General features: G+C 59.1%; 54 protein-coding genes (1 of these 54 running past the window's edge). 22 read left to right on the plus strand and 32 right to left on the minus strand.

Going from position 1 to position 57,671, the window contains the following annotated elements; all coding sequences use genetic code 11:
• Positions 1-245 precede the first annotated feature (245 nt).
• The 3 genes from DYI20_RS03955 (at position 246) to DYI20_RS03965 (ending at position 3,236) form a co-directional block, all read left to right on the plus strand.
• Positions 246-770 carry a hypothetical protein gene (locus DYI20_RS03955; protein ID WP_110097974.1) on the plus strand — a complete coding sequence of 175 codons (525 nt, stop codon included), beginning with the start codon at positions 246-248 and terminating at the stop codon, positions 768-770.
• Positions 763-1,281 (plus strand): HIT family protein, encoded by a 519-nt coding sequence (locus DYI20_RS03960; protein WP_110097975.1) that lies wholly within the window; start codon positions 763-765, stop codon positions 1,279-1,281. Before DYI20_RS03955 ends, DYI20_RS03960 begins: the two co-directional genes overlap by 8 nt.
• A gap of 173 nt (positions 1,282-1,454) precedes the next feature.
• On the plus strand, positions 1,455-3,236 hold the full coding sequence (locus tag DYI20_RS03965) for an HNH endonuclease signature motif containing protein (RefSeq protein WP_122548897.1): 1,782 nt from the start codon (positions 1,455-1,457) through the stop codon (positions 3,234-3,236).
• Positions 3,237-3,245: 9 nt separating this feature from the next.
• On the opposite strand, the gene DYI20_RS03970 is transcribed toward DYI20_RS03965, so the two are convergent.
• Positions 3,246-4,298, minus strand: a complete 1,053-nt coding sequence (locus DYI20_RS03970; protein WP_110100666.1) for a polyprenyl synthetase family protein — start codon at positions 4,296-4,298, stop codon at positions 3,246-3,248.
• 190 nt (positions 4,299-4,488) lie between these two features.
• Here DYI20_RS03970 and DYI20_RS03975 point away from each other — a divergent pair, with 190 nt between their 5' ends.
• The gene (locus DYI20_RS03975; protein ID WP_122548898.1) at positions 4,489-5,892 is read left to right on the plus strand and encodes an isochorismate synthase; all 1,404 of its coding nucleotides are present in this window, start codon (positions 4,489-4,491) and stop codon (positions 5,890-5,892) included.
• Here DYI20_RS03975 and menD read toward each other — a convergent pair.
• The gene (gene menD, locus DYI20_RS03980; RefSeq protein ID WP_122548899.1) at positions 5,879-7,645 is read right to left on the minus strand and encodes a 2-succinyl-5-enolpyruvyl-6-hydroxy-3-cyclohexene-1-carboxylic-acid synthase; all 1,767 of its coding nucleotides are present in this window, start codon (positions 7,643-7,645) and stop codon (positions 5,879-5,881) included. The genes DYI20_RS03975 and menD overlap by 14 nt on opposite strands.
• A gap of 10 nt (positions 7,646-7,655) precedes the next feature.
• Positions 7,656-8,771 (minus strand): o-succinylbenzoate synthase, encoded by a 1,116-nt coding sequence (locus DYI20_RS03985; protein ID WP_122548900.1) that lies wholly within the window; start codon positions 8,769-8,771, stop codon positions 7,656-7,658.
• Between the two features lie 52 nt (positions 8,772-8,823).
• Between DYI20_RS03985 and DYI20_RS03990 the strand changes: the two genes are divergently transcribed.
• The 4 genes from DYI20_RS03990 (at position 8,824) to DYI20_RS04005 (ending at position 14,931) form a co-directional block, all read left to right on the plus strand.
• Positions 8,824-9,996 (plus strand): phosphatase PAP2 family protein, encoded by a 1,173-nt coding sequence (locus DYI20_RS03990; RefSeq protein ID WP_122548901.1) that lies wholly within the window; start codon positions 8,824-8,826, stop codon positions 9,994-9,996.
• Positions 9,997-10,037: 41 nt separating this feature from the next.
• A complete protein-coding gene (locus DYI20_RS03995; protein ID WP_122548902.1) occupies positions 10,038-11,561 on the plus strand; it encodes an NCS2 family permease in 1,524 nt (507 codons plus the stop codon).
• Between the two features lie 40 nt (positions 11,562-11,601).
• The gene (locus tag DYI20_RS04000) at positions 11,602-13,803 is read left to right on the plus strand and encodes a S9 family peptidase (protein ID WP_122548903.1); all 2,202 of its coding nucleotides are present in this window, start codon (positions 11,602-11,604) and stop codon (positions 13,801-13,803) included.
• Positions 13,804-13,971: 168 nt separating this feature from the next.
• Entirely contained in the window at positions 13,972-14,931 is a 960-nt protein-coding gene (locus tag DYI20_RS04005) for a diaminopimelate dehydrogenase (RefSeq protein WP_122548904.1), read from the plus strand.
• 288 nt (positions 14,932-15,219) lie between these two features.
• On the opposite strand, the gene DYI20_RS04010 is transcribed toward DYI20_RS04005, so the two are convergent.
• Positions 15,220-16,149 (minus strand): LysR family transcriptional regulator, encoded by a 930-nt coding sequence (locus DYI20_RS04010; RefSeq protein ID WP_122548905.1) that lies wholly within the window; start codon positions 16,147-16,149, stop codon positions 15,220-15,222.
• Between the two features lie 201 nt (positions 16,150-16,350).
• On the opposite strand from DYI20_RS04010, the gene DYI20_RS04015 reads away from it, so the two are divergent.
• From DYI20_RS04015 to DYI20_RS04035, 5 genes are all read left to right on the plus strand, one after another.
• Positions 16,351-17,247 carry an HpcH/HpaI aldolase/citrate lyase family protein gene (locus DYI20_RS04015; RefSeq protein ID WP_110123307.1) on the plus strand — a complete coding sequence of 299 codons (897 nt, stop codon included), beginning with the start codon at positions 16,351-16,353 and terminating at the stop codon, positions 17,245-17,247.
• Between the two features lie 29 nt (positions 17,248-17,276).
• A complete protein-coding gene (locus tag DYI20_RS04020; protein WP_110123306.1) occupies positions 17,277-18,656 on the plus strand; it encodes a 2-hydroxycarboxylate transporter family protein in 1,380 nt (459 codons plus the stop codon).
• Positions 18,657-18,710: 54 nt separating this feature from the next.
• On the plus strand, positions 18,711-19,415 hold the full coding sequence (locus tag DYI20_RS12880; protein ID WP_425320825.1) for an alpha/beta fold hydrolase: 705 nt from the start codon (positions 18,711-18,713) through the stop codon (positions 19,413-19,415).
• Positions 19,416-19,524: 109 nt separating this feature from the next.
• Entirely contained in the window at positions 19,525-20,703 is a 1,179-nt protein-coding gene (locus DYI20_RS04030) for a CaiB/BaiF CoA transferase family protein (RefSeq protein WP_110123304.1), read from the plus strand.
• A 980-nt stretch (positions 20,704-21,683) separates the two neighbouring features.
• Complete coding sequence (locus DYI20_RS04035; RefSeq protein ID WP_122548906.1) at positions 21,684-23,042, plus strand: MFS transporter; 1,359 nt, start codon at positions 21,684-21,686, stop codon at positions 23,040-23,042.
• Here DYI20_RS04035 and DYI20_RS04040 read toward each other — a convergent pair.
• Positions 23,039-23,740 (minus strand): tyrosine-protein phosphatase, encoded by a 702-nt coding sequence (locus tag DYI20_RS04040; RefSeq protein ID WP_122548907.1) that lies wholly within the window; start codon positions 23,738-23,740, stop codon positions 23,039-23,041. The genes DYI20_RS04035 and DYI20_RS04040 overlap by 4 nt on opposite strands.
• Before the next feature lie 99 nt (positions 23,741-23,839).
• Here DYI20_RS04040 and DYI20_RS04045 point away from each other — a divergent pair, with 99 nt between their 5' ends.
• The 3 genes from DYI20_RS04045 to DYI20_RS04055 all read left to right on the plus strand — a co-directional run bounded on the left by DYI20_RS04045 (position 23,840) and on the right by DYI20_RS04055 (position 27,054).
• A complete protein-coding gene (locus DYI20_RS04045; protein WP_122548908.1) occupies positions 23,840-24,847 on the plus strand; it encodes a 1,4-dihydroxy-2-naphthoyl-CoA synthase in 1,008 nt (335 codons plus the stop codon).
• Between the two features lie 29 nt (positions 24,848-24,876).
• Positions 24,877-26,097, plus strand: coding sequence for an AMP-binding protein (locus DYI20_RS04050; protein ID WP_243857481.1), 1,221 nt, complete (start codon positions 24,877-24,879; stop codon positions 26,095-26,097).
• Positions 26,098-26,184: 87 nt separating this feature from the next.
• Positions 26,185-27,054, plus strand: a complete 870-nt coding sequence (locus DYI20_RS04055) for a 1,4-dihydroxy-2-naphthoate polyprenyltransferase (protein WP_122548909.1) — start codon at positions 26,185-26,187, stop codon at positions 27,052-27,054.
• Between the two features lie 12 nt (positions 27,055-27,066).
• Here the strand turns inward: DYI20_RS04055 and DYI20_RS04060 are convergent, their stop codons facing one another.
• The gene (locus tag DYI20_RS04060; protein ID WP_110100675.1) at positions 27,067-27,438 is read right to left on the minus strand and encodes a DUF4229 domain-containing protein; all 372 of its coding nucleotides are present in this window, start codon (positions 27,436-27,438) and stop codon (positions 27,067-27,069) included.
• Between the two features lie 80 nt (positions 27,439-27,518).
• Here DYI20_RS04060 and DYI20_RS04065 point away from each other — a divergent pair, with 80 nt between their 5' ends.
• Positions 27,519-27,989 (plus strand): PLD nuclease N-terminal domain-containing protein, encoded by a 471-nt coding sequence (locus DYI20_RS04065; protein ID WP_110100676.1) that lies wholly within the window; start codon positions 27,519-27,521, stop codon positions 27,987-27,989.
• A 19-nt stretch (positions 27,990-28,008) separates the two neighbouring features.
• On the opposite strand, the gene DYI20_RS04070 is transcribed toward DYI20_RS04065, so the two are convergent.
• From DYI20_RS04070 to DYI20_RS04095, 7 genes are all read right to left on the minus strand, one after another.
• Positions 28,009-29,166 (minus strand): alanine/glycine:cation symporter family protein, encoded by a 1,158-nt coding sequence (locus DYI20_RS04070; protein WP_244924650.1) that lies wholly within the window; start codon positions 29,164-29,166, stop codon positions 28,009-28,011.
• A complete protein-coding gene (locus tag DYI20_RS12520) occupies positions 29,084-29,485 on the minus strand; it encodes an alanine:cation symporter family protein (protein WP_233242919.1) in 402 nt (133 codons plus the stop codon). Before DYI20_RS12520 ends, DYI20_RS04070 begins: the two co-directional genes overlap by 83 nt.
• A 144-nt stretch (positions 29,486-29,629) precedes the next feature.
• A complete protein-coding gene (ccsB, locus tag DYI20_RS04075) occupies positions 29,630-30,802 on the minus strand; it encodes a c-type cytochrome biogenesis protein CcsB (RefSeq protein ID WP_110097991.1) in 1,173 nt (390 codons plus the stop codon).
• An 83-nt stretch (positions 30,803-30,885) separates the two neighbouring features.
• Positions 30,886-32,565 (minus strand): cytochrome c biogenesis protein ResB, encoded by a 1,680-nt coding sequence (gene resB / locus DYI20_RS04080; protein ID WP_122548910.1) that lies wholly within the window; start codon positions 32,563-32,565, stop codon positions 30,886-30,888.
• Positions 32,565-33,371 carry a cytochrome c biogenesis CcdA family protein gene (locus DYI20_RS04085; protein WP_110097993.1) on the minus strand — a complete coding sequence of 269 codons (807 nt, stop codon included), beginning with the start codon at positions 33,369-33,371 and terminating at the stop codon, positions 32,565-32,567. The genes resB and DYI20_RS04085 overlap by 1 nt, the downstream gene beginning before the upstream one ends.
• A gap of 17 nt (positions 33,372-33,388) precedes the next feature.
• Positions 33,389-34,003 carry a TlpA family protein disulfide reductase gene (locus DYI20_RS04090; protein WP_110097994.1) on the minus strand — a complete coding sequence of 205 codons (615 nt, stop codon included), beginning with the start codon at positions 34,001-34,003 and terminating at the stop codon, positions 33,389-33,391.
• A gap of 135 nt (positions 34,004-34,138) precedes the next feature.
• Positions 34,139-34,804 carry a histidine phosphatase family protein gene (locus DYI20_RS04095; RefSeq protein ID WP_122548911.1) on the minus strand — a complete coding sequence of 222 codons (666 nt, stop codon included), beginning with the start codon at positions 34,802-34,804 and terminating at the stop codon, positions 34,139-34,141.
• Positions 34,805-34,912: 108 nt separating this feature from the next.
• On the opposite strand from DYI20_RS04095, the gene DYI20_RS04100 reads away from it, so the two are divergent.
• Positions 34,913-35,866: a hypothetical protein gene (locus DYI20_RS04100; protein WP_122548912.1), complete on the plus strand. Its 954-nt coding sequence runs from the start codon at positions 34,913-34,915 to the stop codon at positions 35,864-35,866.
• Between the two features lie 23 nt (positions 35,867-35,889).
• On the opposite strand, the gene DYI20_RS04105 is transcribed toward DYI20_RS04100, so the two are convergent.
• The 4 genes from DYI20_RS04105 to DYI20_RS04120 form a co-directional block, all read right to left on the minus strand.
• A complete protein-coding gene (locus tag DYI20_RS04105; RefSeq protein WP_110097997.1) occupies positions 35,890-36,198 on the minus strand; it encodes a glutaredoxin family protein in 309 nt (102 codons plus the stop codon).
• 140 nt (positions 36,199-36,338) lie between these two features.
• Positions 36,339-36,434: a 30S ribosomal protein bS22 gene (locus tag DYI20_RS04110; protein ID WP_110097998.1), complete on the minus strand. Its 96-nt coding sequence runs from the start codon at positions 36,432-36,434 to the stop codon at positions 36,339-36,341.
• 173 nt (positions 36,435-36,607) lie between these two features.
• Positions 36,608-36,823: a helix-turn-helix domain-containing protein gene (locus tag DYI20_RS04115; RefSeq protein ID WP_110098187.1), complete on the minus strand. Its 216-nt coding sequence runs from the start codon at positions 36,821-36,823 to the stop codon at positions 36,608-36,610.
• Positions 36,824-37,049: 226 nt separating this feature from the next.
• A complete protein-coding gene (locus tag DYI20_RS04120; RefSeq protein ID WP_122548913.1) occupies positions 37,050-38,303 on the minus strand; it encodes an acetoin utilization protein AcuC in 1,254 nt (417 codons plus the stop codon).
• A gap of 102 nt (positions 38,304-38,405) precedes the next feature.
• On the opposite strand from DYI20_RS04120, the gene DYI20_RS04125 reads away from it, so the two are divergent.
• Positions 38,406-39,830 (plus strand): TrkH family potassium uptake protein, encoded by a 1,425-nt coding sequence (locus tag DYI20_RS04125; RefSeq protein ID WP_122548914.1) that lies wholly within the window; start codon positions 38,406-38,408, stop codon positions 39,828-39,830.
• Positions 39,830-40,504, plus strand: coding sequence for a potassium channel family protein (locus tag DYI20_RS04130; RefSeq protein WP_110098001.1), 675 nt, complete (start codon positions 39,830-39,832; stop codon positions 40,502-40,504). Before DYI20_RS04125 ends, DYI20_RS04130 begins: the two co-directional genes overlap by 1 nt.
• A gap of 41 nt (positions 40,505-40,545) precedes the next feature.
• Here the strand turns inward: DYI20_RS04130 and proC are convergent, their stop codons facing one another.
• The 6 genes from proC to trhO form a co-directional block, all read right to left on the minus strand.
• On the minus strand, positions 40,546-41,394 hold the full coding sequence (gene proC, locus DYI20_RS04135) for a pyrroline-5-carboxylate reductase (protein WP_208392142.1): 849 nt from the start codon (positions 41,392-41,394) through the stop codon (positions 40,546-40,548).
• Positions 41,387-42,319, minus strand: a complete 933-nt coding sequence (locus DYI20_RS04140) for a sugar phosphate isomerase/epimerase family protein (RefSeq protein WP_369859708.1) — start codon at positions 42,317-42,319, stop codon at positions 41,387-41,389. Before DYI20_RS04140 ends, proC begins: the two co-directional genes overlap by 8 nt.
• 1 nt (position 42,320) lies before the next feature.
• Positions 42,321-43,358 carry a Ppx/GppA family phosphatase gene (locus tag DYI20_RS04145; RefSeq protein WP_110098002.1) on the minus strand — a complete coding sequence of 346 codons (1,038 nt, stop codon included), beginning with the start codon at positions 43,356-43,358 and terminating at the stop codon, positions 42,321-42,323.
• 57 nt (positions 43,359-43,415) lie between these two features.
• Positions 43,416-46,166, minus strand: coding sequence for a type I DNA topoisomerase (gene topA / locus DYI20_RS04150; RefSeq protein WP_122548915.1), 2,751 nt, complete (start codon positions 46,164-46,166; stop codon positions 43,416-43,418).
• 88 nt (positions 46,167-46,254) lie between these two features.
• On the minus strand, positions 46,255-47,934 hold the full coding sequence (locus tag DYI20_RS04155; RefSeq protein ID WP_233487900.1) for a DUF7059 domain-containing protein: 1,680 nt from the start codon (positions 47,932-47,934) through the stop codon (positions 46,255-46,257).
• Positions 47,931-48,869 (minus strand): oxygen-dependent tRNA uridine(34) hydroxylase TrhO, encoded by a 939-nt coding sequence (gene trhO, locus DYI20_RS04160; protein WP_110098004.1) that lies wholly within the window; start codon positions 48,867-48,869, stop codon positions 47,931-47,933. The genes DYI20_RS04155 and trhO overlap by 4 nt, the downstream gene beginning before the upstream one ends.
• 92 nt (positions 48,870-48,961) lie before the next feature.
• Here trhO and DYI20_RS04165 point away from each other — a divergent pair, with 92 nt between their 5' ends.
• Both DYI20_RS04165 and DYI20_RS04170 read left to right on the plus strand, forming a co-directional pair.
• On the plus strand, positions 48,962-49,720 hold the full coding sequence (locus DYI20_RS04165) for a GNAT family N-acetyltransferase (protein ID WP_166769853.1): 759 nt from the start codon (positions 48,962-48,964) through the stop codon (positions 49,718-49,720).
• Between the two features lie 134 nt (positions 49,721-49,854).
• Positions 49,855-52,212 (plus strand): DEAD/DEAH box helicase, encoded by a 2,358-nt coding sequence (locus DYI20_RS04170; RefSeq protein WP_244924651.1) that lies wholly within the window; start codon positions 49,855-49,857, stop codon positions 52,210-52,212.
• Here the strand turns inward: DYI20_RS04170 and DYI20_RS04175 are convergent.
• The 9 genes from DYI20_RS04175 to nth all read right to left on the minus strand — a co-directional run.
• Positions 52,106-52,507, minus strand: a complete 402-nt coding sequence (locus DYI20_RS04175; RefSeq protein WP_122548918.1) for an Rv3654c family TadE-like protein — start codon at positions 52,505-52,507, stop codon at positions 52,106-52,108. The genes DYI20_RS04170 and DYI20_RS04175 overlap by 107 nt on opposite strands.
• Complete coding sequence (locus DYI20_RS04180; RefSeq protein ID WP_146206804.1) at positions 52,504-52,878, minus strand: TadE family type IV pilus minor pilin; 375 nt, start codon at positions 52,876-52,878, stop codon at positions 52,504-52,506. Before DYI20_RS04180 ends, DYI20_RS04175 begins: the two co-directional genes overlap by 4 nt.
• A gap of 115 nt (positions 52,879-52,993) precedes the next feature.
• On the minus strand, positions 52,994-53,209 hold the full coding sequence (locus DYI20_RS04185) for a DUF4244 domain-containing protein (RefSeq protein WP_110110229.1): 216 nt from the start codon (positions 53,207-53,209) through the stop codon (positions 52,994-52,996).
• 62 nt (positions 53,210-53,271) lie between these two features.
• Positions 53,272-53,721: a type II secretion system F family protein gene (locus DYI20_RS04190; RefSeq protein ID WP_110098010.1), complete on the minus strand. Its 450-nt coding sequence runs from the start codon at positions 53,719-53,721 to the stop codon at positions 53,272-53,274.
• Positions 53,714-54,373: a type II secretion system F family protein gene (locus DYI20_RS04195; protein WP_110110228.1), complete on the minus strand. Its 660-nt coding sequence runs from the start codon at positions 54,371-54,373 to the stop codon at positions 53,714-53,716. Before DYI20_RS04195 ends, DYI20_RS04190 begins: the two co-directional genes overlap by 8 nt.
• Positions 54,370-55,575, minus strand: coding sequence for a TadA family conjugal transfer-associated ATPase (locus DYI20_RS04200; RefSeq protein WP_122548920.1), 1,206 nt, complete (start codon positions 55,573-55,575; stop codon positions 54,370-54,372). The genes DYI20_RS04195 and DYI20_RS04200 overlap by 4 nt, the downstream gene beginning before the upstream one ends.
• Positions 55,572-56,630, minus strand: a complete 1,059-nt coding sequence (locus DYI20_RS04205; RefSeq protein ID WP_122548921.1) for a hypothetical protein — start codon at positions 56,628-56,630, stop codon at positions 55,572-55,574. The genes DYI20_RS04200 and DYI20_RS04205 overlap by 4 nt, the downstream gene beginning before the upstream one ends.
• 117 nt (positions 56,631-56,747) lie before the next feature.
• Positions 56,748-57,557 carry an NUDIX hydrolase gene (locus tag DYI20_RS04210; protein ID WP_233487902.1) on the minus strand — a complete coding sequence of 270 codons (810 nt, stop codon included), beginning with the start codon at positions 57,555-57,557 and terminating at the stop codon, positions 56,748-56,750.
• A gap of 53 nt (positions 57,558-57,610) precedes the next feature.
• Positions 57,611-57,671 carry the 3' end of an endonuclease III gene (gene nth / locus DYI20_RS04215; protein ID WP_110100687.1) on the minus strand. 737 nt of this gene lie beyond the right edge of the window, so 61 of the gene's 798 nt are visible here — the last part of the coding sequence; its start codon lies off the right edge, out of view — the gene reads right to left on this strand; it ends in the stop codon at positions 57,611-57,613.

Below are 57,671 nucleotides of genomic sequence, written 5' to 3' on the forward strand. Positions count from 1 at the left end.
CCAGTGGAAGCACAAAACTGATCTAAAATCGCTGACTTCTCCGCCTTGGACCCCGTGCGATAATCCCTACGTAATTGCTTGGTGACTTCAATCCGAGCACTCATCGAGACAATGTCCTTATCCATGCGTTCACACTATGGCTTCGCGCTCACGATACGTGAGGCACGACCTGAGCTACGCGCTCAATATCAATAAGGTACGTCGGGGCCCTTACACACATGACGCAGATGATTAGACTAATGGGCATGGCCGATGAATCTTCCACGAGCACCGGGGTCTTCACCGAGCTTTACCAACAGCTACCCCACAATCTGTTAGGGCGAGCCTGGTCGCCTGCCGACGGGATGCCGTTGCAGACACTGGCCGAACGGCTGGCTGCTGGACCGATCTCCGCCGAACTGCGCGACGCACATGAGCCGGTTCTCAGCGTCAACGACCTACCGATTTCTCTCGTTGAGTTCTATCTGTGTTTAGGGTCCTGTCCGGAGCTACTGGAAACGACCCATTTCTTTTTCGACCCGGATGAGTTTTTCATCGTCGATGACCACCTGGTATTTCTCGAAGATGAGGAAGAATCTGCAGCCTGGGGGATCCCCGTCGATCAGTTACCACTGCCCGACCCGTTGCTCTGGCGACGTACCGTCGGTGCAGACACACCAGATGGTGAAGGTGACTGGCTCTGTGAAGATGGCACGATCTCAGAAGTCGTTACTGACGTCATCACCTGGGCCCTGAGTGATCCCGACGAAGATGCCGAGGACCATGCCTGATTTCCACGATGTTCCCCTCACCTCCCATGCCCCAGAGGGTTACGTCTGCCCGTTTTGCGGTTTGGTCTCCGGAGACGTGGCTGATCCCAATAACCGGTGTGAAGCCTCCGATGTCGTCTATCAAGACGATGATCTGATCGTCTTTGTTGCCGTTGACGGTTTCGGCCCACATAAAGGACACGTCATGATTTCCCCGGCCGAACATTACGAATCACTGTATGTCCTCCCGGACCGGGTGCTGACCCGCATTGCCCTGATGGCCCGTGAGGTCGCCCTGGCGATGAAGCGTGCTTGGAATCCGGAGGGCATCTCCACGCGACAGCATAATGAGCCGGCCGGCAACCAACATGTCTGGCACTACCACCTCCACATTTTCCCGCGCTACTCCGACGACAGCCTGTATCGTCAGCTCCGTCAGCCGGTCGAAGTAGCTGACCGCCAGCGCATCGCCGAGGGCCTACGCCCGCATCTCAATGCCTCGGCCACCCGGTTGAACCTGGCCTGCTCCTGACTCGTGCTCCCTGGCGTCACCGGCTGACAGCCACCTGTGGACAGCGGTGTCCTTATCCACAGTTGCTCCTGAGCGAGTCCTCCCGATGCCGGAGACGGTTCTAGTCTGGGTGCAACAAACGGGTCACGCCTCGCACGTTGACCAGATCCTCGACCACGACCAGGCGGTGTGTCATGGCAAAAACGCAGAATTTCCAGGCTAACCAAAGCCAGGGGCCAGATTGGAAAAGTTGGTTTGTCGACACCGAGGGGGCCCCGAGTGTCAGTCTGGGCGAGTTACTAACCACCATCGAGCACCTCGTCTTGCTGGCCTCAGAACAAGCGAAAAACCCCAGCGTCTCGGCACAACTGGCGCACTTCGGAACGGAACCGGCCACAGATTGGAACACCCTGTGGGCGAGCGCGGAACGGGTAGCCGATGATCCGGTGCAGTCACGAGTTATCACCCCACCGAAAGATCTGGACAATGCGTTGCCAGAGATGCACCATCGGCTGGAGAAGATCTCGTATCTTTGCGACGCCATCAAGACCGGACTCACGCAGGTGACCCAGCACGCTTTAGAAACCAGTGTCGATCGCCAGAGACTACTTGGCATACCAGAACAGCAGACAGGGATAACTCAGGTCCGACGGTATCTCAGCCAAACACTCGGTGTTGCCGGAACCGAGGCCTCAAAACGTTCTCGGCGAGCGGATCTGCTCGAACCGAGCCCGGCCCGATTAGGACGACCCCCTTCTGCTCCTGTCCTTCCGCTCTTGGCGCGATCTTTTCACGCCGGTCGGGTACCCACAGCCAACGTTGATCGGCTGGTGCGGCTGATTTACGACGTGCGGACATACGGCCAGCAGACAGCCACTGATCCGGAACTGGTACACCGGGTGATCGAGGCGGTCGAACCAGAACTGGTGGAATCCGCACAAACCGTGAACCCCGCCGTCTTCGCTAAGATGTGCCGGCGATGGTTGCACACCATAGCATCCACGATCGATCAGGACGGGCCAGAACCTGCCGAAGTGCTATCTCCCCGGACGGAACAACGCCTTTGGGTTACCAAACGATCCGACCGTGGCGTTGATTTTGGTGGCACCGTTTTCGGGCTGGGCGCCGAACTGTTGCTGACACTAGACGCTGCAGCTAATCAATTCGCTCACGCTACCGGGGGCGGTATTCAGCAACGCCTGGAATTCCCCGAACAACCAGATTCCATTCCCCACCCCATCCGCACCGCATTGCGCGTTGCGTTCCCAACTTTGGATCCAAACACGGTTATGGTCGATGACCGCCACGGCAACACCCTGACTGCGCATCACCATACGTGGTTCGATACACGCAAACGCACCCGACGGACCTTGGATGTGGTGGTAGCAGCACTCTTGGCAGCTGTCGGGCTCAACGCCGAAACCAACGGCCTCCCCCGCCACCGGGGTAGCTCAACCAGAATTTTGACCCTGATGGATTACCAGTCGCTACTGGCCACCTACCGCAACCATCACAACGCACCACACAGGGTGCCTACTGTCATGGCGGAACAACGCGTAAGCCAGGGCCAGTTCCTGGGGCCACTATCTGCAGCGGAACTGCGGATCGCCAGTTGTGAGGCAGAACTCATTCCCGTGGTGTTCGGTGGTCGTTCGGAGGTTTTAGATATCGGGCGGGCTCGGCGTCAGTTTTCGCTCAAGCAGTATCAGGCCGTGGTTGCTCGAGATCGAGGGTGTACCGTTCCGGGGTGCACGATCCCGGCCCTATGGTGCCAAATCCATCATTGTCAGCCGTGGAGTCACGGGGGTTCAACCGCGGTGGATAATGCCATTCTGGTCTGCGCAGCCCACCACGCCGATCTCCATCACGGCACGTGGCGATTCGTCGCGCTCGATCACCACGGCGCGTGGTTTATTCCAGCCCCGTGGGTAAATCCGGACTCCACCCCGCAGCGAAATCGCTATTGGAAACACTAGCCTTCTAGGCTAGTTTTGGCGCTCCACGACGTAGTGGGCAAAAGCAATCAGGGCTTGTTTAATCGGAGAGTCGTCGAGGTTTTCGATAGATTCCAAAGCCTTACGCTCCCAGACCCGGGTCAGTTCCCACGCCCGCTCAAGCACCGGGTGCGTGGCGATGGCTTCCAAGGCCTGGTTAACCTGTTCTTGGGTGTCCAGCGGACCATCAATCAAAGCCACAGCTTGCTGTGCCGACTGATCACCCTCCGCAGCTACCTGACGCAGCAGCAGGGTCGGCAAAGTCGGGACGCGTTCTTTCAGATCAGTGCCGGGGACCTTTCCTGATTTCTCACCTGGAGAGACCAGATCAATAATGTCATCGGCCAGCTGGAATGCCATGCCAACGTTATGACCGTAGTTGCGCATCATGGCCACGACCTCGGACGAGCACCCGCCGAGCAACGCGCCAATGTGCGCGGTGGTAGCAATCAGAGAAGCGGTCTTACCATCAATCACCGCCAGGTAATGATCCAACCGATCTTGGTCTGCGCGCGGTCCGACAGTCTCCCACATCTGGCCCATGACCAAACTTTCAAAGGTTTGGGCATGGACCCGGATCACTTCCGCGCTCATCTGCGACATTCGCATCGACGCGCGGGCAAAGATCAGGTCACCGGCCAAAATGGCCAAAGAGTTATTCCACTGCTTATGTGCTGCCGGCACCCCACGACGCATATCGGCTTCATCCATCACATCATCGTGATAAAGCGTCGCTAAATGGGTCAGTTCCAACGCCACCGCGGCACTTCGAATGTTCTCTGACGGGGCATGAACTTGACCGTTGGCAACTCCGGGATCGGCCAACATGCTGGCCAGCACCGCCAGCAGGGGACGTAACCGTTTTCCGCCCGCATCGAGCAGGTGTCGGGTGGTTGCTTCAGCGAGCTCATCTGCATTGCGCAACGCCTCAGCAAGTTCCTCTTCAATGGCGCTGAGAGACTCGACGAGCACCGCCACCAGGTCAGGGTAGTCGTCTAGTACCGAGAAGCCTGCCGGTAATGAAGCAATGGATGGTTCGGTCACTCGTTCAACCCTATCCCATGCGTTGAGATTGTTGGCACTTGGTCAGTCCACATGTCGCGAACGGTTCTGTCTGGAGTATACTCCGGACATCCTCGGACCCGATGTGACGAACACCTCCGGGGATGGTCGATCACCGTCCAGACCGTGAGCTGATTACCGGTGCATAGAATCCGGTATCTTGAAAGATGCCATGCTTTATACTCTGTCTGTTGCGATCGACCCCGCCGAGTTTTCCTCTGATCTGTCTGCCTTATTAGCCACGGATGTTTCGGCCGCTTGGGTGCGTGAGGGCTACGGCACCGTCGGGTGGGGCATCACCGCCCAGCACCACACCAATGATGCGCAACGGTTTCAGAGTTTAGCGTCGTGGTGGTCTCAGCAAGCACACACCCCGGCACCTGGTACCCACTACCCAGTCCCCCGTACCCCGGGCTTATCATTGGGGATGATCCCCCCGCGGGCGATGATTTCTGCCACCTTCGATGCCCGCTCGGCCACCGACACCGTTGCACTCGTTCCAGAAGTCCTGTTGATTCATACGCCTGGAATAAGCACACTGGTGTGGCAACTTGATGACTCAGATTCACGTCTGAATCAAGGCTCACAATTCAGCCTATCGATAGAGCAACTCCGTGCCCGGTGGCGTGAGCTACAGGGCGCAGCCCACCTGCCGATACAGACGCCCGAGGGCTGGTCGGCAACCCGTGACGCCGAGACCGTCTCGGCGTCACGTATCAGCCGCGGAACGTTCCGGACCGCTGTGGGCCGGGCCCTGGACCACCTTGAGACCACGAACCTGGACAAGGTGGTATTAAGTCGGGACCTGGTGGTGGTCTCGCGGTCTGAGGGCTTCCGCCTACCCACGACTGCCTCCGCACTGGCTCAAAATTATCCGCAAGCGTGGACCTATCTGATCGATGGGCTGGTAGGCGCTACCCCCGAATTACTGGTGGGCCGGACCCATGGACGGATGACCGCACGGGTCCTGGCTGGAACGCTGTCCCGACAACAGGTCGAGTCCCTGGCTCAGACGTCAGCCGAACCGGTCGATGTGAGCCGGGAGCTTTTGGAGGATCGTAAACAGCGATTTGAGCACCAGGCTGCTGTGGAGTCCCTGTTAGGTCGGCTCCGCCCACTGGCTGAGACAGTGCAGGCCGATACCACGCCCTACATTCTCGAGTTACCCAATGTATGGCATCTGGCCACTGATATCAGCGCGACGATGACGGAAAACACCTCGGTACTGGACCTGGTCGAGATCTTTCATCCCACCGCGGCTGTCAATGGTGTGCCGACCGCTGAGGCCCGCGACGTCATCCACGATCTGGAATACCGTGCTCACGGTCTCGATCGCGGGCGCTATGCCGGGCCGGTGGGCTGGTGTGATGCCACCGGAGACGGTGAGTTCGGTATTGCACTTCGTGGCGGGGTGCAAGAAACCGCCCAAACCATGCGACTCTTTGCCGGTGGCGGGATTGTGCCTGGATCCGTTCCCGATCAGGAATTAGAGGAGACGACCGCAAAGCTAGAACCTATGTTGCAGGCTCTGGGTGTCAAGCTTCGAGACAGCACATCGAGACCTACACAAAACTAGCCCGTACCGCTTCCTGGACTGCCTTCCGGGTGCTGGGACGTAGCTCGCGATCGGAACGGACCTCGATCACGCGACGTCCCGTGGTGGGTTCTGCCAGCAACGACATCAGCTGAAACTCGTTGTTGATCAGCTGGTAGTCGATGTCAAAGGCTTGAGATAGCGCGGAAATGTCGGTGCGGTGCGGCGTCCCAAAGAAACGTTCGACAACCGGGGACATCCCGGGATACTGGGCCACCTGGCCGTGTTCCAGACCGGCGAAGATGGCCCCACCGGTGTCGTTGATGACGACGATGTCCAGATCCGGCTCGGTTTCTAACGACCCGAGAGCCAGGGAGTCATAGAGGAAAGTCAAGTCTCCGCACAACACCACCGTGCGAAGATCGGTGGCCAAAGCAATTCCTGAGGCCACCGAAAGAGTCCCGTCGATTCCGGCCAGCCCCCGATTGGCGTAAATGGTGGAGTGCGGGGTGAACGGCGGTCGCCAGGCGATGTCGATATCGCGGATCACCGAGGAGGACCCGATCACAAGGTTTCCGCGAGCGGTGGCGGCCACGACTTGGGCTGCCCGCATGGCGGTCAGTGCGGACCATTCGCGGTGCCGGTCCTCGGCAACCTGTTCCAACGCTGATTCAATTCGAGCTTGGGCGTGGTTGGAAGCCGCTTGCCAGGCGGCCAACCATCCGGGTGCTCCTTGGCCGGCGAAGCGTGCCAGCTGGGGGAGCTCTTTAATCATGGTTTCCCGCCGGCGGGAGCGGTGGAACCATCCGACCGGGCGGGGCAAATACATGGCAGCTTTCACATCGGGCCGTTTCAACAGCGCGGCAATTTGTCGCGACAGGGTGGGGCGTCCGAAAATGACGGCGTGAGAAATATGTTCAGCCAGCGGGTGAGCGTCCTGACCGGCGCTGGTGCCCAGCAGGAGCGGGTAGCCGGCGACCGCATTACGTCCGTAGCGGGCATTTGAGCTGGGCTCGGCGAACAGCGGCAGTCCGAGTGCGTGAGCAAATTCGGCGGCAACGGGGCCGGCTGTATGCCCGGCGATGACCACACTGTGGTGTTCGGGTAGCTCGGAAACATCCAGCGTATGTTGCCGTATCAGAGCCCGACCGGGGTCGTGGTCTCTGGGATCCCATTGTTCGTCGGCAATCCGGTGAACCAGTGGCAGTGGTCCGGTCGCGAAATCGGTCGGGGCAAGGCTATCCGGGCTCGGGACCAGCGGCTCACGGAACCTGAGGTTTAGATGGACCGGTCCGGCCGGTTCCGAGGCGGTCCCGGTACTCAGGGATACCATGGCCTTCACGGTGGCTCGCAGGCTGGCGGGATCGTAGTCTTCGGAGTCGATCGTCACGCTCGCGCGGGCATGGACACCGAAAATATTGCGCTGATCGGTGGTCTGGTTTGCCCCGGTTCCCTGCAGTTCGGCGGGACGATCTGCAGTCAGAGCAATAAGTGCCACGTCGGCGTGGGCGGCTTCCATCACCGCCGGCATCAGGTTGCCAACCGCCGTCCCAGAGGTGGTCAGGACCGCTGCCGGGGCACCAGAACCAAGGCTGAGCCCCAAGGCAGTATGAGCTGCTGCCCGTTCATCAACGCGAACGTAGAGCTTGAACCCTTCCAGATGGGAGGCCTCGGCCAAGGCATAAACCATTGGGGCCGAACGAGAGCCGGGCCCGATCACGACGTGACGAACACCCGCCTGTTGCAAAGTACCAACAATGGTGCGCGCGGTCAGCATGGAGTCCATGCTCACCATGGTAGACCGATCAACCTGCCAGCACGGAATAGGCCTCCTCCAAGCGCTGGTGCCATACCTGTTGGCGGTCTTCTGGGAGACGAAAGCGAGCCAGCTTGTCTGGGTCAGGCTCAGGCACCTCGGAATGAGACGCCGGAACGGTAAGCTCTCCGTGCTCGGGGATGAGCCGAGGCGAACAGACGTCCTCGGAGAACAACGCCACCGTCCCCAGACCGCATGCATAGTGCAGTTCGGGCAACGCCCCGGCCAGGGCCAGCCCAGCGCTCATTCCCACGGAGGTATCCAGTGCCGAGGAGACCACGGCCTGCAGACCGGTGGCCTCGACGACCGCCAGCGCGCGACGAATCCCGCCCAGTGGCTGGACTTTGACCACCGCGATGTCGGCAGCTTCGGTGGCAACGACGGCGAAGGGATCTTCGGCTTTGCGGATCGACTCATCGGCGGCCAGGGGTAGGTCGATACCATTTCGAGCCAGCCGGGAACGTAATTCTGCCATGGCGGTCAGACCGGGCACCGGCTGTTCGGCATATTCCAGCCCGGCCTCTTGCAGCACGCCCAATAGGTGGACCGCCTCGTCGACGGTCAGCGCCTGGTTCGCATCAACCTTGATCTGTGCTTCGGGCAACAACTCCCGGACCCGCATCACCCGCTCGTAGTCGGCCTGCACACCGTGTATGTGTCGATCGAGCTGGGCCGGATCGGCCGGGAGTTTTTCGGCGATCTTAATCTTCACCGCCGAAAGGCTCGATAGATCACCGTCGGTCGTGAAACCACGCAACACAGTCTCAACCTGCTCGGCGGCAATAGCTGGCACGGTGGCATTGACCAACACCGTGCTACGCCGCGGCGTGGGAAAACCCAGCCAGCCAGCTTCCAGAGTGGCCGACAGCCAGCGCGAGGATTCCACAGGCCCGTATTCGGCGAAGGGTGAAAATTCTGCCCACCCTCGTGGCCCTTTGATCAGCATCGCTTCCCGCACCGTCAGCCCGCGGAAACGGGTCCGCATCGGAAGCCAAACCGCCACTGCCACACGGTGCAGTTCCTCCCGCGAAACCAGCCCCACCGGTGAGATCAAATCGGGTAACCGGTCATCGCTCCAAGGTGTGTGATCACCGACAGTCTTCATCCTCTCCAGTGTAATTGCGTCAATTCCCAGATAGGTACGGGATAATGGCGCTGTGAACTTTCGGCATCGATCATCCCAGCACGACCCGGAACAGGGCCCCGAATCTGAACCGATCTCCGCCGAAAAACAGGTGCCCTTTGATCCGAAGAAAACATATAACCAATACGGGGAAACCGACATTTTTCAGGTGGATGAGCTACATCCGAACGCCGCCTCCTCCCCTGCCTCACCAGACAGGCTATCCGAGCCCGGCCTCGTCTCCCATGTCTCGGATGAATCGGCTGGCTCACGCCGACGCGAACGCCACCCTCAACACCAGCCGGGGCACGCTCCGATGGCCATCCAGCCGGCCTCCCGTCTGGGACTCTGGGCCCTTTGGGCGCTGGTGATGGCACTGGCGCTGTGGGGCATCTATACCTTCTTCGTGACCTCACATACCGGCCAAATCATCGAACAGGCCGCCATTAACTCGGCCACGCAAAACCTGCAGTCCTTGCACAGCTACTCCCAGATGGTGCTGAGCGAGTTGCCCACCGTGGTCGCAGTCTTGGCGGTGCTGACGTTTGTGGTGATCACCTTATTCCGCCGGCGCTGGCTGGCGTCACTGATCGCGGTAGTGGTATTTGCCGGGGCCAACATCAGCACACAAGTGCTCAAGAATGTCGTGCTGACCCGTCCCGATCTCGCCAATGGCGTGCCCTACTACACCGGCAATTCCATGCCCTCGGGACACACCACCTTCGCTGCCGCTGCGGTGATTGCGATCTTTTTGGTGGTGGCACCACGCTGGCGGTCACTGGTGGCGTTCTTAGGCGCGGTTTTTGTCTCGGCGGTGGGAGTAGCCACCTTCCTCGAGGCCTGGCACCGTCCCGCCGATATGGTCGCGGCCTTGCTGGTCTCGGGCATTTGGGGGCTGATCGGCGGAGCGATCATTTTCCGTGTCGAACCGCAGTGGAATGCTTTCTCAGCTCGGGGCCGCCCCCGCGATCTGGGGTGGAACGCTTTGCTGTGGACTCTGGGGATCATGGTGCTCCTGGGAGCCGCGGCCACCGTGGCGATTGCCACCGGACTGAATATGGTCCCCGAACAGTTCAACCCCGAGTCCTTGGCCAGCATGTGGTACCTGGCTTATGGCGCACTGTTTATTGCCGGGTCCGGCTTTGTGATCTACGGAGTGCTCTCCACGTTCTTCCGCGCTGAGACCGGCCAGCGCGGAAGTCGATAAAGAATTTTCTGCTGAAGGCTGAGCGCTATAACATAATCGGCATGGCCAACAACAGCTCTGAACACGGCTCTGCCAAGATCGATTCCGACCATCTCGTGACCGTCAATTCGGTCGCCGATGCCCGTCCTCGCAACGCTCTCGATCGCTACTTCAAAATCACCGAACGTGGTTCCACGCTCGGACGCGAAGTTCGAGGCGGGATCGCCACCTTTTTGGCGATGAGCTACATTGTGGTGCTCAATCCCTTGGTACTCTCCGGGGAAGATGCCGCCGGGGAGGTGCTTGGCATTCCTCGCGTTGCTGCCGTGACTTCCCTGTTGGCCGGGCTGAGCACCATCCTGATGGGCTTGTGGGCCAAACACCCCTTCGCGCTGGCGGCGGGACTGGGAATCAACGCATTTATCGCCATTACCGTGGCGACCACCCCGGAGCTGACCTGGCCCCAGGCCATGGGCCTCATTGTGGTCGCGGGCCTGGTGATGATCATCCTGGTTGCTACCGGTTTCCGTGAAGCGGTCTTCCGTGCAATTCCGGACTCTTTGAAAACCGCCATCGTGGTCGGAATCGGCCTGTTCATTTCCCTGATCGGGCTCGTCAACGCCGGTTTCGTGCGCCGTCTACCCGATGAGGCCGGTACGACCGTGCCGGTTGGTCTCGGAACCGGCGGAGAACTCGAGGGCTGGCCGGTGCTGGTCTTCGTGATTGGACTGGTCATCACCGCGCTACTGGTCATTCGCAAGGTCCCCGGAGCGATCTTGATCGGCATTGTCGCCGGAACGGTGCTGGCCAATATTTTCGAAGCCATCTTCCAGATCGGCCCCGCCGTGGATGATGATGGTAACGTCAACCCGGTCGGTTGGTCGCTGGTGGCCCCCTCAGTACCGGAATGGACCGCACCGGATCTGAGCCTGCTAGGCAAGATCTCCTTCGGTGCCTTTACCGCCGATTCCGTGGGCGCGGTGATGGCTACCTTGCTGGTCTTCGCGATCCTCCTGTCGGTGTTCTTCGATGCCATGGGCACCTCCACCGGTCTGGCCCGGGAGGCTGGCAACGTGGACGCCCAGGGCAATATTCCGCATCTGAACCGGGTACTGATGGCCGATGCCATTGCGGTCACCGCCGGTGGTGCTGGCTCCGGTTCCTCCAACCAGATCTTCGTCGAATCGGGCACCGGCATCGGTGAAGGGGCCCGCACCGGTTTCGCGTCAGTGGTTACCGGCTTGCTGTTCATCCTGGCGATGTTCCTCTCCCCACTGATCTACCTGGTGCCCTTCGAAGCCGTCGCCCCCGCCTTGGTGGTGGTCGGTTTCATGATGGTCACCCAGGTCACCAATATTGATTTCTCCGACTGGGGTGCTGCTATCCCGGCCTTCTTGACGTTCATCCTGATGCCCTTCACCTACTCGATCGCCAACGGCATCGGGGCCGGTATGATTGCCTACGCGGTCATCCGCACCGGTCAAGGACGCATCAAAGAAGTCCACCCGCTGATGTGGGTGGTTGCGGTGGCTTTCGTACTCTTCTTCGGTATGGGCGTCTTCCGCGGATTATTAGGGCTGAACTAGCCCACCAGACTCGGTCCATTCGGTTGCGTAGCATGGGGCTATGAGCTTTAATCCACCCCTCGCAGCCAAACGTCCCCACACGGTCACTCACCACGGCCGGACCCTCACGGACCACTACGAGTGGTTACGTGATGCCGATAATCCCGAGGTGTTGCAGCATTTGCGGGAGGAGAACTCCTACACCGAACAGCTCACTGCCGATCAACAACCGTTGCGGGAGCAGATTTTCGCCGAGATCAAATCCCACACCATCGAAACAGATCTTTCGGTGCCAATACGCCGGGATGACTGGTGGTATTTTGTCCGCACGCGCGAAGGTAGTCAGTACCCCATTCACTGCCGGGTAGCAGCCGAGAACACCGGTGATCTGGTAGCCGATTGGACCCCGCCGGTGGTGGAACGTGACCAGCCCCTGTCCGGTGAACAGGTAATTCTTGACGCCAATGAAGCCGCCGAGGGCCATCCGTTCTTTTCGCTGGGTGGGATGAGCGTCTCCCCCGACGGCAACACGCTGGCCTATCTGGTCGACACCACCGGCAATGAGCTCTACCGGTTGCTGGTCCGTGATCTAACCACCGGTGAGGACCACCAGGAGGATCTCACCGGTGTCTTCGCCGGCCTGAGCTTCGACCGCACCGGCCAGCAGGTCTTCTACTGTTTGCCCGATGATTCCTGGCGCCCCAACCGGGTCATGGTCCACCGGCTGGGCGCCTCGAGCAGTGCGGACCAGCTGATCTATCAGGAACCCGACCAGATGTACTGGACCGGGTTCAGCCTCTCAGCCGACCGCACCGAGCTGATCATCTCCTCTGGGACCTCAGAGATCTCCGAGACCCGAGTGCTTGCACTGTCGGAGACCGACCCGAGTATTCCCGCCCCGCAGCTGGCCGTCAGTCGCCAGCTGAACAGTTTGCACACGCTCACCCCAGTCGTCATCGACGATCAGCGCTTCTACCTCATTGTTCATGACCGGAACCCACTGGATGGCACACCGCTTCCGAACAACACGGTCTCGATGGTGGCCGCGCAGACCGTCACCGAACCCGAGACCTGGCGAACCGTGATGCCGCACTCGACCGCGACCAAGATTGATGAGGTCGACGTCAACCGCACTCACGCGATCGTCTCCGCCCGGGTGGAGACCACCCCGCGCACCATGGTGATCCCGCTGGACGGGTTAGGCACCGAGAACCAACAGCCGGCCGTGGAACCACAGTTTCCCGAAGAGCTTTTTAGCTGTGAGCTGGTCTCGGCTCCCTACCAATCACCGCTGATCCGGCTGAGCTACAGTTCCTGGGTCACCCCGGTTCACGTCCTGGACTATGACCCGACCACCCGCGAGTTGTCAGTGCGACGCCGCCAAGAGGTCCCCGACTACGACCCGAGCGCCTATCTGGTGGAACGCTGGTGGGCGCCCACGTCCCGCCCCGAAGAGTCCGTGGCCATTCCACTTTCGATCATCCGTCACCGTGATGTGGCCTGGGATGGTAGCAATCCCGCTCTGCTGTATGGTTACGGCTCCTACGAGATCTCCATGGATCCATTCTTTGCCCCGTCCCGACTGTCGTTGCTGGACCGTGGCGTGGTCTTCGTGGTCATCCACGTCCGTGGCGGCGGGGAACTGGGACGTCCCTGGTACGAGCACGGCAAGAAGCTACATAAGAAAAATAGTTTCACCGATTTCGTCGATGCCACCCGATTTGTCGCCTCCTCCGGGTGGGTCGACCCCGACCGGATTGTAGCCATGGGTGGCTCAGCCGGTGGACTGCTGATGGGTGCGGTTGCCAATCTCGCTCCCGAGCTCTACCGGGCCATCTTGGCCGATGTGCCCTTCGTGGACGTGCTCACCTCGATGCTGGACCCAGATTTGCCGTTGACCACCTTGGAATGGGATGAGTGGGGTAATCCCCTGCAGGATCCCGAGGCTTATGACTATATGGCCTCTTATACGCCCTATACCAATGTTCGGCCCGTGGACTATCCGGCCATCGCTGCGGTGACCTCACTGCACGATACCCGGGTGCTGTATGTGGAACCGGCCAAGTGGGTCCAGCAACTGCGACAAACCGTCACCAGCCGCCACGACGCCCCTGTGGAGGCCGGCGGATCGCCGGTGTTACTCAAGATTGAAATGGATGGCGGACACGGCGGAGCCTCCGGACGCTATCGCATGTGGGAAGACCAGGCCTGGGAGTACGCGTTTCTGCTCACCGCCTTGAACGCCACCGAACGGCGGAGGTAAGAAAAATCCCCAGGCACGCACCATCAGCACTTCTACAGCAAAGACACAGTATCCACTCCTATTAGACACGGGCAATTGCTGTTAGGCTTGGGGTGTATCCTAGCCGGCCCGGCATCAGCAGGGTGTCAGGCCAGAGAACCGTGAAGAGCACCAGATCAAGGAGTACTCATGACCATCACCGCTGCCATTGTTGGATACGGCAACCTGGGCCGTTCCGCTGAAAAACTCATCAAGGCCACCGAGGACTTCGAGCTCTTCGGCATCTTCTCTCGTCGGGACAATCTTGACACACAGACTCCTGTCTACCCCGTCGCCGATGCCGCCCAGTATGCCGACCAGGTTGATGTGCTCCTGCTCTGCCTGGGATCAGCCACCGATATCCCGGAACAAGCTACTGGATTCGCCGAGCACTTCACCACCGTGGACACCTACGACAACCACTCGAAGGTCCCCGAGCACTATCAGAAGATGAACGCAGCCGCTGAAAGCTCCGGCCACCTGTCGATCATCTCCACTGGGTGGGACCCGGGCCTCTTCTCGATGAACCGCGTGCTCGGCCAGGCACTATTCCCTCAGCCGGTGCAGAATACGTTCTGGGGTAAGGGACTGTCACAGGGTCATTCTGATGCGGTGCGCCGGGTGGAAGGGGTCAAGCGCGGGGTGCAATACACCGTGCCCCGCGAAGATGCCATCGCCGAGGCTCGCGCCGGTGAAGGCGAGGACATTGTCTCCACCGAGGCTCACGCTCGGGTGTGCTACATCGTCGCCGATGAGACCGATCACGACCGGATTCGCGAAGAGATTGTGAACATGCCGGCTTACTTCGCCCCATACCAGACCACCGTGAACTTCATCTCTGAGGAAGAATTCGAACGTGACCACCTCGGCATGCCACACGGCGGTCATGTGATCACCACCGGCGATCTGGGCGGTTCCCAGCAAAGCGTGGAGTTCACCCTCGAGCTCGAGTCCAACCCAGATTTCACTGCCGCCGCCATGGTGGCCTTCGCTCGTGCCGCAGCACGGCTGGCCGAAGCCGGTGAAACTGGCGCACGTTCGGTGCTGGAGATTCCCCTGTACCTGCTGTCTACCCAGGACCACGACACGTTGCTGGCCCGCGAGGTCTAAACGCTCGCCTCAGGTAGTAGCCACCATGTGACCAACGGGCGTAGCATCGGTCCCTGCTCCACCGACGGGACGGGTGTTACGTCCGCATCACAATGGCATCACTGCGATCGCAATGCACTCAAGCGACATGAAATACACATTGGCGAGCGCCAAACCTCCAGGCAAACTTACTATATATTGAATATATGCATGAAATGAAAGAGAACCGCAGGCTAATGATATAGGCTATGACGAATTGAATATTAACCTAACCACTAGGGCGTCAACGCCAGCGCCTCTGCCCCTCGGTTAGGCGTTAGGGAAACCTTTATTTTCCCTTCGCGACAGCGCTATCCTCAGAAAGGCGGTGGCCGCCGGGCTGAGCTTTGCATTTCGGTATATCCATTCAATTTCCAACCCGATCGGGACATCGAGAGTTCGAGTTACCAGGCCAGAAGCTTCAGCAAGCCCTCTCCACGAAGCGCCTACAGTTGCCAGGCCTGCGCCAGCGCGCACCAGCGGTATCAGAGCCTCACGTTGTTCGATCTGCACTACAGCTTGAATACGATCACCCTCAGTGATTAGCAAGTCCGCGACTCGACGCATACCGGTTCCCCTTTGGCCAACGATCAAACGTGAACCAGCCAACTCATCAATTGTGATTGGAACAATTGATCCATCTTCATTCTGGCGCGCGGGCGGTAGTTCTTTCTGAGACCGCGCCAATATGATGAAAGGATCGCGACGAGCTCTACAGCTACGCAGACTAGTGGGCAGTGAAACGGGCGAGTGATGCGCGTATATCCCAATCTCCGCACGACCAAAACGAACTGAATCAAACATCTGATCCACAGTCGAGGCGGCATCAACATTTACTTGCATACCAGGGTAGTCGCGAAGGAAATCTGCCACGACATCCGCTAATGGATCAATTGACTGTGAAGGCGTGCTAGCCACAACCAACCTACCCTGCTCGAGCCGCTCAGCAGATTCTGCGTGTGCACGCGCAAGCTCTACGCCACGTACCACATCGCGCGCGTGGTCCAGGAAGACTTCGCCCGTGGCCGTTAACACCATATGTCCGGACGCTCGGTGAAACAGCGTCACACCAAGATCCCGTTCAAGGGCGCGTATCGCTTGAGACACAGAGGGTTGCGAAATATAAAGAGCCTCGGCGGCGCGACTAACACCACGATTATCAACAACGGCGAGAAAATATTGCAACTGCCTGAAATCCATCACTCCACCTCACCCATAAGTACATCCTATAGGGTCGTATAACACTTATTCTTGGACTTGTCGCTTTTAACGTGGTGTGATGGCGTTCATACTCAGTCGGTGGCCACAACCGACATACGGGCTAACCCCCAAGGAAGAACCAGGCTCAAGTGTTCGGAGAGAATCCTCAACTATCGTCCCAACCCACGGGGGTATTGAAACATGTCAGATAGTGGTACAAGCAGTATCCTCTGTCCACTTTTCGTTCCCGGTGATAAACCAGAACGATTTCAAAAAGCCATGACGTCCGGTGCCGACAGCGTTATTTTCGACTTAGAGGACTCTATTGCGAGAGCCAAGAAAGAGACCGCCCGGAATAACGTCAAAATTTACCTCAGCGGGTCATCTAATAACATCGATATTAAGACCGGGGTGAGAATAAACGGAATCAAGAGTTCCCACATTGTAGACGACCTGCGTTCCTTGACTTCAGTCATTCACCGCATCGACTATCTTGTGCTCCCGATGGTCGAAAGCGTCAACGACATCGACTATGCGATAGCACGCCTAACTAGAGAGAACGCTAACCCATCAATCCCTAAGATTCCTGTACTCGCACTCCTCGAAACAACACAGGGGATTCTTAATGCTCATCAGATTGCAACCCATAAGAATGTGGAGCGGCTCGGGTTAGGCGTAGCTGACCTCTCAGCAGAGGTTGGTCTATCTGAAGAAGAAGCACCCACACTTTTCGACGCTTTACGAATCAAGCTTGTGATGGCGTCTCTTGCTACGGGGATTACGCCACCCTTAGACGGGCCTCCATTGCAGATTGGGGACCCAGATAGAGCCCTAGCCTCTACACAACATGCAAAATCATGCGGAATGTTCGGGCGAATATGTATACATCCGAGTCAGGTAGCTCCCGTCAAGGCAGTATTTACACCTTCCCTCAACGAAATCCGTAGAGCACGCAAAATATGGACGGCGTTTTCCAGGGCGGAGATGAGGGGATTTGCAGCAATAAAACTAAGTGACGGAACATTCGTTGACTATCCCGTAGCAACTCGCGCAAAGAAAGTACTTCAACTCGCCAATACATTCCTTTCACACGAATAACACCATCAAGAAAAAGACTGGATGATATAATGAGTGATAAATCAACTCAATCACGGCAACGTAACACGCCTCGATTCGATATACCAGAATCAGGCGACTTATATGACGCAACCAATAAATTTAGTTTGATCGGTGGCATACACTGGTCGTACTTCATAGTTGTATTAGCTATTGTTTTTGTGGCCGGGTGGGCCGGTATCTACCCGGACAACATGATTGGTGGCTTTGTTGGCGCCATTGCGCTGGGAGCTCTTCTTACGTGGGTTGGTAGTGCCATTCCATATTTCCGCGACTACGGTGGCCCGGTTTTACTCTGTTTATTAGTACCGATTCTAGCCTTTGAGGCTGGGTTAATCCCAGAGACGGTCGGAACTGCAATTGAGAACTGGACTTCAGGGTACGAGTTTATTGATTTTTACATTGCTGCGCTGATCGCTGGCAGCATTTTGGGCATGCCCCGAAGAATGCTTATTTCCGTTGGAATTCGTTATGGCATACCACTTGTCGGCACCGTTCTACTTGTGTTCGCTGTGATAGGAACAATTGGCGCCGCTTTAGGTTTCGGTTTCACCAGTGCTATCTTTCTGGTCGCTGCACCGGTGGTTGGTGGCGGGGTAGGCGCTGGTGCTATACCCATGTCAGAGATGTACGCAGAGAATCTTGGTGGTTCCTCCGACGACTATCTTTCGCTACTAATCCCCGCCGTACTTCTAGCAAATATTGTAGCGATCGTGCTTGCCGGAGTTCTTAACGGGATCAACCAGCGCGGGGAGCCGTTCAAAGGGTTCAATGGCAATGGTAATCTCCTTAAAGCGAGGAACTCGTCTGAGAACCTCACCATCCCGAAGAGGCCATTGCGAGACCATTTCAATGCATTAGCAGTGGGCGTATTGTTGTCCGGCGCGCTTTTTATCGCCGGTAGCCTGATGAATGCTGTGGTACCTCCGATTCACGGTTATGCTTGGACCATTCTATTCGCAGCCTTTATAAAGATCTTTGGACTACTTCCAAAGAATTACGAAGCGGCTGCCTCCTCGTGGTTTGGATTTGTCGCAGGGGCATGGACGCCAGCACTACTCGTCGGTGTGAGCTTTGCATACATCGACGTGAGCTCCATGCTAGAAATTCTAACCAACCCTCTGTACCTATTTCTGGTGGTACTGACGCCTATTATCTCCGCCGTTATCGCCGGTCTCCTAGGTCTTCTCGTTCGTTTCTATGCTATGGAGTCGGTTGTATGTATTGGGCTTGGTATGACCGATTCTGGTGGCACGGGCGACGTAGCCGTTGTAACTGCCGCGAAGAGGCTTCAGCTTATGCCATTCATGCAGATTTCGAGTCGCCTTGGGGGAGCGTTTGTGTTGGTAGTTGTGTCAATTCTTCTGGGCCCGCTCGGCTTGACAATCTAGGGTAAAGGAGGACTCTCAATGGCATATGCCCAAACAAACGGATCTTCAGAGGGCATGAATTTTTGTTTCCTGCATGGGATAGGTGGTACCCCGCAACACTTTGACCCACTTGTGTCGGAGCTATTGACCCAATTGGATCGAGACACCCGACTTAAATTGCCAACGAAGGTCCCCGTCAGCGAGCTAAAACACTGGAATTCACTAACGCATGGCAGAGAGGATGTAGGGCTACTCGCAGCCGTCGAGTACATTGCTCGTCAAGTCGACTCATGTGACGTGCTCGTCGGCCATAGCACCGGTGGCGTAGTGGCTCTCCAATCAGTAGCTTGGGGTATGGTAGCGCCCAGACTTGTAGTGATTATTGATTCCAACGCCCCCGTTGGTAGTTCGAGCCTGAAAGCGCGCGAGAGAAAAGCCAATCTAGCAAGTCAACCTGATTGGCGACAGGCGATGCGGGCGTCTCTAGCTCGAGATTGGGACGGCCCAGCCGAGTGGAAAGACCGTATTTTTAACGATCTTGACCGCACCCCCGACTTACCAATGAGATACATATGGAATTCCGTTCTCAACTGCGATTCGGTAGCACTGTGGAAGTCACTCAATGTAAGGGGACTCTATATTCGTAGTACGCGTTCATTGACTGCCTCAGAGCTGGCAGAAGTGAATGACCTTGTGTCTCACGTAGAAATTCGCGGAGGACATTGGCCCCATGTATCAAAGCCCGCTACTGTAGCCACCGCTATACGTCTATGGCTCTGAATTTTGGTTCAGATTAGCTTACCAAGGTTCTAGTTCTTCAAATTGTGACAATACAAGGGAATATTATACAGCCCCTTTTATCCGTCACCTCGTTTTGAAAGGTGTAAGTATGTTACTCGACGGTGTCCGCGTACTGGACTTGTCACGGCTGGTAGCGGGAAATCAGTTGACTTCTCTCCTTGCCGATTTCGGCGCCGACGTAATAAAAATCGAGCGTTTAGGAATTGGCGATACGCTCCGAAATTGGAGAGTCCGTGGTGTGGAAACCCATTGGAAGGCGTATTCACGGAACAAGCGAAGTGTTGAGCTTGATCTTAGACACCCAGATCACAAGGAAATACTTCTGCGACTAGTTGAGCGTTGCGACGTCGTGGTCGACAGTTTCAAACCTGGAGACATGGAGCGTTTCGGCTTATCTGACAATGCACTACTCACACGCAATCCAAAGGCAATAATCGTTCACATTTCGGGGTGGGGAAGTACGGGTTCGCGTTCTAACATGCCCGGCTTCGGTACTCTAGTTGAAGCTGCCAGCGGATTAGCATCCAGGACTGGAGAAGCAGACGGGCCGCCCCAGCTTCCTCCAGGTTCGTTTGCTGACATGATCTCGGGAACGTATGGCGCATTCGCTGTTACAGCCTGTTTAGCGCGACGGTTTTCAAGTGAAGGTTTCTGTGGTGAGATCATTGACCTTTCCCTGTTCGAGCCTATGTTCGCCATCATGGGCCCGCAAGCGGCTGACTTTGAACTAACAGGCGAAGCACCTAAGCGTATCGGTAGCCGGATTACTTCCGCGGCACCTCGTAACGTGTATAAGTGTGCGGACGGTCTATGGATCGCCTTATCCGGGTCGACCCAGGCCATGAGCGAGAGAATTTTTACTGCCATAGGTCGCCCCGAGCTTATCGAGGACCCCCGTTTTTCGAGCAACAACCAACGCTTGAAACATGTGCAAGAACTCGATGAAATTTTAGGATCCTATTTCCTCGAAAACCCCAGAGAAGTGGTGCTGTCTAAATTGCAGGCCTTGCAGGTTACCGCCGGAGCGGTCACAACTATTGCGGATCTAATTGGCTCAGATTTTTTTGAATCGCGGCAAATCCTTTGTAGGGACTCGGGCGATGAAACGGGTACCCTTATCCATGATGTTATTCCCCGTTTGAGGAACAACCCAGGACGGATACGGTCTGTAGCACCCAGCCTAGGTGAACACACCAGAGAAATATTGGCTGAAGTATGTTTCGACCAAGAAGTTGAACGTATTCTATCACATATCGACCAAGAGTGAGGCTAGCGTTACCAGAATGATAGACCACTACTACCCTGAAAGGGGAGTAATTAGTTCAGCTAGCAAATCCTCGATTCCCCGTTATTGAATACGTGGTTCCCCTAGTCTTATGGGTGAGCCCCTAAGGTACGCATTATCAGTTCAGAGATGCGGTCCACAAGGTATAGATGGATACACATTGACTGTGTTTCTTGATGGTCGTTCATTTATAACAACGCCTAGTCGGCAGAAGTGCCACCCAACGTGGAAGGGGACTAGTAGAAGAAGCCACTCTGAATCATTTCCACGGCTGCAGATGAATTGAAGGACAAGCGGACTAATTCAGATTTATTCGACCCACTCGGATTCATCGCAGATGGAGTAATTCTTTACATACCCCGCCTCAATTCTCAAAAATATCGTATCATTTTACCGTATTTTGAGATACATGTATAGACTTTTCAGGACGATAGACGCTCCTACACAGAGTAACTTGCAAGCGCTCAATATTCCATTATAGTACGTCACCAACACATATTAACTCGCAAATTCGTTATTGTTTTACGCGCCGATCATAAGAAAGTATTCAAGGCCCATTAATTGGGAGGGTTAGTTAAATACACTCAAGCCTATCCAATAAAGTTCAATATCCCTGAATATTGTGACTCTAAAGACGTCGAACGTCGAGACAAAAGCGGTTAACGATCCTAAAGTGTCTGATGCAAGCAGAGATAGTCAGGAATGGTAGGTAATTGGTCTCCCCTGTCGCTAGAAGGCCATAACATTCCGAACAAATCGATACTGTCTACCCAGGACCACGACACGTTGCTGGCCCGCGAGGTCTAAACGCTCGCCTCAGGTAGTAGCCACCGTGTGACCAACGGGCGTAGCATCGGTCCCTGCTCCACCGACGGGACGGGTGTTACGTCCGCAGTCGTCAGCTGACGACTCATTCAGGGCCTGGGCATGCAATCGGCGACGCACTGTCCTAGCATCATGGCATGGCTCACTCATCATCACACACTCTCACCGGTAGCGATGTCGTCCAGAATCTGCCCTGGAAATGGAACGTTCAGGGACGAATCTTCCTGATCGGCGGTCTGGGATTCATGTTTGACGCCTGGGACGTCTCACTCAACGGTGTGTTAATCCCGCTGCTCTCCGAGGAATGGAATCTCGAGCCAGGTCAAGCTGCCTGGATCGGCGCCGCTAACCTGTTGGGCATGGCCGTCGGTGCCTTTGTCTGGTCCACCATCGCTGACCGCATTGGGCGCAAAGCCGCCTTTACCGCCACCATTGCAACTTTCGCACTGTTCACCATTGCCGGAGTGTTTGCTACCGATGTCGTCACCTTCGCGATTCTGCGATTCATTGCCGGGTTCGGGCTCGGGGGCGCGATTCCGGTCGACTACGCCCTGGTCGGAGAATTCACGCCACGTCGACAACGTGGCCGAGTACTGGCAGCCATGGACGCGTGGTGGCCGATCGGTGCCGCGCTGGCTGGGTTCGTCTCCGCCTGGCTCGTGGGGATTTTTGCTGACTGGCGACCGACCATGCTGGTCATGGTACTGCCAGCCATACTGCTGATCTTCGTGCGGCTCTGGGTCCCGGAATCACCGATGTATCTGATTCGCACTAACCAACACGACAAGGCTCGCCACGTCATTGACCGGCTGGTCGAGGCCACCGGGGCCGAACCGAAACCCTATCAGCTGGAAACCATGACGGATGTTCCCACGATGTCCTCGGGGGCGATTTTCGACCAGCTACGTCGTGTTTGGGCGTACTCGTGGAAAATCACTCTGTCGGTCTGGTTGCTGTTCTTGACCATCATGTTCGTCTACTACGTTTCCTTGCAGTGGTTGCCGACCTTCCTCATCGAGGCCGGGTACGTCGAGTCCCAGGCCTTTATCACCACCGGTGGTATGGCCGCCTCCGGTCTGGTGGGCGCACTGATTGCCACTTACTTGATCGAAAGAACCGGTCGTCGACCGCTGCTGGCCATCTCGGCGATCATCGGCTCGCTACTCTTGGTGCTACTGGCGATGGTCTTGGACGTCCCCTCCGCGGTACTACCGGTGATCTTGACCTACGGAATGGTCATTCAGGTCGCGATCCCAGTCATGTATGCCTATGCCTCTGAGATCTACCCCACCGAGCTACGGGCCTCTGGTTTCGGTTGGGCTTCAACCATCTCCCGTATTTCCGCCGGTGTTGGACCGCTCATCTTTATCACCGCGCTGGTCCCGGTCCTGGGTCTGCCGGGAAGCTTCCTGGTGGGAGCCGGCACCGTGGTGGTGGCCGTGATCGTCATGTTCGTCCTGGCACCGGAAACCACCGGACGCAAGCTGGAGAACTAGGTGCGGTCCTGCTCGGCGAGGTCCAAGAACTCCGCAACCCGGCGCGGTGTCCATTGTCGCACAAACTTTTCCAGAGCCCTGGCACGAAAAGCTAGGTCGCGCTCAAACTCCTCGCCGGTGAGCCCACGCTCGACCGGATGCGGAACCGCCGAGTGCAAGTGGTGGTCGTTGATGCCACGTAAGGCGGCCTCGTGCACGGCGAGAAGCTCGTGCAGGGTCGTACCACCGCCGGGAACGCGGCCGGATTGCAGGGCGAGGGTAACCACCAACCCGGTCCGGTCGCGACCTGCCGAGCAGTGCACCACCACCGATTCCCCACGCTCCAGCGGAGCCAGCACCGCCTCCACCGCGGTGGCGACCATATCCGGGAAGGTCTCGATGATGTCCTGGTAGCTACTCGGGTCCCGCGGGTAGGGGTCATACCGGGCCCAAAACTCCTCGCGCTGCAGCTCGTGGACAGGCGTGTTGACCCGAGTGAGCGCTGCGGGACGCTGCCCAGCTACCGGATCGGTGGACCGTCTGCGCATCTCGGGAGTATTACGCAGATCAACCACCGTCCCCACGCCGGCATCGACCATCTGGTCCCAGCCACGAGAAGTCAGCGCTTCAGCCCGTCCCATCCGGAAGAACCCTGGACGAATCTGCCAGGCATTGACCGCTCCATCCCAATCCAGTCGTTGCAACGAGTGTGTAGTCATGATGTGCTCTCTGTTGAGGTCTCGACACCGTGAGGTAGTTACTGGCTGTTGCTGTGCTCACCAGTCTAACCAGCGACCATCATGACTAGACTGGGTTCCATGACCGAGACTTCGCCCACGCACTCTGCACAGCCTTACCCTGCCCGGCCCCAACCGGCCGATACCTCCGTTCCTGAGAAGGTCTCAGATATTTTCGACCCGAGCCAGTGGCGGGTGGTGCCAGGATGTGATTTCACCGACCTGACCTACCACCGCCAGGTGCTCCGCGATGACAACGGGGACTGGGTGGGCGATCTGCCGACCGTGCGCATCGCCTTCAACCGTCCCGAGGTACGCAATGCTTTCCGTCCCGGCACCGTCGACGAGCTCTACCGGGCCCTGGACCACGCCCGGATGTCCTCAGACGTGGGGTGCATCCTGCTGACCGGTAACGGCCCCTCGCCCAAGGATGGTGGCCACAGTTTCTGTTCCGGTGGCGACCAGCGGATCCGTGGCCGGGATGGCTACCACTATGCCTGCGGGGATACCGCTGAAACGATCGACCCCGCCCGTGCCGGGCGCCTGCACATCCTGGAAGTCCAACGCCTGATCCGCACCACCCCCAAACCGGTCATCGCCCTGGTCAATGGCTGGGCAGCCGGTGGTGGCCATTCATTGCACGTTGTCGCTGATCTGACATTGGCCTCGGCCGAGCACGGAAAGTTCAAGCAGACCGATGCGACCGTGGGCTCTTTTGACGCCGGCTACGGCTCAGCCCTGCTCGCCCGGATGGTGGGCCAGAAGAAGGCCCGAGAAATTTTCTTTACCGCGCGTGAGTATTCTGCCCAAGATATGGTTGACGCCGGTGCGGTCAATGAAGCGGTCCCGCACGAGAAACTCGAAGACGTGGCACTCCAGTATGCCGCCGATATCAATGCCCAGTCCCCACAAGCCATTCGCATGCTGAAATTCGCCTTCAACCTGGCCGACGATGGAATGGCGGGCCAGCAGGTCTTCGCCGGCGAGGCAACCCGCCTAGCCTATATGACCGATGAAGCCGTCGAAGGCAAGAACGCCTTTCTGCAAAAGCGGGACCCGGACTGGTCGGCGTTCCCTCGCTATTTCTAATCCCGTCCGCGCGATAGGGTCGTCACGGCATGGACTTACCAACACCGCACCAGCTCGACCAGATGCTCGTTGCGCTGCAACGCGCGATGGACCACACCGGTGATCCGGTGGAGTTCACCGGCTCCGGCGAGGTGATCTTCCGCCCCGAGGCCAGAGACCCCGCTCGGGGCGGGGGCCCCGACATCGCCGCGGTGGTTCGCACCTCCGGGTCCACCGGCAGGCCCAAACAAACCCTGTTGTCTACCTCCGCGTTGCAGGCCTCGGCAACCGCCACCGCGGAAGCGCTGGCCGGTCAGGGACGCTGGCTGCTGGCGGTCGGGGCCCAGTTCGTGGCTGGTCTCGCGGTGCTGTCTCGATCGATCATGGCCGGAACCACGCCACTGGTGCTGCCCTCCGGATCTTTTACGGCCGAAAAGTTCGTTGCTACCACCGCAGGCCTCAACGGGCGCACCCCGGTGGACCAACCCCGGTACGTCTCGCTGGTCCCCACGCAACTGACCCGGCTTCTGGAGGCCGGGGAGGCGATCCCCGAGGTGATCGATGGCCTGCGGTCCTACAGCGCCGTGTTGGTCGGTGGCGCCCGCGCGCCGCAGGCCAGCGTCGAGGCAGCCCGCCAGCACGGCATCAAGCTGATGCTAACCTATGGTTCCTCGGAAACGTGTGGTGGGTGCGTCTACAACGGTCGGCCGCTACCGGGCGTGGACCTGGGGCTGGCCCGGCACACCATCGCCGGCGGGGCCGCGGTGGACCGGGTCACCCTCACCGGCGCCATGGTCGCTACCGGCTACCTGGACCAGCCCAAGCTCACCGCCGAGCACTTTCGGACCGGCCCGGATGGCACCCGCACCTACCTCACCGATGACTACGGGGAAATCCTCACCGCCTCAACCTCTCACACTCCGCAACTGCGTGTGCTGGGACGGGTGGATGATGTGCTGATCTCGGGAGCGGTCAAGGTCTCCGCCGCCGAAATCCAGCGGGTGCTGGAGTCACATCCGACAATTCGCGAGGCTTTTGTGACCGGGGTGGCCGATGACCACTGGGGACAACGTATTGTCGCCGGTATCGTGCCGGCTGAGGATGCGGCCATCGAGTCGGAGAACCAACGAGACACAGCCCTTCGTCGTTGGGTACGTGCGCAGCTAGGTGAGGCGGCCGCGCCCAAGTCCTTCACAGTTCTGGATCGGATCCCCTTGCTCGCCAACGGCAAGCCCGACCGGCGTTATCTTCAACAGTTGCTCTCCGAGTGAGTACTACAGTGAAGGGGTGCCATCATCGGCACCGGAAGGCACTCCATCCCGTGATGCCTCGAGTCAGACCAAGGAGTAACACACCAGGTGGCAACATTTTCTCAGTGGGTCTCAGCTGCACGATTGCGCACCCTTCCCATGGCCATCGCTCCGGTCGTGGTTGGCTCGGCCGCAGCTGCGGAGCTGGACTCCTTCAACCCACTACGCGCTGTCCTTGCGCTCATCGTGGCGCTGGCCATGCAGGTCGGGGTCAACTATTCGAATGACTACTCCGACGGCATCCGTGGCACCGATGACAACCGGGTCGGTCCCTTCCGGCTGACCGGTTCACGATCCACCGAACCGCGTCGAGTCAAGCTGGCGGCGTTCGGATGTTTCGGCGTGGCTGGACTCGCGGGTCTGATCCTGATCGGCCTGTCAGGAACCTGGTGGCTGATCGTCATCGGCGTGCTGGCCGTGTTGGCCGCCTGGTATTACACCGGGGGCAAACACCCCTACGGGTACATGGGATTAGGCGAAGTCTTCGTCTTCATTTTCTTCGGACTCGTCGCGGTATTGGGTACCACCTACACTCAGGCGCTCGCCCTCTCCGGGCTGGCGTGGATGGGAGCGATCGGGTGTGGCCTGATCTCCACCGCGCTGCTGATGGCCAATAACGTCCGCGATATTCCCACCGACCGCGAGACCGGAAAAATGACGCTAGCCGTGCGACTAGGTGACACCGCTGCACGCTGGAGCTATCCGGTGATGCTATTCATCGCCGTGGTACTCCCGCTACTCTTCGTCCCGATCCACCCGTGGTTGCTGTTGTTACTGATCGTGTTGGGCATCTCCATCCGCCCCTCCATCATCATGATTGAGTCCACGGACCGCCAAGACCTGATTCCCGTCTTGAAACTCACCGGTATCCTGGGCTTGATGTATGCAATGTTGTTCACCGCAGGCGTTCTGCTCTAGAACACTGGTGCCCTACCGCTTCTCGGAGCGTTGCGCGTCGAGTTCGGCTGCGGCCCGTTGCGCTTCGGCTTCGGCTTCGCCACGTTGCTGCTGGGCGTCGTGGAACCGGCCGGCGGTAAAGCTGTCCTCGGCTTCGGCGTCCTTGAGTTCTTGGACCCCATTTTCTTTGCGGTTCGGCGAGAAAATATCTGCCAGGTTCTGTCCGGCTGCATTGCGTAGCCGGTCCAACAGGAGGTATCCCACCGCGAAACTGACGATGAGACCGATCACCGTGGCAAAGGTCCACGAGGCAGCCAACGGCCACGACGAGGTGACATAGGCGGTGATTGCAAAGGCCAATCCGAACAGCAACAGGCGCAAGCCACCATAGACCAGAAACTTCATAGTGTCCCAGTCTAAACCCGGGATCGTTCTTCCGGAGAAACGAGCACGCGCGATGACCCGTTCCTTCGTAGACTGGTACCATGCGTTTTCTGATTCCACTAGCGATCGTCGCCCTCGGCGTGATGATCTACGCTTTCGTCGAGTGCATGCAAACTCCCCGAGAGCGCATCCGCACCCTGGCAAAACCGGCTTGGCTAGTGATTATCGCTCTCGTTCCTGCCGTGGGAGCCTTGCTGTGGCTGTTCTTTGGCCACCGTCGTGCACTGCCACAGCCCGGCAGTTTGGGGTCGAGTCCACAACGTGGCAAACAACAGCCGGCCCGGCCGAAGTCCCCAGACGATGATGACGAATTCTTGCGTCGTCTCGATATTCAGCGTCGCCAGAAAGCTCGTGAAGAACAGCTCGACGCTCGAGAAGCCAAGTTAGACGCCTACGAGCGGAAGCTCAGAGAACGGCACGATTCTGCTCACACCAATGACAGTTCCGAGACTCCAGACGATCCCGACGACGAGGATTTCCCTGGCGACTCGACCGGATCGCAACGGTCCTAGCCACAAGCCAGAAGCACCGCTACGTGTGGGGTTGCCGGTGTCCTGAGATGTCTTCCGTTGTCCAACATTCGATGTTTTCCAGGTCAGGCATATCGGAGGCGAGAAAGATCGGTTCTTTACCGTCACGTCGTTGTGCTGTGTAGTGTTTGAGTAGGCGGATCGCGGTACCAGACATCTCAGTGATCACCACAAAATTGAACAGCGCGATGACGACCATGGTGACTCCAGCAATCGCCCAGGCGATATCCACCGAAATCGTCGATCCCACGAAGACCACGCCGGTCAGCACCACCGCGTAGATTTTGCGCAGTTTCTCTGAATCCGACAGGAACAAGATGTTCGCCTCGCCATAGGAGTAGTTGCCCAGGATTGAGGTGAACGACACCAGCAGAATGATCACGGCCAGGGCAACAGCACCAAACGCGCCGAACGTTGAGGTCAACGCCATCTGAGTCAGTTCGACCCCCGGATTGGCGTCTGCGGTCGCAACTGGATCGGGGTACGTAAACAGGATAATGAAAGACGTAACTGAGCAAATGACAAGGGTGTCCAGGTAAACCCCCAGGGACTGCACCAGACCCTGTTTCGCGGGGTGAGAGACATCGGCCGTGGCGGCCACGTTCGGCACCGACCCCATGCCTGCCTCGTTGGAGAGCATGCCACGTTGGATACCGGCCATCAGCACCGTGCCAAATGCGCCACCGGCGGCCGCCTCAAAATTGAATGCCTCACCAAAGATCAGGCCCATGACGGTGGGAAGCTGGTCAATATGGATGATCATCACCGCAAGCCCGAGCAGAATGTATAGCATCGCCATCACGGGCACCACGTTTTGAGCCACCCTTGCCACGCGGCGCAAACCGGCGATGACAATCAGGCCGGTGAGAATCACCAGCACCACGGCCAGACCCCAGATGAGTGCGGTGGTATCCTCCACGCCGAGTTCGGTCGCGGCACCGGTCACAGAGTCCACGATGGTATTGGCCTGTAGCGAGGTGAAGCTCAAGGCGAAGCAGAAGATAAAGATCACGGCAAAGACAATGCCACCGGCGCGAGAACCGAGACCTCGTTCGATGTAATAGGCCGGTCCGCCCTTAAAAGTGTCGAAACGACGGGTCTTGTACAGCTGGGCTAGTGTGGACTCCACAAAAGACGCGGCCGAGTTGAGGATCGCCATGACCCCACATCCAAAAAACGGCGCCCGGGCCTCCCATAGCAATGGCACCGGCCACTCCGGCGATATTTCCGGTGCCAACTCGGGCCGAGGCGGTCACTGCGAAGGCTTGGAAGGCCGACAGAGACCGGGTGCGTCCCGTATCGTCGCGCGTGGCACGGTCGGTGATCGCCCGGAACATATCGGGCAAATGTCGAATCTGGACCATTCCGGTACGCACGGTGAGATAAAAGCCGAGCAGGATGATCACAGGCATGCCCAGAAGTTGCCAGGCCATGTCCTCTACCTGACCGAGCATCTCGGAGATGGTCTCTGCATTCATAGAAGGTGAGGTTACCGGATCTTAGGCCACGTCCCGAGTGCCCCTCCCAGAATCCCGGAGATCCGGAAAAACATCGCTGTTCGGCATGTCATGATACGTCATATGCAGGCTTTCGTGACCGACCATGTCCGGGCTTTTTGAGGCTTAGACTCCAGCGTAAGAGTGTAGCGAGGGGAAGTAGAGGTTGACGATGGTGTAGTTGAAGACCAGGCAGGTGAAGCCGATGATGTTCAACCAGGCCGCACGGGTCCCGGTCCAGCCGCGGGTGGCGCGCGCGTGCAGGTAGCCTGCATAGACCACCCAAATCACGAAAGTCCACACTTCTTTGGCGTCCCAGCCCCAGTAGCGCCCCCAAGCCTGCTCGGCCCAGATCGCACCGGCGATCAGCGTGAAAGTCCACATCACGAAGGCCACAGCGTTCAAGCGGTACGTCCAATTCTCCAAGGCGAAGGAGGAGGGGACCAGGCGCAAGAAAGACCAGGGTTGCTGTCCGGCTTTGGCTTTGACCTCGGCGCGCTGTTTGATCAGCTGCAACACCGACATGGCGAACGTCAGGGAGAAGATTCCGGTGGCCATCACCGCCACCGAGACGTGAATAACCAGCCACCAGGACTGTAACGCCGGTTGCTCGTTGGCGACCGGCGTGGCGAAACCAATCGTGGCTGCCGTGAGCATCAGCACGATGACGGCGGTGACGAAGGTCCCCACAAAGCGGAGGTCTTTGCGGATCAGGAACCCGAGGTAGACCAGCGAGATAACCAACGCTCCGGTGGTCATGAATTCGTACAGGTTCGACCAGGGCACACGGTTGGCTGCCACGCCACGAGAGATCACAGCGGCTGTGTGGATCACCGCAGCAAAAACCGTGATCGCAACGGCCACATTGGCCCAGGGCCGGCGCGTGTGGCCGGAATAGTCCATATCGTCGGAGACCAGTCGAGCACCCACCCGGTGGTCACCGAACATATCAGCTGTGTGTCCTGACGTCTGACGCTGGTCGAGACGGTCGGCCGGACCCGAAACATCGGTGTCTTCCCGCCCGGTGTCGTCCCACGCGGCGGTGGAGCTACCACCACCGGCACCGACCAGCGCCGGTGCGCTCACCTCCGCGTTGGCGGTTTTCTGGGCCTTGCGCTCCCCAACTTCTTCCAGTTCACGCACGTGATCATCATAGAGTTCGTTCTCGACGCGGCGAATGGTCTTCGAGGCAGTGGCCATGTCCCACATGAATAAGAAAAAGGCGACAAGGTAGACCAGGGCAGCGATGAGCATAAAGAGATCGCTGTACTCGCCGAGGGTCTCATTGACTGGTTTCATCGAGGGTCTCCGTTAGTCGATGGTCGAACTCGCGGTGGGGAGTTGTCACCGGTATTCTACGTTTCTTCCCACACCACGCGCAGTTATGACGAAGGGCCAGATCGCTTTGCCCCACGAGCCGATTCCTCAGGTACCGGTCCAGATTCCTCAGGTGGAATCACCGGCCAGATCTCTTCCATGGCCAGCCGAATCTTGATGTTTTCTTCGCGCAATCCGAAGGACTCTCCGCGCGCTAACAAACCATACTCGATCGCAGTGGACCCCGTGATGGGATCCTCGGTGGCGCGCACCCAAACACGACGGCGACGGACAAACAGTGACACCGCCAGTGCGCCCAACGCGAGCACCGCAGAAATACCCACACCCCATTTGGCCGGATCGTAGTGAATATCGAGCCCAACGTAGCGATCTAAGGATTCAAAGGTGATCGACCCTTTGCCGTCGGGCAGTTCGTACGTTTCTCCCAGTCCTAAGGTGATCCCACCGTTGTCGTTGGTGCGTGAGTTCAGCTCCGTCATGTTCTCGGTGTTGAGCACATAGACGTTCTGCGGTTCGCCACTATCCAGGCCGAGGTCGCCGTAGTAGGAGTTCAGGATCAATTCGGGATTGCCCGCATCGGGATCGACCGAGACGGCGACTCCATCCTCGCCGGTGTAGGAGGTCGGCAAAAACAATCCCACAAAGCCCAGCTGGTCCGGCTGAGCATCGGGGGCTTTAATGACCGCCAAGGAGGTGTTGGTGCCCGGCTCTTGGATTTGGGCGATCACCGGCCCGTCAAAGGCGACATTCCCTTCGCCGTCTCGGACCACAATAGTGGGCGCATAGCCGTTACCGACCAAGAGCATCCGCACCCCGTCGACGGTCAGTGGGTCGTTGACTTTCAGGGTATCGTGATACGGCTCGGCCTCGGGCGAACTCTGGACTGTCATCGTCGCAGTGTAGGTCAGCGGTTGCCCGTAGTGGGAGGTGGAAGTGCGGTCGTACTCGATCTCGAAGTCGTCAAGCTCGACGTAGAAGGGCGAGAGCATCTCTTCGTCGAAAGCGGTGCCCGGGGTGAAGGAGTCGTAGGCGACCAGGTTATTGGTGAACCCTTCCCCCTCAACGAGAACTTTTTGGCCGTTATAGCTGAACATGCCACCCACAGCGATGAAAATCAGCACGCCGAGGAGTCCGAAGTGGAAGATCAGGTTTCCGATTTCTCGCAGGTAGCCACGTTCGGCTCCCACCGAGGCGGCCCGGGTTTTGGTGTGTCCCTTACCGGCGGATTCGTCACGAACATCGACCCGGTACCCGCGCTTTGACAGGATCGCGGTGGCCTGGTCGATCGCCTCGGTAGGGTTTGGCCCCTGCTCGCGCAACAAGAGGCGACCGTACTCCGGAAGGCGGGATAGCCGGCGCGGCGTCCGCGGAGGTTGAGAGCGCAGTTGTTTCCAGTGTTGCTTGGCCCGGGGAATCAGACAGCCCACCAATGAGATGAACAGCAACAGGTAGATCGCGGAGAACCACACCGAGGAGTAGACATCAAAGAACTGCAGGGAATCCAGCACCGGGCCAATTCCGGGGTTGTCTTCGATCCATTGCTCAACAACTTCGGGGCCGGCCGGTCGCTGGGGGAAGATCGATCCCGGCACGGCAGCCACTGCCAACAGCAACAGCAACAGTAGCGCGGTGCGCATGGAGGTCAGCTGGGTCCAGATGAAGCGGAGGGTTCCGGTGACACCCAGTTTCGGAAGCTGTGGTTTTTTCGTCTGTTCTGATGTCATTAGATCGGTAATCTCACTTCGTTACTGAACCACACCTGCAACTCGTTGACCCAAGCGCTCCACAAACCGGAGACCATCAGCAGGCCCAACACAATCAGCAAGCCCCCACCGAAACGCATCACGGCGACCCGGTGGGTGCGGAAGAATTTCAGTGCCCCCAGAGATTTCTTGAATCCCAAGGCAATCAGCAGGAACGGGATACCCAGTCCCAAACAATAGGCGAAGGCCAGAATACCGCCACGCCAGGGGTTGGGGGATCCAGCGGTGGATAGCAGGAGTACAGCCGACATGGTGGGACCGATGCAGGGAGCCCACCCGAGCCCGAAGATCATCCCCAATACCGGGGCACCTGCCAGCCCGGCGGAGGGCTGGTAGGTGATCTTGCGGTCGCGCTGGAACCAGGAGAATCCGCCCATGAACACAATCCCCATCAAGATCACCACCACCCCGAGGATTTGGGTCAGCCATTGTCCCTCGCCTTGTACCCAGACAAAGACCTGTGAGAACACCAGCCCCAATAGCACGAAGACCAGGGTGAATCCGGCGACAAACAGGGCAATGCCGGCGGCCATGCGGCCACGTTTCTCATCGGCGAGATCGGCCCCTGACAGACCGGTGACGTAGCCGAGGTAGCCGGGAACCAGTGGTAGCACACAGGGAGAAAGGAACGAGACCAGACCGGCCAATAAAGCCACCGGAATTGCTAATAGCAGCGAGCCGTCCAGCGCAATTTCGGCGAAGGAGTTGGCCTGAGACAGCGGTGCCAGACCGGTCAAGTGGGTGGCAAGGGGCAGATGCGGGGTCATCAAGGTACAGTTTAGGTTTACTCGGTTACGACGGTATCGATCAAGGAACGCAACGTGGCGCGCTCAGCAATACCAAGGATGCGGGCGGCCACGCGGGTTTGGGAGTCCAAGACCAGTGTGGTCGGTACTGCTTGGGGCGGCACGAAGTCAGACAGCGACAGCAACACCTCCCCGGACCGTTCTTCCAGGGACGGGTAAGTAATCTCGAAATTGCGCTCGAAAGCTTCGGCGGTGCCGGCAGTGTCGCGGACGTTGACCCCGTAGAAGGCGACCCGGTCACCAAATTCATCATGGAGCGCCACCAGGTCGGGGGCCTCAACCCGACATGGGGCACAGGCGGCGTACCAAAAATTAAGCATCACCGGCGATCCGGCGAAATCCGCGGTGCTCACCGGCGTGCCATCGAAGGTAGTGGAGGTGAACTCGATCGGTTCGCCACGGTCTTCCGGGCTGATCTCCAGCACTGAACCGTCACCGGCAATGTAGTTTTTGCCGTCGGCGTTCCCGGCCTGTTCTGCTAGCGGATCGGTGGAAGAACAAGCGGCCAGCACCGGGGCAACCAGCACAGCGGTGAGGCCACCCAGGACCGCACGGCGACTGGTGGCAGAAGTGTGCAAGCGAGGATCTCTCATCGTTGGGTTTCTCCTACGCGAACGAAGGACTCGAGGTGTGTTGCGACGCTGACAAACGGGTCCGTCTATTCTAACGGGGCCCGGCGGTCTGATTCGCATTCACGGTCTCAGGTGCCGATATCGCGATGCTCACGATCAAGCCCCCGGCAGTGCCGCGGCTGAGCCGGTCAGCTCGGCGTTCGGCTCCCGGTACTCGATCCGCGGCAAGTGGTAGCCGGGATCAAAATGGAAGGTTGTCACCGAGGTCAGGGAACATTCTCGCTCTCGGGGGTCGTGCCAGAGTCTGGCGCGCTCAGCACTAAGCCGAGTGACCCAAATGGGCAACTGGTGGGACACCACCACAGCTTCGCCCCCACCGTGCCGAGCCAGCAATTCATCGCGCAGGTCAAACATGGCCGAGCTAACCCGTTGTACCTGGGCCCGATAGGGCTCGCCCCAGGACGGGCGGAACGGGTTCAGCACCAGGGGCCAATTCCAGGGTTTTTTCAGCTGGCTTGACATATCGGAGCGACCCTCAAATTTATTGCCGGCTTCAATCACACGACGCTCGATACGCACCGGCAAACCCAGAGCTTCGGCCAAGGGCTGGATGGTTTCTTGGGCCCGCAATAGCGGGGATGAGACCAGAATCTTGGGGGCTTCGCCGCGTTCGGTGGCACGGTCGACAAACCAGTCAGCGATCGCATCTGCCATCTGGTATCCCAGCGACGAGAGATGGAATCCAGGTAATCTGCCGTACAGCACCTGACCGGGGTTGTGCACTTCCCCGTGACGGACCATGTGGATCGTGGCAACACTCATGCTGTCTAGTCTCTCAGATCTTGCTGAAAGATCGCCGTGATGACGTCCGGATCGTTAGGATAACAACCAGAGTATGCACGGTATCAGTCAACAGATAAGGACAATCTTGTGAGTGAGAACCACCGTCGGGACCCGGATGAGCAGAATCAGCAACCCTCCGGTTCAGAGCCCACCCACGGCTCCCAGCATCCCCAGGACGAGCAGCATCACGATCGAAAAACCTCCGGTGCGGCTGAAGAAGATCAATCCGACCAGCCCCGGTACGGTGTCCGACTCACCGGTGAAGAGTTCCAGCGATGGCAACAGGAACGTAGCGCACAGGCAGGATCTTCCGACCAGACATCGAACGCCCAGCATCACGCTGGGTACACCAAACCCCGCTACGGCACTTTCACTCCACACCAGCCACAGCCTGAACAGCAGGACAACCAGCAGGCCTACGGTTCCGAGTACGGCACTCCCCCGACCGAATCACAGCTGCCCGCACAACAGTATCCCTTTCCGGCCGGTTTCAATCAGCCACCGACCGCTCAGCAGAGCACGCAACAAGCCACCATGCCCGCACCGCAACACGTGGTGTGGTCGTATTGGATGATCCTCATCGCAGGCCTGCTGTATGTGCTCACCTCCATTATTCAAGCGCTGTTACCGAACTTTGGTTTGAGCTCGCAAGAGATCGCTCAACTAGACAGTATGATGGCCGCCATGGATACCACCGGAGAAATGGGAAGTTTCTCTGAGATGATCGCCGGGCCGATGGGCATGGCGACCCGGACCACGATGATCGTCATAGCGCTGGTGACCGGTCTGCTGTACTGGCTCGTGGCCCGGGGCGTGCGACGCGGGTCGAATATCGCCCGCATCATCGGATGTGTTTTCGCCGGGTTGTCGTTAATCAACCTGTTTTCGCTGTTCACCGTCGTCAGCGTGGTACTGGGTGTGGTGGCGATGATTTTGACCTTCACGCCCACTTCGCAGGAGTATTTCCGGTTTAAGGCCTGGGAGAAGGTCCAGCGGTTACAGGCCATGCAGCTGCCACCACAGCCTCCGCAGGACCACTAGTCACGTCGCCAAGCGGGTGCACGCTATTCGGCCTCTATCGATGGTCTGTCCGATGACGGTCTCCTGGCGCTCAAGAGTGCTCGGAGCCTGACAGTGTCGATGCGCCAAAAGTCGCGCTGTAACCCGTCAACGAACAGCACCGGGATTTCTTCGACGAAGCGCTCAGCCAGATCCGGGCGGAGACTAGCATCAATCACGCCACAGTCCACGTGGAATTCCTCTGCGATTTGTTCGGCAGTGGCAATTGCCTCCTCGCAGAGGTGGCATCCGCTTTTCACCAGCACCTGCAATACCGGTGGCGGTGTGTCTGGTGCGCAGTCGTCAGTGGACATCGGTATCGCCTAACCTTCCATAGCGCTTTGGGGCGGAGGAGGAATGTTCAGCTGAAACACCAAGAGCCACCCGAACAATCAGGTGGCTCTGTGCGTCTGAATCAGCGCACCACGGCAACTAGACCCTACGCGCCGGGATGCTATTTGTTGCGGCGCTGGTGGCGGGTGCGACGCAACATCTTGCGGTGCTTTTTCTTGGACATGCGCTTACGGCGCTTCTTGATGACTGAGCCCATGGGCTTCCTTCCTGTCGTCTCGTCTTTCCCGCAACGCGCCACAGTGGAGAACTCTCAACACCACAACACGTACAGATTCCCAGCTATTTTACCGAAGACTAACGTTTCGGCGATCTAGGTGTTAACGAATGACAACACTAGCAGAGGATTCTCGGCGGGCTCGCGACAGCAGACTAGGCCTCCGTGCCCGTTGCTTGATCGGCTGAACCAGTCGACAAGATTTGTTCAACAGCGTTTTCGGGAACACGATAAGAACGTCCGAACCGGACGGCGGGGAGTTCACCGGCATGAATCATCCGGTAGACCGTCATGCGGGAGACTCGCATCATCTCAGCAACCTCAGTGACGGTCATGAATTTCGCATCGGCGAAGTTTTCACCCTGTGCCACGTTGTGCACCCCTCCACGGTGTTCAACATTGATTAATAAATAAACGGTGTTGTGACGAAGAGCGCGATGGCGTTGCCATCAACGTTTCCGTGCCGTGATACCCGAGGGGAAGTTCGGGGTGATCGCGTGATCATCCCTGATTTGGGTCACCTTGGAAATTGTAGTGCATCCACTCCGGTTACAGAAGTTCAGTTCGGTTCCGAAGTGAATTGTCATGACTTTGTGATCAGTCAAACCAGGGATCGAGTCCGTGCAGTGGAAAGATCTCCTTGCGGGTGGCCATCACTGACTGGTCGTTATGGTCAGCCGGATCATAACCAACTTCCCACGACCTCCACCACACATCGACATTATCTGTCATCAGCTCCGGTATTTTTTCCAACTCCAACCCGGAGACTTCGGCAACTTTTTCGCGCCACTGACGCGGAATGCCAGTGCGCAACGGGATCGGGTTCCCGGCGACGATCGCAATCAAATGTGCCCAAATACGTGGCACCACCTGATAAGGGGTATACCCTCCGCCCCCGAGGGCCAGCCACCGGTTATCGGCGAAATCTTCGGCCCACATCGCAGCATCCAACATCATCTGACGTTGGCCGTCGACGGATAGGTTCAAGTCGGCCAGCGGGTCCAGCCGGTGACCGTCGCAACCGTGCTGGGTGATCAATACCTCCGGAGAGAAGGCCTTCAGCACTTGCGGAACCACCGCGTGAACCGCCCGCAGAAACGCGGCATCGCCGGCTCCAGCTGAAATCGGAACGTTCACCGCTGACCCCTGGGCGTCATCGCCGCCGAAATCCCGGGCAAAACCGGTGCCGGGGAACAGCATCAGTCCGGATTCATGGATGGAGATCGTCAGCACCCGCGGATCGTCCCAGAACAGCGCTTCCACGCCGTCACCGTGGTGGGCGTCCAGATCAACATAAGCGACTCGCTCGACCCCGGAATCCAGCAGGTGTGCAATGGCCAGCCCGGCGTCGTTGTAGATACAAAACCCGGAGGCCTGAGCCCGGTGGGCGTGGTGGAGTCCGCCGGCGAAATTGACCGCGCGAGAGACCTCCCCGGAGGCGATGGCTTGGGCTGCTCGCAAGGAACCGCCGGCGATACGCGCCGAGGAGGTGTGCATATCAGCGAAAATCGGACAGTCTTCAGTTCCCAGACCGGCCCGGTCGAAGCGTTCCTTGTCCTGGTGGCGGGAAGGATCGGTCTCGAGCTGGGCCGCGTCATCGTAGTCCGAGGCGTGTTTAACCGCGGCAATGTAGTCCGCTGTATGGACGCGGGCCAGCTCGGCATCTGTGGCCACCGGCGGGTACATGATACTCAGCTGGTCGTTGTCCAGCACGCCAAGTTGTTCGGCCAGGTGGTAGGTCAGCTCCAGGCGAATGGGGGCCATCGGGTGGGTATCACTGAAACGGTACTTCAGTAACTCTTCATCCCACATCACAGCGGTGGGCACCGGGGTCTTGTCTGTGTCAGTCATCACTCTTAGGGTAAGTGCTCCGAGGCCCGGGCGGTAGTTTGTGATGACATACAACGGAAAAGACTAGGCATTTCACCGTTTCCGGAGCATGATGGTGTCGCTATGATTCATCAACGCTCCGGTAGGTTCCCCACCCAGCAGGACCGGGAGTATCCCGCACGAACCATCCCCGGATACTCCACCATGCGTGGCATGGTCTCCTCCTTACTTGTGCTGTCTCCAGCACGGGTAGCCATCGGGCTGTTCATGCTGGTCATTCTGGTTTTCACCGCACTGCTGTCGTTGCCGGTCGCGGCAGCCAACCATCGTCCGACCGCGCTCAACGATGCCGGGTTCACTGCGGTCTCGGCGATCACAGTCACGGGGCTGTCCTCGGTCAATACCGCAGAACACTGGTCATTGACCGGACAAATTATCATTCTGATCGCCATCCAAGTCGGTGGCATTGGGGTGATGACCATGGTCGGGATGCTCGCGATGGCCGTGTCAGAACGGATCGGACTCAGCTCGCGATTGCTGAGTATGCAAGCAACCGGCTCATCCAGCATCGGTACGACCCGCAGACTGATTCTTACCGTCCTGGTCACCACATTCGCCATTGAGACTGTTCTCGCCGCGGTGCTGATTCCCCGATTTATTGACTACACCGACGATGGGCTTACCGGCATCTGGTACGGCATCTTCTACGCGATCTCTGCTTTCTGCAACGCCGGATTTTCGCTTCACCCGATGGGATTAACGGCCTACGCACATGACCCGTGGATCATTCTCACCGTCTGTCTCGGCGTGATCATCGGGTCACTGGGAGCCCCCACCCTGCTGGTCCTGCAACAGGTGATGAGACGTCGCGCGCGACTGAACCTGCACGCCAAGCTCACCTTGTGGGCCACCGGAATCCTCTTGATAGTGGGTTTTATCGGGTTCGGTCTGTTGGAATGGAATAATCCGGATACCCTGGGTGAGTTCAACACGATGGAAAAAATCCAAACCTTGGTGGTTTCGACGGTGATGCCTCGCTCGGGAGGTTATGCCGTCTATCCGGTCGAAGAGCTCACGCCGGCCTCCATGTTTTTGATGTATGCCCTGATCTTTATCGGAGGCGGATCCGGATCCATGGCCGGAGGTATCAAAGTCACCACCTTGGCGGTGCTGTGTTTAGCCATTGTCGCCGAGGCCCGCGGACGTCAACATGTGACCGTCTTCCATCGCACCATTCCTGCTGATACCATCCGAGTGGCGATTGCACTGCTGGTCGGTTCCGGAGTCGCGGTGCTGACAGCGATGATTGTGCTGTCGGTATTGACTGGCGCCAGTGTGGAGCAGGTGGGTTTTGAAGTTCTCTCGGCTTTCGGAACCTGCGGGCTGTCCACCGGTCTGTCGGAGCAGGCCCCGGCCTGGGGGCAACTGGTGCTGTGTGTGATGATGTTCCTCGGCCGGGTCGGTACCATTACTTTCGCCGCCGGGCTGGCAACGCGCCATGCCCCCACGCTGTATAACTATCCCGAAGAAAGGCCCGTGATCGGCTGATGTCTCCTAAACGCACCATTGATTCCCACGCCCCCGTGCTGGTGATCGGTTTGGGCCGTTTCGGCGCCGCCCTGGCGCTAGAATTGACCGCGCGGGGCCAAGAAGTCATGGCCGTTGACCGTGATCCGGTTTTGGTGCAGAAATACTCGCCCGCGTTGACTCACGTGGTCCAGGCCGATACGACCGATCCGGAAGCGTTGGAACAGCTCGGTGCCGCCGAGTTCGACATTGCTGTGTGCGGTATCGGCACGTCGATCGAGGCCTCGGTGCTGACCACGGTGAATTTGGTGGAGCTGGGCATCGATAAAGTCTTAGCCAAAGCGGTCACACCCTCGCACCGGACCATTTTGGAACGGATCGGGGCCTCCCGCGTCATTTTGCCGGAACAAGATGCCGGCGAGCGCACCGCACACCTTTTGACCGGGACGATGATGGAGTTCATCGAGTTCCGTGGTGGCTGGGCTATTGCGCAAATGCAGGCCCCCGAACGAATCACACACAAACCACTGGTTGATGTGAAGACCCGCTCGCGGTACGGGGTGACCATTGTGGCCTATCGTCGCAACTCCGGTACCTACACCACGGCCCTGCCGGAGACGGTGCTACGCACCCGGGATGAGCTCATTGTGGCCGGTCCGATCGAAGACCTTGAGAATTTCGCCGACCGATCTTAGGCAGCCGGGACCGGGACGAGCGGTTCTGTCGTGAGCCAACCTTAGGAGTTGGCGATCTGCTCGCTGCGGGCAATATTGGCGTGCACAGCCGTCACCAGCAACTCCTGAAGCCCAGAGTCATCCATGGCATTCACCGCAGCTTCGGTGGTACCTCCCGGGGTGCAAATCTGGTCGGTGAGCGCCTTGGGGTCGGCTCCGTCTTCACCCAGCATCGCCCCCGCACCGGATACGGTCAAACGCGCCAGCTCCACCGCGGTCTCAGGGTCCAGGCCGAGCTGGGCACCAGCCTGGGCCAGCACATCGGTGATATGGAAAATGTACCCCGGCCCGGATCCGGCAATGGCAGCAACCAGGTTGATCTGGTCTTCGGGCACATGGAAGACACGCCCCGAACCGGAGAAAATCGCCTCCGCTTGGGCCAGCCCTCGGTCAGTGACCGCCTGATTACCGGCCATACCCACCACGCCTTTGCCCAGGGTCAGCGGTAGGTTCGGCATGCACCGCACCACCGGCTGGTCGGCTCCGACGGCCTCGGTGATCGCCTGCAGGGTGATGCCTGCAGCCACCGAGACCACGACAGCCCGGTCCGGCAGAGCTGGTGCCAGGTCGCTGAGGGTGGGCACAATATCGGCCGGCTTGGTCCCGACCAGTACCACGTCTGCCTCAGCCACGGCTTGGCGGTTAGCTTCGGGGTTGCTGTCCAGGGAGACGACAGTGATGCCCAGTTTCTCGCTTTTGGCGGTAGCGCTGGCGATAGAGTGCGTGGTGGCCTGGATGGCCGCCGGCGCAGCGCCGGTGGCCACATAGCCGGCCACAATGGCGGTGTTCATATGACCCAGTCCAATCACGGCTAGTTTCACATCGGCGGGCTGGTGTGCTGCGTTAGTCATCGTCACCTCGGGGCATTTTTCTTTGGTGGTTGGAAATAATCTGCATTGGTTGGGTCTGAGCCTGTTCATGAAGTGAGGCGATGTGCTGGCCGTTGCACTGCCCTGTGGCCTGAGCTTGGCACTGGGCAGTTTGCCCGACGGCCAGGTGGAAGCGAGTGAATCTCAGGGCCTCGGCAAGCATTTCTTCACGTTCCCCGGCATAGGAGACTTTACGGGTGGAAACCTCGACGCAGGCGGCTCCGTCCCATCCGGTGGCTCCCAGATACTGCAGGCATTCGGCCACCGGTTGTTCACCCTGGCCCGGAATCAAGTGGGAGTCTCCGGCACTGGTCGTCCCATCGGTGACGTGGACATGTTTCAGCCGCGACCCGAGCAATTTGAAGACCGCCAGCGAGTCGGCGTCAGAGATTCCAGCGTGGGAGAAGTCCCACGTGATGTGGTCATAATCTTCCGGGGTGGGGTCCCAGTGCGGCAGGTACATTTTGATTTCTTGCCCGGAGACCTTCCAAGGGTACATATTCTCCACCGCAATCATCACCCCGGTGGCATCCATGATGTCGCGGATTCCGTCTTTGAAGCCTTTGGCGTAGCGCCCCTGCCAGCGGAAGGGCGGATGAGCAACCACGATATCAGCGCCCAGTTCGCGGGCCATGTCGGCCGAGCGGGCAATTTTGTTCCACGCCGAGCCCCAGACTTGTTGGGTGAACAGCAAGGTCGGGGCGTGAATCGAATGAATGGGCATGGAGTATTTTTCCGACAGTTGGTCTAGTTTCCTCGGGTCTTGCGTCCACGAGTTTTGGGTGACCATGATTTCTACGCCGTCATAGCCCAAATCTTCGGCCATTCCGAAGACGTGTTGTGGCGGGAGGGCAAACACTGAGGAAGACGATAGCGTGACGGGTATGGGCGCCACGTCGGCCGGAATCTCAGGCACTGACAACCCCCAGCGAGAACCCGGGAGTTTCGGCACCAGAGGAAAGATTCAGCGAGCCCACCCACGGGTCCAGATCACGACCGACGACGCCTTCCATCAACAACGCGTCGAGCCGTCCCATCATTAACCCTTCGCGCAACGCCCAGGGGCAAATCACCAAGCGTTTGACGCCGAAGTATTTCATCGCCGCATGGGCCACCATGCCTCCGGCCAAAACCTGCGGGGCCCGGATTTCGGACACGCCGGGCAACTGGGCTCGTTGGTCGACCGTCATCTTCGACATTTTGCCGATCCAATACTTCAGGTCTTTGCGCTTCAGCGTCCGGGTGACAAAGGGACCTTCCGAGCTGGGTGCGGCCCCGGCGACACGAGCCAAGGAACGGAACGTCTTGGAGGTGCCGGTCACCACAGTGTGCTCGGGCATCTGAATCGAATCCCCCAAATGTCCCAGTGTGTCGTCTAAAACCGCCTCAATGTGGCCGGAGAGCTTTCTGAGTTGCTTGCCTTTCGGCGGGTCCGAGGACAGAAATTCACGGGTTAACCGGGCTGCACCCAACGGGACCGAGACTGCACGGGAGGGCAACTCATCGGTGCCATAGGCAATTTCGAAGGAACCGCCACCGATGTCAAAGTTCAGTAGGTGTTCCACGTGCCAACCTTGCCAGCGCCGGACGGCGAAATATGTCATCGCTGCTTCTTGGTCGCCACTGAGTTCGGCCAGATGCACTCCGGTTTCGTCGGTGACTTTGGCCAGGACCTCTGGGCCGTTGGCCGATTCACGGATCGCCGAGGTACAAAAGGCGATCATGTCTTCTGCACCGTTGCGCTGAGCAAAGCTCACCGCCTCCCGAATGAATAACAGAAGCTTGTCGACACCTTCGGTAGTGATCGCACCCTGGTCATCGAGATGCCGGATCAACGACAGTTGTTGCTTGTGATCAGCGTAGGCGTTGGGGCGAGCTCCGGGGTGAGCGTCGACTAAAAGCAGATGAACTGTATTGGATCCAATATCCAGTACTCCAAGGCGCATGCTTCTAGCCTACTCTCTCTGCGGCGGCCGCCGGTGAGCTAGGTGGGTGAAGCCCTACTAGCTTTTGGACGCGGTGGTCTTTTTCCGCGGTGAACGCTTTTTCTTTGCCGGGGCTTTCGCACGCTTATCGCTGAGCAACTGATAGGCCTGCTCTGCGGTGACCGCCTGCGGATCGGTACCGCGTGGCACTGTGACATTGGTGGTACCGTCGGTGATGTAGGGGCCGAAACGGCCGTCCTTGACCACCACCTTGCCACCGGAGTTCGGGTCCTCCCCTAGTTCGGCCAGTGGTGGCTTGGCTGCACCACGTCCGCGCTTTTTAGGCTGGGCATAGATCTTTTCGGCTTCTTCGAGGGTGATGGTAAACATCTGCTCCTCGGTTTCCAAGGACCGAGAATCAGTACCCTTCTTCAAATACGGACCAAATCGGCCGTTCTGGGCGGTGATCTTGGTCCCATCGTCGGCAGTACCCACCACGCGTGGCAATGAGAGCACCGTGAGGGCATCCTCCAAGGTCACCGTGGCCAAGTCCATCGATTTCAGCAAGGACGCGGTCTTGGGCTTCGGTCGTTTGGGCTTCTTCTTCGGTTTGGGCTTGCCGTTTTTATAGTATTCGGTCGGCTGAGCGTCAATTTCTTCCTGGGTTGGTTCCGGAATCACTTGCGTCACATAGGGCCCGTACCGACCGTCCTTGGCGGCAATCTCATACCCAGACTCAGGGTCCACGCCCAGGATCCGCTCCGACGGGGCGGCGTTATCGATCAAATCCCGGGCTTTGTCCGCGGTGAGCTCGTCCGGGGCCAAATCCTCGGGAACATTGACCCGTTCGGGGTCGGTCCCTTCGGAGGCATCAGCCGGTAGCGCCTTTTCCAGATAGGGCCCGTAGCGTCCGACTCGCAGGGTGATGTCATCGGTGAGATGTACCGAGTTCACCGCACGAGCATCAATATCACCGAGATTTTCCACGACAGATTTCAGTCCGTCGGCGGCTTGGTCATCGTCGGTCTGGGCAGCGTGTTCGGCACCGAAGTAGAACGCTTCCAGCCACGCAGCCCGCTCCATTTCCCCAGCCGCGATCTTATCCAAGTCATCTTCCATCCGAGCGGTGAAGTCATAATCCACATAACGGTCGAAGTGTTCTTCGAGCAACCGGATAACCGAAAAGGCGGTCCAGGAGGGCACCAGTGCGGTGCCTCGTTTCTTGACGTATCCGCGATCCATGATGGTCGAGATTGTCGGCGCATAGGTGGAGGGTCGACCGATCTCGCGCTTTTCGAGTTCGGCCACGATCGAAGCTTCGGTGTATCGGGCCGGCGGGGTGGTTTCGTGGCCGTTGGCAGTGACCTCAGAGGCATCCAGGTGCTGACCAACACTGAGATCCGGTAGCCGCACTTGTTGTTGCTGGTTGGACTCGTCCTGGCCCTCTTCATAGGCCGCCAAGAAACCGGGCACGGTAATCACGGTGCCGGAGGCGCTGAACTCTGCTACTCGCGGGGTATCTTCAACGGAGCTAGCCTGCAACTTCACGGTGGCGGTATACCCGGTGGCATCGATCATCTGCGAGGCCACGGTGCGCTTCCAAATCAGCTCATAGAGCCGGTATTCGTCGCCGGAGAGCTGGGAGGAGACCTGGGCAGGAGTGCGGAAGTGGTCCCCAGCTGGACGGATCGCTTCGTGGGCCTCCTGGGCTGCGGTGTTCTTGGAAGTGTAGTAGCGCCGAGTCTCGGGCACGGAATCTTGGCCGTAGAGTTCGGTGGCTTGTCCTCGGGCGGCGTTGATGGCTTCGGTGGACAGCACCACCGAGTCAGTACGCATATAGGTAATGAACCCGTTCTCATAGAGTCGCTGGGCCACCTGCATGGTCACCCGTGAGGAGAACCGCAATTTACGGGAGGCTTCTTGCTGCAATGTGGAGGTCGTGAACGGGGCGGCGGGGCGACGCCGGTACGGCTTATCCTTCACCGAAGTCACCCGAAATTCGGCATCGGCCAGTCCTTCGGCCAGAGCAGTAGCCGAGGATTGGTCCAGGTGCACGACCTGGTCTGTGGCCGAGGATTTGAGCTCACCGCGATCGGTGAAGTCACGGCCGGTGGCGACCCGTCGATCATCAACGGCACTAAGTCGGGCGGTAAAGGATTCCTCGCTCTGGGTGGCGAACTGACCTTCAATGTCCCAGTAGCTAGCCGGGATGAATGCCATCCGTTCCCGTTCTCGCTCCACGACCAGGCGGGTGGCCACCGACTGCACCCGTCCGGCCGAGAGCCCAGGGGCGACTTTACGCCAGAGCACCGGAGAGATTTCGTATCCGAACAACCGGTCCAGAATGCGACGGGTTTCTTGAGCATCGACCAGGTCGTGGTCGATCTCCCGGATATTGTCTAAACCGCGGGCCACACCTTCTTTGGTGATTTCGGTAAACGTCATCCGGTAGACGGGAACCTTGGGCTTGAGCACCTCGTAGAGGTGCCAGGCGATAGCTTCCCCTTCTCGGTCGGCGTCAGTGGCCAAGTAGAGGTCATCGGCGTCTTTGAGCAATTTCTTCAGCTCGGTGACCTTTTTCTTCTTATCCGGGTAGACCACGTAATAGGGTTCAAACCCATTCTCGGTATCGACCGCGAATTTTCCGTAGTTGCCCTTTTTCAGTTCGGCCGGCAGGTCCGAAGGACGCGGGAGATCTCGAATGTGACCAGCTGAAGCATCCACAACCCAGCCGTCACCTAAATATTTGGCGATCGACCGAGATTTCGCCGGGGACTCCACAATCACCAAGTGAGTACCGCCGATGGTCGGGGATGACTTCTCTGGCACGAGGTTCCTCCAATAATTTCCCAGGCATGACGCCAACTAATGCACTGACAGGCACACTACCCGGAATGTTTGTGACTATCCGATTATTTCAATTCTCACCACGGCTCTGCGTCTGCTCGTCACGGTTTGTGACGGAATCACCGTCATCCGCTAAGACGACGAACCCTTCGACGATCAGCTGTGCAACCGCCCGTTCTAATGCGGTACTGGCGGTCTTGTCCAGGCCTAAGAGCCCCGAAACCGCCGCAAAGATCTGGCGCAAGCTCAGTTGCCCATCTGCTACCGACAATACCGCAGCCGTTGCTGTGTCCAGAATGGCAGTCCGCCCGAAGCCGGCACCCTGCCGGGCCATGATAACCTCTGGATCCTCAGCCCCAAAGTGTTGATACCGTTCTTCGGTCACATGGTACGGGACCCGGGCGTGGCGTTGCGTCCAGTCGGTGGTTTGCAGCGTGTCCCAGGCCTTCACAGCCTGAGTCCATGCCCGCCCCACGGGCTGGTGCACCTCACCCTGATATGACTCGAGCCGGCGTAACGGGGTCGCTGCCCCGGTAGTCCGTCGCCGCAGACGCACCCAACCGAAACCGATCCCGGTCACGGATCGCTGAGCAAAATCGGTGAGGTAGCGACGATATCCGCTGGCAAACAGGGCCGGATCCAGCTGGTCAGAGGAATCGGCCAACCAGGTTTCGGCATATCCAGCCGGATCTTGCTGATCGCGCTGAATCACCCAGGCGTCCACGAGCACAGCATCCGAGCCGGAATCGGCCGGTGGGCCGGGTAACCACTGGCGGATCCGAGTGTCCCACTGCTGGTCGTGATGAATTTCCCAGTTGGCCATCAACACCGCGGTCCCACCGTCGGTCAGTGCTGTCGGAAGTTCTTGGATAAGTTGTTCGGTCACCGCGTCCCCGGTGGCGCCGGTTTGCCGATAGGTATGTTCTGCACCGGCAGGGCCGCCGGCGGGTGCAATCACAAAGGGCGGGTTAGAAACGATGAGATCAAACCGCTGTTCGGCCACCGGCTCGAGCATTGATCCGTTGCGCAGAGTCAGGCGGTGCTGCGGGTGTGCTGGATCAACGCCCAACATCGACGCGTTCAGGAGGACATTGAATAAGGTAAAGGCCAACGCTCGGTCGGAAATATCAGTAGCGGTAACGTGCTGGACGTGGTCCAACAGATGAAAGGTCTGCACCCCGCACCCGACTCCAAGATCCAGGGCGGTAGCCACCGGTTCGCGCGGAACGAGCCCCGCCAAGGTCAGCGACGCCCGACCTGCGCCCAGCACGTGTCCGCCCGGTAGGGGCTGGCGTAGTTGCAACGCGGTCTGATCGCTGGCCACCCAGAGCTGTCCGGGACGATCAGCGTCGTAGACGGACAGGTCCACGCCCGGCACGAAGCGCCCCTCCACGACGGTGCCCAGCCCCAGCTGCACTGCCCCGGCAACACCCAGGGTCGGCAAGGCAGCCTCGAGATACTCGGTGGCCACGGCATCGCCGAGCATCCACACGCTGATGACCGCCGCCAAACCCTGTTCCGGGCTGATCTGCTCTGTCGAGTTTTTCAGCATCGTCTCCACCACGACACGGGCGGGTTCTGCCTGTTCTCGGTCCAAGGCCGCAATCGCCCACGGCCCCAGCAACTCGGCGATGGGATCAGCCCGGTAGTTGACCTGGTCAAGGTCTGCCGCCAGCGCACCGATCAGGTCCCGGTCGGCCCGTGGTGTTGTCGGCATCGGCCCCAGGGCCGGCTGCTTCGAGTGAGTCATGCTGAAGACTCCTGCGAGTCCTCAAAGGTTGAGGCGCAGACCTCACAGATTCGGTCGGGGTGGTTTGCCTCGCACTGGTCGCACACCACCTGCAAGTGCCGGCATCCGGGGGCGTGACAATTCCGTAGCTGACTCGAGGGTTGCTCGCACAAGATGCAGTGCCCGATGGTTTTGGCTGCTGAGGAGAATTCGGTGTGCATCCGCTGGTCGAAAACATACAGCGAGCCCTCCCACAGGCCACGGTCAGCGAAGGCCTCGCCATATTTCACGATGCCACCATCGAGTTGGTAGAGGTTCTTAAATCCACGGTTGGCCATCAGCACGGTCAACACCTCGCACCGGATCCCCCCGGTGCAGTAGGTGACCACCGGCTGATCTTTGAGATGATCATACTTACCGGAGTCGAGTTCGGCCACGAAGTCACGGGTCGTGTCCACATCGGGCACCACCGCGTTTTTGAACCGACCAATCTCGGCCTCAAACCGATTGCGACCGTCAAAAAACACCACGTCTTCTCCGGCCCGCTTCTGGTTCTCCACCAGCTCGTGGAGCTGTTGCGGTGAGAGATGTTCAGCAGTGCCGACCACTCCCTGGTCGTTGACCTCAATTTCATCGGGAGCATCAAAGGCCACCAGCTCGGGACGAACCTTGACCGAAAGGCGCGGAAAATCCTCATCCGAACCATCCGACCATTTCACGGTCAACGATGTAAACGGCGCATACTCCCTGGTGGCTTTCACATACGCCTTCACGTCTCGAATGGGTCCGCCCACGGTGCCGTTAATGCCGTGTTCAGAGATAATGATGCGACCGGTGAGCCCCAATGACGCACACAGGGTTCGTTGCCACAGTTGCACTGCTTGCGGATCGGGAATCGGAGCAAAATGATAGTACAGCGCGATCTTGGTCTGGGGGCTAGCGGATACGGAACTCACATGTCTCAGGGTAAGACACAACGACAAATCTTTTCATCTCAAGTTGATTACGTGTGTGGGCCTGGCCGGCCCTGCCAGGTATGCTTAATGTCATGGCTATCTCCTCATCGCTGACTGACGAACTTGTCACCAATTGGCTGACAGGGCGCGCCCGTATCCGGAACCACCACCTGACGTCCCACGGAGAAATCCACGCTGCGTTGCGACCGGCCATCTCTGATGATGCGACCGAAGACTTGTGGGAGTACGTCATCGCGAACACCGACGACCACGTATTGAATACTGTGGCCGATGAAATCAAACAGCACCCCACCCGTCGTTTGATCGTTGCTTCCGATCTGCCCGCGCAACCTGAGCCCGCCGAGGCCGCCGCTCAACGCCTGGCTGAAAAAACCGGCCTGAAGGCCATCGGTGTGGGTGAGAAGCTGATGGTCACTGACATGGCCAGCCACGATGTGGAAGAACCTGTTGTCCCCGACGAGTTCATCGCCGATGTCCGTCGGCAGGACGGGTGGTACTCACTGAGCTTTATCACCACCGACGAGCACCCCACCGGTCCGGACCACACCGCCGCTCGCGGACGTGTGGGTGTCGTCGGTCAACACGCCGTCTTTGACCGGATCTGGACCAACCCCGAGTTCCGTCGTCAGGGACTGGGCTCACTGGTGATGCGTTACCTTGGCTCCCTGGCCTTGGAAGAAGCCGTCGAAGAAGGCCTCCTCATTGCCGGGACCGATGGTCAGGCACTGTACAAGCACCTGGGCTGGACTCCGCTCGCCGACGTCGTGGTGTTAGCTCACCCTGATGTCTCCGATGACCATGTTCAGACTCACGAGCATTTCCAGGTCTAGGAGCACACAGGATCCACCCGCTCGACGATCCCGACTCCGCTGACCGCGATCTGTCTGGTTGCCCGGATAGTGCTGGGCAGGCGGCAGAACGTCTTGCGCTCAATCAGCTGCGAGAGGCCCTGGGATATTCCACAGTGCCGGCCCAGTTCGTCCACGGTCGTTACATTCCCGCACGCGAACCAACTTATGCCGACTGGCCACAGGGTATTGCTGAAGCGGTCCGTGAGGCCTTTGCACACCGCGGGATTCACCGCCCGTGGTTACACCAAGCTCAGGCCATCGAGATAGCTCTCGGGTCTGAGCACACCATTCTGGCCACCGGAACCGCCTCGGGAAAATCATTGGCATACCAGGCCGTGGTGGCTTCCAGCGTTCTCGCGGACCCGACAGCGACGGCACTGTATCTCGCTCCAACCAAGGCGCTGGGTGCCGACCAATTGGTGTCCTGGTCCCAGCTGGCAGATCGTCTCCGGGCCGGCTTACGCCCTGAAGCCTACGACGGCGATACGGATCCGCAGACTCGACGGTGGGTACGCGACCACGCCAATATTGTGCTCACGAACCCGGACATGTTGCATCTTGGGATTTTGCCCCAGCACCACCAGTGGACCCGGTTTTTCCGGCGATTGCGGTGGGTGATCATCGACGAGGCCCACTCCTATCGCGGCGTATTTGGTTCTCATGTGGCGGTAGTGTTGCGCCGTCTGCGCAGAGTCTGCGCTCACTATCACAACACCGACGTGCATTTCATCGGTGCCTCTGCGACCTCCTCGGATCCCGCGACGAGTTTCGCAGAACTCATTGGCGCACCGGTGCGAGCAGTCACCTGTGATACATCCGGGCACGGCGCCGTCTCAGTGGGCTTCTGGGAGCCCGAATTCTCCGATGACACCGGAGAACACGGTGCTCAACGGCGTCGTTCGCTGATCTCTACTGGAGCAGACTTTCTCACTGATTTCGCCATCCAGCAGATTCGATCCATGGCCTTCATCCGTTCCCGTCGCGGGGCGGAGGCCATGGCGCAATCGACCAAGCGGCAGCTCAGCGAGGTAAAGACGGATCTTGTCTCGCGGGTAGCAACCTACCGCTCTGGACTCTTGCCGGAGGAAAGGCGCGAGGTGGAACAAGCCTTAGACAATGGGAAACTCCTGGCGGTGGCCACCACGCCCGCTTTGGAACTTGGCATTGATATTTCGGGGCTGGATGCGGTGATCATTACCGGTTGGCCTGGCACCCGCGCCAGCTTTTTCCAGCAACTGGGACGTAGCGGTCGTAGCGGTCAAGATTCTTTGGCTATCTATGTGGCCGGTGAGGATCCGCTAGATACCTTCCTGGTGCATCACCCGGAACGAATTTTCGACATTGGGGTCGAAGACGTGGTTATTGATCCCACGAACCCCTATATTCTCGGTCCACACCTGTGCGCGGCGGCCGCTGAACTTCCACTCACCCCCGAGGATCTGCCAGATTTTGGTCCCGAAGAACACGTTCACCGCCTCCTTGAGGACCTCACCGCAGAAGGCTATCTGCGGCGCCGTCCCGCCGGCTGGTTCTGGACCCACCCCGACCGGCCGGCCGCAACGATCGGGTTGCGCGATATCGGCGGAGCACCGTTGGAGATCGTCGACGAAGAGACCGGCACCGTTTTAGGTACCATCAGCGCCGAACAATCACATTCCCAAGCCCACCCCGGAGCGGTGTATGTTCACCAGGGGCGCACGTGGCTGGTCACCGTCCTCGATGAGGACAACGGGGTAGTGCTCGTCGTTCGTGCTGAACCCAATTTCTACACCCAGGCTCGAGAAACCACACAGGTCGCGATTCTCAACACGCTCGAACAAGTCGTTCCGGACTCGGCGACACAACCAACCCGACTGACCTGGAACCTCGGCAACGTCAAGGTCACGACCCGAGTCGTGTCCTACCAGCGGCGAGAAGTGATCACTTCTCAAATACTCGGAGAAGAACCACTCGAACTGTCCGCACAAGAGCTGTTCACCGAAGCGGTGTGGTTTTCCACAAGCTCCGACGAGCTGATCGCCGCAGGGCTGACCACCGACCGGATGCCTGGAGCATTACACGCTGCTGAACATGCAATGATTGGTATGTTGCCACTGGTGGCCTCCAACGACCGGTGGGATATCGGAGGGGTCTCGATGGTGTTGCACCCGGACACCTCCCAACCCACGGTCTTTATCTACGATGGATACCCCGGTGGGGCGGGATTCGCTCGTCGTGGCTTTAACACGGCGCGGATGTGGGTCAAGGCCACCCGTGACGCAATTCTGGCCTGTGAATGCGAGCAAGGATGCCCTTCCTGCGTGCAATCACCTAAATGTGGGAACCGTAACTCGCCCTTGGATAAACCCGGGGCCGTGGCAGTACTCACTCATCTGTTGCGGTACCTGCCATCATCCGGTCAGGGCCAGCCCGTGATTCCGCTGTTGCGACCAACCCGAGGGACCCGGAACCGGCGACGAGCTCATTGGTAACCGAGACCCGCACCGTATCGTCGGATTCCCACTGGCAGGATTCCATCCTGACGTGATGGCGAGCTGCGGTCTGTTCGGCAATCTGACACGGTTCGCTTGGAATCAGTGACCGGGCAGCATCGGCGGCAGCCAAGGCTGCTAGGTCTGCGACCGCAGCCGCCCGCGAGGAAGCGACCGTGGCTTGGACGAGCATCAACCCTCCTATAAGCAGTGTGGCTAAACAGCCGATGATGCCAACCACCACAACGGTGCCAGAACCCTGCTGGTCGTCCCATGGCACTGGTGGGGTGTTCATGGGGAAATCACCCACTGATACGGTGCATGAGCACGAGCTTCCAACGTGCCGATGTTGAGCCAGCCAACCGGACCCGGGGTGGGCCTCGACACGGTAACACTGGCCCACGAACCGGAGATCTCCTGCTGGGCGGAGGCCTGGCTTCCCGCCATCCGCGATACGGTAGCTGTCACCCCATCGGCGGGCTCCCCACGGGCCAGTTCTCGAGCTGCCGCGGCGGCAGCTTGCTCGAGCCGAACTTGTTGGACACCGATCACCACGGCGTTGACCAGCATCGCCGCCACTATCATGGCCACTGGGAGCACCACCGCGAATTCCGCGGTCACCGACCCAGTATCACGGCCTACTCGGTATCTAAATGTCTGAGACATCGTCGTCCCTACCTTCCGGGCCACATCGTGGCTGGTTGTCAGATGGAGCTATGGTGGCCGGGTTGCCGTGGCACTCACCGGTGAATGCCACGGCAACCCGATTCACACCGCCGTTTTAGAACTGCAAGGCCTGCTCAACCAGACCATTCAGCAGGTCTTGGACGGCCCCACCCGAGAGAATGACGGCCAGCAAGCCGGCGAATCCTACGGCGGCGAGCATCACGATGCCGTATTCGGCGGTTTGAGCTCCAGATTCGTCGCTGAGATCAACCTGAAATTCCTGGTCGGAAACAGCGGCAGTGTCGTGCGAGGACAAGATGTGGTCGCTCATGACAAGCTCCTTTCTGTTGTATGGGATGTTGTGATGTTGTTTGACGGACAGGGACTATTCAGTTATAGGTTCATCACGTCGGGAAACAGGGTGATCACCAGTGGCATCACGCCCAGGCAGATAAAGCTGGGAAGCAGACAAACGCCCATGGGCACCACGAGTTTGATGCCCAGCTCGGCTGCGCGTTTCTCGGCGGCTCGTTGTCGGTGTCGACGCAGGCTGGAGGCCGCCCCGCGAATCACGGTGGCGCTCGGGACGGCGGCTGTAAACGGGAAATACAGGTGTTCGGCCAGGGTCTGGTACTCAGTGATACCGGCGACCGGTTCCCAGGCTTGTTGCCAACTGAATCCGTGATGGAGCCGGAGCCCGACCTCGGAGAGCTCGCGGGCTTGGGGAAAACGCGTACCGATGTGCTGCAGACCGCTCGCCAGACCGATGCCGGAGGACAACAACGCAGCTAACAGGTCCATGGCTAGAGCGGGGTCCAGGTAATCGCGAGACCTTTCAGACATTCTGGGCCTCTTTCACCAGCCGTTGGCTCCACCACCGACCTAGCGTGGCCAGCCCTACGCCAGTGGCCAACAGCACCCACCCAATCGGTTCGAGTAACAGGTGAAAGACGGTGACCCCGATCATCGCGGACAGGGCCATGCCCGCTACGGGAAGCCACGCCAAAAGTGTGGCTGTCGAACGTGGCCCGGCGGCCGCGGTTTGCCGAGCTTGGTGGACATCTTCTCCGGCTTCAAGAGCGTCGGCAAGTCGGCTGAGCAGTGTGGAGAGTTTCATTCCGGTATCTCTGGCGAGTTCGAGGCTGCCACTGATCTGTTGCCAATAGTGTGGTTCTCCTGGACCGGTGACGTGTTGTAGTGGGGTTTCGGCGAGGACTTCCAATCCCTGCTGGGCTGCCAAGGTATGGTGCAGACAACATCCCGGGTCGGTATCGTCGGTAGCTACGGAGCGTGGGCACGCCGGGTAACCTAGGGCCAGTTCGCTCCAGACACGTTGCGGGTCGCGTCCGGCATCCAGCAACGCGGCCGCTTGGCGGAGCATCTCGATAATTTCGGACAGTTCTCCTGGTTCGGCTAGGCCCAGCAATGGGCCGAGCGGGGTAGTGGCGAGGAGGTTTTTGCTACGGTGGGCGAGCGTGGTTGGTGTTCGGCTCATCGGGGCAGCCCCTTCCATTCTGGTTTGGTGCCCAGTTGTTCGACGACGGCCAGGCCCGGGCCTTCATACAGCGTGCTACCGCGTTGCGTCAGAGCCGGTAGTACCGTCAAGGCTTGACCGGCTCGTTCTTCCGGCGCCAGCACGGCTAATTCGGTGGGGTGCCGGCCATATTCGTCTCGGCAGATATGCATCAGCACGTCGACGCCTGACCGGGCTTGCAGGGTGAGGACCTCTGGGGAAAGCCCGGCTAAACCGCCCATCGCGTGGAGGCGGGCTGGGACATCGGCCGTAGAGTTGGCGTGCAGGGTTCCCATCGCGCCTTGATGCCCGGTATTCATCGCCGTAAGGAATTCGGCGATTTCGGCTCCGCGGCACTCTCCGACGATCAACCGATCGGGTCGCATACGCAATGACTGTCGGATCAGCTCCCGCGTTTCGATGGCGCCGGCCCCTTCAATATTGGCTTCCCGGGTGCGCAGGTTGACCACATGTGGGTGGTCAATACGTAGTTCGGGGGTGTCCTCAATAGTGATGATGCGTTCGTGGTCGTCCACCGTGGAGAGCAGGCTGGAGGCTAGCGTCGTTTTGCCCGAGCCGGTAGCTCCGGAAATCAGGACATTTGCGCGACATTGGACAAGGAATTCACACACGCGTAACCAGTACTCGCGGTGCGGCCACTGCTGACTGAGCTGCTCAAGTCGCGGGGTGACCGGATGGGGCAAGCGGATACTGAGCTGAGGGTGCTCCACGACCGGTGGGATCAGTGCGTGAATGCGAGCCCCAGCCAGAAACACGTCACCGAAGGGCTGGCCCTCATCCAGGCGTCGTCCGCCTTGAGAAAGTAGCCGACGGGCCAGGTTCATGACCTCTGCCCGGGGCAGTCTGTGCTCGGTGGGTTCGACCCCATGCCCGCAGTCAAGCCAGACGTGCCCCTCTCCGGTCACCATGATGTCGGAGACGCCGTCCTGGCGGAGATAGTCGGCCAGCGGCCCGAGTCCTTGCAGGTCGTCGAGCAGCCGGGTCATCAAATGCCGGGCGTGTTGCGGTCCCAACGACTCGACATGTCGGCCAATGGCTTCGGCGGTGTGCTCCTCCTGGGATTGTTCCCCGGCGCCGGCCAGGCGTGAAGCCAGCCAGAGTTTTGCCTGGGCCCACCGGTCAGTCGCTGGAGCCGGAGGCAGGTCAGGGACGAAATGTCTCATCGAGGCCACCTCCGGTGGCCAAACAGGGTGGTGTAGAGGCGTCGGTCGCTTCGTTGTGGTGTGATGTCCAGATTGCGGGGACGGCACCCCCAACTGAGCGGGAGGAAGATGGTCGGAGGGTCTGTCGAGGGTAGCGAGGTAGTCAGCAGGCGCAGTACCCGGTGACGGATACGTGGCACCACCCCTCCCGGGCCCGGGAAGCGCACCACGATGTCGGGAGTCAGCCCAGCGGGAGAGACGCCGGTGGTGGCGAGAGTAACCAGGGTGGCGCCACGGGACTGCAACTCGGTTGCTCGATTGGCGTCGAACCCAACATCGGTGACCGTGGTGATACCCATGCGGGCGGTTGCCTCAAGAACCTGAACCACATCGTGCTGATCTGGCATGGCCCCCACGACAGAGTCCGTGTCATCGGGGACCTCGAAGCCCAGGAAGGCCAGCGGTGTGTCCCGATGTCGCGAGCTGAGCCCGGTAAAACATCGTTCTCCTACTGCCAGCCCGTCCTGCACGGTAGCCCAGCACACCCAGCCCCGCCGTGAGGGGTGATGCAACCGGGGCACGAGCGCGCGCGAACAGGCGGCCTGAGGGTCGGCGTCGACCAGCAGTGTGGGAGCGCCGTAGCGGGTCACCCGAGCGAGGTTCCATCCGGCCCAGGGTGTTGCCGGGGCGGTGGTGGTCCGCACCAGTACCACCTGGTCTGGGTGCTTGGCGTGAGCACCTGGCGGGTGACCGGGGTCGGCGGGGTCGTGGTGTAAATGCTCGAGTAGCGCCTCGGTGTCGTCGGGTAGCCTCCAGCTGAATGGACCAATACTCACCCTGCGGTGATGACCTGAGTTCAGCCGGATTTGGAGCTGGCGTGGTTGCATCTGTCGCGCCGAGGACGGCTGGGGTGCTGTGGCCGTGTCACCGGATAGAATCTCAATACCCAGGCTGGCTAATAACCCCAGCAGGTAACGGTAGGTCTGTTGCTGTTCGGCACTGAGCCTGCTCGGGCGGTCTATCGTCGCTGTTGCGATAGCGCGCTGGTGACGCGGACGTTTCGGGAGTGCTCTCATGCCCTCTACTGTGCCTGGCACAGCCAGGCCCGTCCCAGCAGGTGCCCGCGACTGTGGAACAGGATCGTCGCTCGCCGTCCAACTGTGGACGGGCGGGTCGCGCCGTGACGGCCCCAGCTAGTCAGACAGGTGCTCGTGGCAGGTAAAAATTTTCGGGGCGGGTTGCGTCGCGTCCCACCCGGTGACGTCTACGCACTGGGCCCGATCCCAAGGATGCGTCCATCCCAGAAGATCCAGGATGCGGTCGATGAGCAAGGCGGTAAACCCCCACACCAGCGTGTCGGCCACGAGGAATCCGGGCATGACCGGGCGGAGAAGTTCTCCGGTCTGCGGTGAGGTCATCAGCACCGAGACTCGGTGATCGGGGTCGATCAGATCGGCGACGGGGACGCGAAAAACGCGGGTCGCTTCATGATCGTCGACCACGTCAACACTGCCGGGGGTGGACCACCATCCGATGACTGGGGTGACCGAAAAATTGGTCACGGGCAGTCCCACGGTGGGTAGTTGTCCCAACACGGTGACGGAGGATGGATCGAGGCCGGTTTCCTCGCTAGCTTCCCGCAATGCACAGGCGGTGTCATCGGCATCGGCAGGATCGCGCTGACCACCCGGGAAGGAAATCTGGCCGGGGTGTTTGCGTAAGGTCACGGCGCGTTGGGTGAGCAAGACATCCAGTGAACTAGGCACCGTCTCGCTCCGATAGTCGGCCGGCACGTCGTCGAGGGCGCCGAAGAGAATCAGCACCGCCGACGGTGTGGCGTTCTCGGTGGTCATGCGGGGAAATCGGAAACCCCGTGGATCGAGTTCCTTAGTGGGCGTGCTAAATGCGCACTCGGGAAGCTCCGCGTTGAGCGTGCCGTAGCGACTGACCAGGTCCACCAAATCTTGTTGGACGGTCTCCAGGGTGGTCTTCTCGGGCTGCACGGGCTGGGTCGCCTCCTGAGGTGCGGGTGGTGCAGACTGTCATCGTGGCGGAGTTAGGCCTGTAGCGAGTAGCCCTCGGCACGGAGCTGGCGACGGGTTGCTCCTTCGAGCATG

Origin of the sequence: Auritidibacter ignavus, from assembly GCF_003703835.1 — a bacterium.
GTDB lineage: Bacteria > Actinomycetota > Actinomycetes > Actinomycetales > Micrococcaceae > Auritidibacter > Auritidibacter ignavus.

Excerpts from the sequence above, each read along its gene's own strand:
- DYI20_RS03955 (WP_110097974.1), top strand. The coding sequence starts at position 246 with ATGGCCGATGAATCTTCCACGAGCACCGGGGTCTTCACCGAGCTTTAC.
- DYI20_RS03960 (WP_110097975.1), top strand. The coding sequence starts at position 763 with ATGCCTGATTTCCACGATGTTCCCCTCACCTCCCATGCCCCAGAGGGT.
- DYI20_RS03965 (WP_122548897.1), top strand. The coding sequence starts at position 1,455 with ATGGCAAAAACGCAGAATTTCCAGGCTAACCAAAGCCAGGGGCCAGAT.
- DYI20_RS03975 (WP_122548898.1), top strand. The coding sequence starts at position 4,489 with ATGCTTTATACTCTGTCTGTTGCGATCGACCCCGCCGAGTTTTCCTCT.
- menD (WP_122548899.1), bottom strand. The coding sequence starts at position 7,645 with ATGGTGAGCATGGACTCCATGCTGACCGCGCGCACCATTGTTGGTACT.
- DYI20_RS03985 (WP_122548900.1), bottom strand. The coding sequence starts at position 8,771 with ATGAAGACTGTCGGTGATCACACACCTTGGAGCGATGACCGGTTACCC.
- DYI20_RS03995 (WP_122548902.1), top strand. The coding sequence starts at position 10,038 with ATGGCCAACAACAGCTCTGAACACGGCTCTGCCAAGATCGATTCCGAC.
- DYI20_RS04000 (WP_122548903.1), top strand. The coding sequence starts at position 11,602 with ATGAGCTTTAATCCACCCCTCGCAGCCAAACGTCCCCACACGGTCACT.
- DYI20_RS04005 (WP_122548904.1), top strand. The coding sequence starts at position 13,972 with ATGACCATCACCGCTGCCATTGTTGGATACGGCAACCTGGGCCGTTCC.
- DYI20_RS04010 (WP_122548905.1), bottom strand. The coding sequence starts at position 16,149 with ATGGATTTCAGGCAGTTGCAATATTTTCTCGCCGTTGTTGATAATCGT.
- DYI20_RS04015 (WP_110123307.1), top strand. The coding sequence starts at position 16,351 with ATGTCAGATAGTGGTACAAGCAGTATCCTCTGTCCACTTTTCGTTCCC.
- DYI20_RS04020 (WP_110123306.1), top strand. The coding sequence starts at position 17,277 with ATGAGTGATAAATCAACTCAATCACGGCAACGTAACACGCCTCGATTC.
- DYI20_RS12880 (WP_425320825.1), top strand. The coding sequence starts at position 18,711 with ATGAATTTTTGTTTCCTGCATGGGATAGGTGGTACCCCGCAACACTTT.
- DYI20_RS04030 (WP_110123304.1), top strand. The coding sequence starts at position 19,525 with ATGTTACTCGACGGTGTCCGCGTACTGGACTTGTCACGGCTGGTAGCG.
- DYI20_RS04035 (WP_122548906.1), top strand. The coding sequence starts at position 21,684 with ATGGCTCACTCATCATCACACACTCTCACCGGTAGCGATGTCGTCCAG.
- DYI20_RS04040 (WP_122548907.1), bottom strand. The coding sequence starts at position 23,740 with ATGACTACACACTCGTTGCAACGACTGGATTGGGATGGAGCGGTCAAT.
- DYI20_RS04045 (WP_122548908.1), top strand. The coding sequence starts at position 23,840 with ATGACCGAGACTTCGCCCACGCACTCTGCACAGCCTTACCCTGCCCGG.
- DYI20_RS04050 (WP_243857481.1), top strand. The coding sequence starts at position 24,877 with ATGGACTTACCAACACCGCACCAGCTCGACCAGATGCTCGTTGCGCTG.
- DYI20_RS04060 (WP_110100675.1), bottom strand. The coding sequence starts at position 27,438 with ATGAAGTTTCTGGTCTATGGTGGCTTGCGCCTGTTGCTGTTCGGATTG.
- DYI20_RS04065 (WP_110100676.1), top strand. The coding sequence starts at position 27,519 with ATGCGTTTTCTGATTCCACTAGCGATCGTCGCCCTCGGCGTGATGATC.
- DYI20_RS04070 (WP_244924650.1), bottom strand. The coding sequence starts at position 29,166 with ATGGCGATCCTCAACTCGGCCGCGTCTTTTGTGGAGTCCACACTAGCC.
- DYI20_RS12520 (WP_233242919.1), bottom strand. The coding sequence starts at position 29,485 with ATGAATGCAGAGACCATCTCCGAGATGCTCGGTCAGGTAGAGGACATG.
- ccsB (WP_110097991.1), bottom strand. The coding sequence starts at position 30,802 with ATGAAACCAGTCAATGAGACCCTCGGCGAGTACAGCGATCTCTTTATG.
- resB (WP_122548910.1), bottom strand. The coding sequence starts at position 32,565 with ATGACATCAGAACAGACGAAAAAACCACAGCTTCCGAAACTGGGTGTC.
- DYI20_RS04085 (WP_110097993.1), bottom strand. The coding sequence starts at position 33,371 with ATGACCCCGCATCTGCCCCTTGCCACCCACTTGACCGGTCTGGCACCG.
- DYI20_RS04090 (WP_110097994.1), bottom strand. The coding sequence starts at position 34,003 with ATGAGAGATCCTCGCTTGCACACTTCTGCCACCAGTCGCCGTGCGGTC.
- DYI20_RS04095 (WP_122548911.1), bottom strand. The coding sequence starts at position 34,804 with ATGAGTGTTGCCACGATCCACATGGTCCGTCACGGGGAAGTGCACAAC.
- DYI20_RS04105 (WP_110097997.1), bottom strand. The coding sequence starts at position 36,198 with ATGTCCACTGACGACTGCGCACCAGACACACCGCCACCGGTATTGCAG.
- DYI20_RS04110 (WP_110097998.1), bottom strand. The coding sequence starts at position 36,434 with ATGGGCTCAGTCATCAAGAAGCGCCGTAAGCGCATGTCCAAGAAAAAG.
- DYI20_RS04120 (WP_122548913.1), bottom strand. The coding sequence starts at position 38,303 with ATGACTGACACAGACAAGACCCCGGTGCCCACCGCTGTGATGTGGGAT.
- DYI20_RS04125 (WP_122548914.1), top strand. The coding sequence starts at position 38,406 with ATGATTCATCAACGCTCCGGTAGGTTCCCCACCCAGCAGGACCGGGAG.
- DYI20_RS04130 (WP_110098001.1), top strand. The coding sequence starts at position 39,830 with ATGTCTCCTAAACGCACCATTGATTCCCACGCCCCCGTGCTGGTGATC.
- proC (WP_208392142.1), bottom strand. The coding sequence starts at position 41,394 with ATGACTAACGCAGCACACCAGCCCGCCGATGTGAAACTAGCCGTGATT.
- DYI20_RS04145 (WP_110098002.1), bottom strand. The coding sequence starts at position 43,358 with ATGCGCCTTGGAGTACTGGATATTGGATCCAATACAGTTCATCTGCTT.
- DYI20_RS04155 (WP_233487900.1), bottom strand. The coding sequence starts at position 47,934 with ATGACTCACTCGAAGCAGCCGGCCCTGGGGCCGATGCCGACAACACCA.
- DYI20_RS04165 (WP_166769853.1), top strand. The coding sequence starts at position 48,962 with ATGGCTATCTCCTCATCGCTGACTGACGAACTTGTCACCAATTGGCTG.
- DYI20_RS04175 (WP_122548918.1), bottom strand. The coding sequence starts at position 52,507 with ATGAACACCCCACCAGTGCCATGGGACGACCAGCAGGGTTCTGGCACC.
- DYI20_RS04180 (WP_146206804.1), bottom strand. The coding sequence starts at position 52,878 with ATGTCTCAGACATTTAGATACCGAGTAGGCCGTGATACTGGGTCGGTG.
- DYI20_RS04185 (WP_110110229.1), bottom strand. The coding sequence starts at position 53,209 with ATGAGCGACCACATCTTGTCCTCGCACGACACTGCCGCTGTTTCCGAC.
- DYI20_RS04190 (WP_110098010.1), bottom strand. The coding sequence starts at position 53,721 with ATGTCTGAAAGGTCTCGCGATTACCTGGACCCCGCTCTAGCCATGGAC.
- DYI20_RS04195 (WP_110110228.1), bottom strand. The coding sequence starts at position 54,373 with ATGAGCCGAACACCAACCACGCTCGCCCACCGTAGCAAAAACCTCCTC.
- DYI20_RS04200 (WP_122548920.1), bottom strand. The coding sequence starts at position 55,575 with ATGAGACATTTCGTCCCTGACCTGCCTCCGGCTCCAGCGACTGACCGG.
- DYI20_RS04205 (WP_122548921.1), bottom strand. The coding sequence starts at position 56,630 with ATGAGAGCACTCCCGAAACGTCCGCGTCACCAGCGCGCTATCGCAACA.